At 66.7% G+C, this 55603-nt stretch carries 56 protein-coding genes and 1 pseudogene (2 of these 57 running past the window's edge); 33 read left to right on the plus strand and 24 right to left on the minus strand.

Translation table 11 applies throughout. The features are described 5' to 3' along the window. A protein-coding gene (gene purL / locus QZM35_RS10100; RefSeq protein ID WP_089431191.1) for a phosphoribosylformylglycinamidine synthase crosses the window boundary here: on the plus strand, window positions 1-255 show its 3' portion. The gene continues 3810 nt to the left of window position 1, outside the view; 255 of the gene's 4065 nt are visible here — the last part of the coding sequence; its start codon lies beyond the left edge, outside the window; it ends in the stop codon at window positions 253-255. 5 nt (window positions 256-260) lie between these two features. Next, on the plus strand, window positions 261-806 hold the full coding sequence (locus tag QZM35_RS10105; protein WP_301775863.1) for a GNAT family N-acetyltransferase: 546 nt from the start codon (window positions 261-263) through the stop codon (window positions 804-806). Window positions 807-987: 181 nt separating this feature from the next. On the opposite strand, the gene QZM35_RS10110 is transcribed toward QZM35_RS10105, so the two are convergent. The 5 genes from QZM35_RS10110 to QZM35_RS10130 all read right to left on the minus strand — a co-directional run bounded on the left by QZM35_RS10110 (window position 988) and on the right by QZM35_RS10130 (window position 4799). Further along, window positions 988-1770: a peptidylprolyl isomerase gene (locus QZM35_RS10110; RefSeq protein WP_089425616.1), complete on the minus strand. Its 783-nt coding sequence runs from the start codon at window positions 1768-1770 to the stop codon at window positions 988-990. 18 nt (window positions 1771-1788) lie between these two features. Next, complete coding sequence (locus tag QZM35_RS10115; RefSeq protein ID WP_021163397.1) at window positions 1789-2097, minus strand: BolA family transcriptional regulator; 309 nt, start codon at window positions 2095-2097, stop codon at window positions 1789-1791. 1 nt (window position 2098) lies between these two features. Further along, complete coding sequence (locus QZM35_RS10120; protein WP_011352350.1) at window positions 2099-2629, minus strand: septation protein A; 531 nt, start codon at window positions 2627-2629, stop codon at window positions 2099-2101. Between the two features lie 125 nt (window positions 2630-2754). Beyond that, on the minus strand, window positions 2755-3186 hold the full coding sequence (gene msrB / locus QZM35_RS10125) for a peptide-methionine (R)-S-oxide reductase MsrB (RefSeq protein ID WP_046545914.1): 432 nt from the start codon (window positions 3184-3186) through the stop codon (window positions 2755-2757). 44 nt (window positions 3187-3230) lie between these two features. Further along, entirely contained in the window at window positions 3231-4799 is a 1569-nt protein-coding gene (locus QZM35_RS10130) for a YdiU family protein (RefSeq protein ID WP_089425614.1), read from the minus strand. A 146-nt stretch (window positions 4800-4945) separates the two neighbouring features. On the opposite strand from QZM35_RS10130, the gene QZM35_RS10135 reads away from it, so the two are divergent. The 5 genes from QZM35_RS10135 to QZM35_RS10155 all read left to right on the plus strand — a co-directional run bounded on the left by QZM35_RS10135 (window position 4946) and on the right by QZM35_RS10155 (window position 12426). Further along, window positions 4946-6589 (plus strand): 3-(methylthio)propionyl-CoA ligase, encoded by a 1644-nt coding sequence (locus tag QZM35_RS10135; protein WP_301775864.1) that lies wholly within the window; start codon window positions 4946-4948, stop codon window positions 6587-6589. A gap of 187 nt (window positions 6590-6776) precedes the next feature. Next, on the plus strand, window positions 6777-8861 hold the full coding sequence (locus QZM35_RS10140; protein ID WP_174972691.1) for a 3-hydroxyacyl-CoA dehydrogenase NAD-binding domain-containing protein: 2085 nt from the start codon (window positions 6777-6779) through the stop codon (window positions 8859-8861). A 40-nt stretch (window positions 8862-8901) separates the two neighbouring features. Further along, a complete protein-coding gene (pncA, locus tag QZM35_RS10145; RefSeq protein ID WP_046545910.1) occupies window positions 8902-9534 on the plus strand; it encodes a bifunctional nicotinamidase/pyrazinamidase in 633 nt (210 codons plus the stop codon). Between the two features lie 51 nt (window positions 9535-9585). Beyond that, window positions 9586-10764, plus strand: a complete 1179-nt coding sequence (locus tag QZM35_RS10150) for an acetyl-CoA C-acyltransferase (RefSeq protein ID WP_089431188.1) — start codon at window positions 9586-9588, stop codon at window positions 10762-10764. Between the two features lie 261 nt (window positions 10765-11025). Next, window positions 11026-12426: a GGDEF domain-containing protein gene (locus QZM35_RS10155; protein WP_089425611.1), complete on the plus strand. Its 1401-nt coding sequence runs from the start codon at window positions 11026-11028 to the stop codon at window positions 12424-12426. Window positions 12427-12590: 164 nt separating this feature from the next. Here the strand turns inward: QZM35_RS10155 and QZM35_RS10160 are convergent, their stop codons facing one another. After that, window positions 12591-14735, minus strand: a complete 2145-nt coding sequence (locus tag QZM35_RS10160) for a hypothetical protein (protein ID WP_089431186.1) — start codon at window positions 14733-14735, stop codon at window positions 12591-12593. A gap of 814 nt (window positions 14736-15549) precedes the next feature. Between QZM35_RS10160 and QZM35_RS10165 the strand changes: the two genes are divergently transcribed. Further along, a complete protein-coding gene (locus QZM35_RS10165; RefSeq protein ID WP_301775865.1) occupies window positions 15550-16080 on the plus strand; it encodes an isochorismatase family protein in 531 nt (176 codons plus the stop codon). Window positions 16081-16352: 272 nt separating this feature from the next. Here the strand turns inward: QZM35_RS10165 and QZM35_RS10170 are convergent, their stop codons facing one another. Further along, window positions 16353-17276, minus strand: coding sequence for a recombination-associated protein RdgC (locus tag QZM35_RS10170; RefSeq protein WP_089456365.1), 924 nt, complete (start codon window positions 17274-17276; stop codon window positions 16353-16355). Between the two features lie 515 nt (window positions 17277-17791). On the opposite strand from QZM35_RS10170, the gene QZM35_RS10175 reads away from it, so the two are divergent. The 4 genes from QZM35_RS10175 (at window position 17792) to QZM35_RS10190 (ending at window position 20207) form a co-directional block, all read left to right on the plus strand. Further along, window positions 17792-18106, plus strand: a complete 315-nt coding sequence (locus tag QZM35_RS10175) for a Dabb family protein (protein WP_027787175.1) — start codon at window positions 17792-17794, stop codon at window positions 18104-18106. Further along, complete coding sequence (locus QZM35_RS10180; protein ID WP_046545900.1) at window positions 18103-18582, plus strand: PaaI family thioesterase; 480 nt, start codon at window positions 18103-18105, stop codon at window positions 18580-18582. Before QZM35_RS10175 ends, QZM35_RS10180 begins: the two co-directional genes overlap by 4 nt. 173 nt (window positions 18583-18755) lie before the next feature. After that, window positions 18756-19715, plus strand: a complete 960-nt coding sequence (locus QZM35_RS10185) for an alpha/beta hydrolase (RefSeq protein ID WP_089425938.1) — start codon at window positions 18756-18758, stop codon at window positions 19713-19715. A gap of 51 nt (window positions 19716-19766) precedes the next feature. Next, entirely contained in the window at window positions 19767-20207 is a 441-nt protein-coding gene (locus QZM35_RS10190; RefSeq protein ID WP_089425937.1) for a GNAT family N-acetyltransferase, read from the plus strand. Between the two features lie 20 nt (window positions 20208-20227). Here the strand turns inward: QZM35_RS10190 and QZM35_RS10195 are convergent, their stop codons facing one another. Then, on the minus strand, window positions 20228-21073 hold the full coding sequence (locus QZM35_RS10195; RefSeq protein WP_089425606.1) for an NRDE family protein: 846 nt from the start codon (window positions 21071-21073) through the stop codon (window positions 20228-20230). Between the two features lie 77 nt (window positions 21074-21150). Next, window positions 21151-22185 carry a folate-binding protein YgfZ gene (locus QZM35_RS10200; RefSeq protein ID WP_089425605.1) on the minus strand — a complete coding sequence of 345 codons (1035 nt, stop codon included), beginning with the start codon at window positions 22183-22185 and terminating at the stop codon, window positions 21151-21153. Window positions 22186-22262: 77 nt separating this feature from the next. Between QZM35_RS10200 and mltG the strand changes: the two genes are divergently transcribed. The 9 genes from mltG (at window position 22263) to QZM35_RS10245 (ending at window position 30871) form a co-directional block, all read left to right on the plus strand. Next, window positions 22263-23282, plus strand: a complete 1020-nt coding sequence (mltG, locus tag QZM35_RS10205) for an endolytic transglycosylase MltG (protein ID WP_089431183.1) — start codon at window positions 22263-22265, stop codon at window positions 23280-23282. Then, window positions 23282-23902 (plus strand): dTMP kinase, encoded by a 621-nt coding sequence (tmk, locus tag QZM35_RS10210; RefSeq protein ID WP_039367036.1) that lies wholly within the window; start codon window positions 23282-23284, stop codon window positions 23900-23902. The genes mltG and tmk overlap by 1 nt, the downstream gene beginning before the upstream one ends. A 19-nt stretch (window positions 23903-23921) precedes the next feature. After that, window positions 23922-24950: a DNA polymerase III subunit delta' gene (locus QZM35_RS10215; RefSeq protein ID WP_069248155.1), complete on the plus strand. Its 1029-nt coding sequence runs from the start codon at window positions 23922-23924 to the stop codon at window positions 24948-24950. 140 nt (window positions 24951-25090) lie between these two features. Further along, the gene (locus QZM35_RS10220) at window positions 25091-25870 is read left to right on the plus strand and encodes a TatD family hydrolase (protein WP_175025973.1); all 780 of its coding nucleotides are present in this window, start codon (window positions 25091-25093) and stop codon (window positions 25868-25870) included. Window positions 25871-25913: 43 nt separating this feature from the next. Further along, a complete protein-coding gene (locus QZM35_RS10225; RefSeq protein ID WP_089425602.1) occupies window positions 25914-26624 on the plus strand; it encodes an ankyrin repeat domain-containing protein in 711 nt (236 codons plus the stop codon). A 119-nt stretch (window positions 26625-26743) separates the two neighbouring features. Then, window positions 26744-27100 carry a Rap1a/Tai family immunity protein gene (locus QZM35_RS10230; protein ID WP_006485939.1) on the plus strand — a complete coding sequence of 119 codons (357 nt, stop codon included), beginning with the start codon at window positions 26744-26746 and terminating at the stop codon, window positions 27098-27100. A gap of 89 nt (window positions 27101-27189) precedes the next feature. After that, a complete protein-coding gene (locus QZM35_RS10235; RefSeq protein ID WP_089440275.1) occupies window positions 27190-28362 on the plus strand; it encodes a mechanosensitive ion channel family protein in 1173 nt (390 codons plus the stop codon). A gap of 30 nt (window positions 28363-28392) precedes the next feature. Beyond that, the gene (locus tag QZM35_RS10240) at window positions 28393-29568 is read left to right on the plus strand and encodes an AAA family ATPase (RefSeq protein ID WP_301775866.1); all 1176 of its coding nucleotides are present in this window, start codon (window positions 28393-28395) and stop codon (window positions 29566-29568) included. A gap of 238 nt (window positions 29569-29806) precedes the next feature. Further along, on the plus strand, window positions 29807-30871 hold the full coding sequence (locus tag QZM35_RS10245; RefSeq protein ID WP_301775867.1) for a glycosyltransferase family 4 protein: 1065 nt from the start codon (window positions 29807-29809) through the stop codon (window positions 30869-30871). Window positions 30872-30965: 94 nt separating this feature from the next. Here QZM35_RS10245 and QZM35_RS10250 read toward each other — a convergent pair whose 3' ends face one another. From QZM35_RS10250 to QZM35_RS10260, 3 genes are all read right to left on the minus strand, one after another. Next, window positions 30966-31553, minus strand: coding sequence for a YSC84-related protein (locus QZM35_RS10250; protein ID WP_069248150.1), 588 nt, complete (start codon window positions 31551-31553; stop codon window positions 30966-30968). Between the two features lie 230 nt (window positions 31554-31783). Further along, window positions 31784-32233 (minus strand): hypothetical protein, encoded by a 450-nt coding sequence (locus QZM35_RS10255; RefSeq protein WP_174972708.1) that lies wholly within the window; start codon window positions 32231-32233, stop codon window positions 31784-31786. A gap of 281 nt (window positions 32234-32514) precedes the next feature. Continuing rightward, window positions 32515-32805: a PsiF family protein gene (locus QZM35_RS10260; RefSeq protein WP_301775868.1), complete on the minus strand. Its 291-nt coding sequence runs from the start codon at window positions 32803-32805 to the stop codon at window positions 32515-32517. 261 nt (window positions 32806-33066) lie between these two features. On the opposite strand from QZM35_RS10260, the gene QZM35_RS10265 reads away from it, so the two are divergent. Continuing rightward, entirely contained in the window at window positions 33067-34089 is a 1023-nt protein-coding gene (locus QZM35_RS10265) for an asparaginase (RefSeq protein WP_089425598.1), read from the plus strand. A 97-nt stretch (window positions 34090-34186) separates the two neighbouring features. Here the strand turns inward: QZM35_RS10265 and lysM are convergent, their stop codons facing one another. From lysM to gcl, 5 genes are all read right to left on the minus strand, one after another. Then, window positions 34187-34657 (minus strand): peptidoglycan-binding protein LysM, encoded by a 471-nt coding sequence (gene lysM, locus QZM35_RS10270; protein WP_039367010.1) that lies wholly within the window; start codon window positions 34655-34657, stop codon window positions 34187-34189. Between the two features lie 11 nt (window positions 34658-34668). Continuing rightward, window positions 34669-34794, minus strand: coding sequence for a hypothetical protein (locus QZM35_RS10275; protein WP_256093589.1), 126 nt, complete (start codon window positions 34792-34794; stop codon window positions 34669-34671). 321 nt (window positions 34795-35115) lie between these two features. After that, entirely contained in the window at window positions 35116-36009 is an 894-nt protein-coding gene (locus QZM35_RS10280) for a 2-hydroxy-3-oxopropionate reductase (RefSeq protein ID WP_089425597.1), read from the minus strand. Between the two features lie 41 nt (window positions 36010-36050). After that, the gene (hyi, locus tag QZM35_RS10285) at window positions 36051-36860 is read right to left on the minus strand and encodes a hydroxypyruvate isomerase (protein ID WP_021162122.1); all 810 of its coding nucleotides are present in this window, start codon (window positions 36858-36860) and stop codon (window positions 36051-36053) included. Between the two features lie 44 nt (window positions 36861-36904). Next, window positions 36905-38680, minus strand: a complete 1776-nt coding sequence (gcl, locus tag QZM35_RS10290; protein ID WP_089425596.1) for a glyoxylate carboligase — start codon at window positions 38678-38680, stop codon at window positions 36905-36907. 172 nt (window positions 38681-38852) lie between these two features. Between gcl and QZM35_RS10295 the strand changes: the two genes are divergently transcribed. The 10 genes from QZM35_RS10295 (at window position 38853) to QZM35_RS10340 (ending at window position 47530) form a co-directional block, all read left to right on the plus strand. Next, entirely contained in the window at window positions 38853-39764 is a 912-nt protein-coding gene (locus tag QZM35_RS10295) for a LysR family transcriptional regulator (RefSeq protein WP_089425595.1), read from the plus strand. 177 nt (window positions 39765-39941) lie between these two features. After that, window positions 39942-40583 carry an RNA polymerase sigma factor gene (locus QZM35_RS10300; protein ID WP_174972717.1) on the plus strand — a complete coding sequence of 214 codons (642 nt, stop codon included), beginning with the start codon at window positions 39942-39944 and terminating at the stop codon, window positions 40581-40583. Beyond that, entirely contained in the window at window positions 40573-41463 is an 891-nt protein-coding gene (locus QZM35_RS10305; protein WP_301775869.1) for an anti-sigma factor, read from the plus strand. Before QZM35_RS10300 ends, QZM35_RS10305 begins: the two co-directional genes overlap by 11 nt. 243 nt (window positions 41464-41706) lie before the next feature. Then, window positions 41707-42081 (plus strand): 30S ribosomal protein S6, encoded by a 375-nt coding sequence (rpsF, locus tag QZM35_RS10310; RefSeq protein ID WP_006402295.1) that lies wholly within the window; start codon window positions 41707-41709, stop codon window positions 42079-42081. Window positions 42082-42121: 40 nt separating this feature from the next. After that, window positions 42122-42421 (plus strand): primosomal replication protein N, encoded by a 300-nt coding sequence (gene priB / locus QZM35_RS10315; protein WP_011657069.1) that lies wholly within the window; start codon window positions 42122-42124, stop codon window positions 42419-42421. A gap of 4 nt (window positions 42422-42425) precedes the next feature. After that, window positions 42426-42701, plus strand: a complete 276-nt coding sequence (gene rpsR, locus QZM35_RS10320; RefSeq protein WP_006486248.1) for a 30S ribosomal protein S18 — start codon at window positions 42426-42428, stop codon at window positions 42699-42701. A 27-nt stretch (window positions 42702-42728) separates the two neighbouring features. After that, window positions 42729-43181 carry a 50S ribosomal protein L9 gene (gene rplI / locus QZM35_RS10325; protein WP_021156519.1) on the plus strand — a complete coding sequence of 151 codons (453 nt, stop codon included), beginning with the start codon at window positions 42729-42731 and terminating at the stop codon, window positions 43179-43181. Window positions 43182-43320: 139 nt separating this feature from the next. Next, the gene (gene dnaB / locus QZM35_RS10330) at window positions 43321-45744 is read left to right on the plus strand and encodes a replicative DNA helicase (protein WP_301775870.1); all 2424 of its coding nucleotides are present in this window, start codon (window positions 43321-43323) and stop codon (window positions 45742-45744) included. Between the two features lie 138 nt (window positions 45745-45882). Continuing rightward, window positions 45883-46509, plus strand: a complete 627-nt coding sequence (locus tag QZM35_RS10335) for a DUF47 domain-containing protein (RefSeq protein WP_034188683.1) — start codon at window positions 45883-45885, stop codon at window positions 46507-46509. A 10-nt stretch (window positions 46510-46519) separates the two neighbouring features. Next, a complete protein-coding gene (locus QZM35_RS10340; protein WP_046543500.1) occupies window positions 46520-47530 on the plus strand; it encodes an inorganic phosphate transporter in 1011 nt (336 codons plus the stop codon). A gap of 148 nt (window positions 47531-47678) precedes the next feature. Here the strand turns inward: QZM35_RS10340 and QZM35_RS10345 are convergent, their stop codons facing one another. Both QZM35_RS10345 and QZM35_RS10350 read right to left on the minus strand, forming a co-directional pair. Beyond that, entirely contained in the window at window positions 47679-48773 is a 1095-nt protein-coding gene (locus QZM35_RS10345; RefSeq protein ID WP_301775871.1) for a C40 family peptidase, read from the minus strand. A 236-nt stretch (window positions 48774-49009) separates the two neighbouring features. Then, window positions 49010-50812: a PhoH family protein gene (locus QZM35_RS10350; RefSeq protein ID WP_089425590.1), complete on the minus strand. Its 1803-nt coding sequence runs from the start codon at window positions 50810-50812 to the stop codon at window positions 49010-49012. Between QZM35_RS10350 and QZM35_RS10355 the strand changes: the two are divergent. Next, window positions 50708-50952 (plus strand): annotated as a pseudogene (locus QZM35_RS10355) (hypothetical protein); the annotation flags it as partial. The gene QZM35_RS10350 and the pseudogene QZM35_RS10355 overlap by 105 nt on opposite strands. 192 nt (window positions 50953-51144) lie before the next feature. On the opposite strand, the gene QZM35_RS10360 reads toward QZM35_RS10355, so the two are convergent. The 5 genes from QZM35_RS10360 to QZM35_RS10380 form a co-directional block, all read right to left on the minus strand. Continuing rightward, window positions 51145-51606: a peroxiredoxin gene (locus QZM35_RS10360; RefSeq protein WP_006756046.1), complete on the minus strand. Its 462-nt coding sequence runs from the start codon at window positions 51604-51606 to the stop codon at window positions 51145-51147. A gap of 107 nt (window positions 51607-51713) precedes the next feature. Continuing rightward, complete coding sequence (locus QZM35_RS10365) at window positions 51714-52610, minus strand: polysaccharide deacetylase family protein (RefSeq protein WP_174972723.1); 897 nt, start codon at window positions 52608-52610, stop codon at window positions 51714-51716. Window positions 52611-52623: 13 nt separating this feature from the next. Further along, window positions 52624-53679, minus strand: coding sequence for a bifunctional UDP-4-keto-pentose/UDP-xylose synthase (locus QZM35_RS10370; RefSeq protein ID WP_006482864.1), 1056 nt, complete (start codon window positions 53677-53679; stop codon window positions 52624-52626). After that, window positions 53676-54623: a formyltransferase gene (locus QZM35_RS10375; protein WP_301775872.1), complete on the minus strand. Its 948-nt coding sequence runs from the start codon at window positions 54621-54623 to the stop codon at window positions 53676-53678. The genes QZM35_RS10370 and QZM35_RS10375 overlap by 4 nt, the downstream gene beginning before the upstream one ends. After that, on the minus strand, window positions 54620-55603 hold the 3' portion of the coding sequence (locus tag QZM35_RS10380) for a glycosyltransferase (protein ID WP_089425587.1). The gene runs 54 nt beyond the window's last position; only the last 984 of its 1038 coding nucleotides appear in the window; the start codon falls outside the window, past its right edge — the gene reads right to left on this strand; it ends in the stop codon at window positions 54620-54622. Before QZM35_RS10380 ends, QZM35_RS10375 begins: the two co-directional genes overlap by 4 nt.

Below are 55603 nucleotides of genomic sequence, written 5' to 3' on the forward strand. Positions count from 1 at the left end.
GACATCGATCGCGTCGCGGTCGCGATGCGTTTCGTCGATCACCGCGGCGAAGCGACCGAGCGCTATCCGTTCAACCCGAACGGCTCGCCGGCCGGCATCACGTCGGTCACGACGGCCGACGGCCGCTTCTCGGTGCTGATGCCGCACATGGAGCGCGTGCATCGCACGGTCGCAATGAGCTGGCACCCGGAAAGCTGGGGTGAAGCGAGCCCGTGGATGCGCGTGTTCCGCAACGCGCGCCGCTGGATCGGCTGATCGGAATGATGTTCGATCCGCACGCGCCGGTCGAGGTCGTCACGCTGCGCGATCAGCGTGCCAGCGAGGCCGACGCGATCGGCCGCGTGATCGTCGCCGCGTTCGCGGGCGAGCCGGAAGGCGGCCAGTTCGAACGGCGGATCGTCGATACGCTGCGTGCGGACGGTGCGTTGAGCGTCTCGCTCGTCGCGGAGCGCGACGGCCGCGTGATCGGGCACGTCGCGTTCTCGCCGGTGTCGATCGGCGGCGAACCGTCCGGCAGCCAGGGCTGGTACGGGCTGGCGCCGCTCGCGGTGCTGCCCGACTGCCAGCGGCAGAGCATCGGTGCGGGGCTGGTGCGCACAGGGCTCGACGCGTTGCGCCGGCTTGGCGCGCGCGGTTGCGTGCTGCTCGGCGAACCCGCGTACTACACGCGGTTCGGCTTTGCGCCATCCGGCGGCATCGTGTTCCCGGGCGTGTCGCCCGGGTATTTCCTCGCGCTGTCGCTCGACGATTCGGCGCCGCGGCCGTCAGGTGACGTTCGCTATCACGACGTGTTCTATCCCGCGTAGCCTGGCGCGCTTGCGGTGCGCGCGAATCCGGCACGGGAAAGGCCGCTCTTCGGAGCGGCCTTTTTCTTTTGCCGGGCTGCAAGCGAAGCGCATCGTGACTCGTCCGCAGGCAGTGTGCGCGGGCAATAAAAAAACCGCTCCGAAGAGCGGTTTTTCGATGCGCGTGTGGCGCGTGCCGGCGTTACTTGACCGTTGCCTGCTGGCGCAGGCCTTCCTCGAACGCCTGCAGCTTCTGCTGTACGAGCTGCTGCGCGATCTGCTGCTTCACCTGCTCGAGCGGCGGCGGGGCGATGTCGCGGATGTCGTCGACGCGGATGATGTGCCAGCCGAACTGCGTCTTCACCGGCGTGTCGGTCATCTGGCCTTTCTGCAGCTTCTGCGCGGCCGCCGCGAATTCCGGTACGTACGCCTTCGGGTCGGACCAGTCGAGATCGCCGCCGTTCTTGCCCGAACCCGGATCCTTCGAGTATTGCTTCGCGAGATCCTCGAATTTCGCGCCGGCCTTGATCTTCGCGATCAGGTCCTTCGCCTGCTGCTCGTCGCTGACGAGGATGTGGTGCAGGTGGTATTCGCGATTGCCGCCGGCGCCCTTGACGAGGTCGTCGTAGCGCGCCTTCACTTCGGCGTCGGTCGGCTGGTTCTTCTTCAGGAAGCTCTCGATCATCGAACGCAGCACGACGGTCTGCTGCGCGACGGCGACCTGCGCCTTCACGTCCGGACGGTTCGGGATGCCTTCGCGGATCGCTTCCTGCATCAGGATTTCGCGGTTCACGAGTTCCTGGCGCACGGCCTGCTGCAGTTGCGGACTGTCGGTCTGGCCTTGCTGGACGAGCTGAGCCACCATCGCGTCGGCGCGCGACTTCGGAATCGGCGTGCCGTTGACGACGGCGATGTTCTGGGCAAATGCCGGTGCCGCTGCAAAAGCAGCCGCCGCGACCCACAGGCGGGGGGATTTCAGGATCATCGGGAATTCCTAATGAGACTAGATTGAAGATTCGTTGAATTCTTCGGGCGTGTAAGCCACGATCGCGAGCGCATGAATGCCGCGCTGCATCGCATCAGCGAGCGCATCATACACCAGCCGGTGCCGCGCGACGCGCGGCTTGCCGGCGAAGGCGGCCGACACGATCGTGACCGTGAAATGGCCGCCGGCGGACGCGCCGGCGTGGCCCGCGTGCTGCGCGCTGTCGTCGCGCACGGTGAGCGACAGCGGGGCGAGCGCCGCGGTGAGGCGCGCTTCGATCAGCGCGATGCGTTCGTCGGGCGACGCGTGGAGAAAGGCGTCCGTCATGTCACTCGTCCTTCAGGTATTTCGTGAGCCACAGGCTCTGCAGGATGATGAATACGACCATCGCGCCCGTCGTGCCGAACAGCTTGAAGTTCACCCATTGCGATTCGGTGAAGTTGTGCACCACGTACAGGTTCGCGACACCGAGCACCGCGAAGAACAGCGCCCACGCGACGTTCAGCTTGTCCCACACGGGGTGCGGCAGCGTGAGCTGCTTGCCCATCATCTTCTCGATCAGGTTGTTGCCGAACGCATAGCGCGCGGCGAGCAGCCCGATCGCAAACAGCCAGTACAGCACAGTCGGTTTCCATTGAATGAATTTCTCGTCATGCAGGACGAGGGTGGCGCCACCGAAAACGACGATCACGCCGAGGCTGACCCACAGCATCGTGTCGACCTTCCGGTGCCGGAAGGCAACCCAGGCGACCTGGGCCAGCGTCGCGACGATCGCGACGGCGGTGGCGGTAAAGATGCCCCAGACCTTGAAGGCGGCAAAAAACAGGATGATCGGAAACAGATCGAACAGGAATTTCATGGCGCTCGCAGCTGCGTGAAAGGCCGCTTGCGCGGCCTTTCACCGTTGTAGGGACCCGCCAGGCACCGCCGGAGCGGATCGGGGCGGCGGCGCGAGGGGCGCCCCGCGGATCCGCCCGGCGCCGCTCATTCGTTTTCGGGTCGGGACTCGAAGTTTAACGCAGCCGAATTGATGCAGTACCGCAAACCGGTCTTGTCGCGCGGGCCGTCCTCGAAGACGTGGCCGAGATGCGCGCCGCAGTGGTTGCAGCGCACCTCGACGCGCACCATCCCGTGCGAGTAGTCGACTTTTTCGTCGATCACCTCGCCGTTGAGCGGCTTGAAGTAGCTGGGCCAGCCGCAGCCCGAGTGGAACTTGGCGCCAGACTCGAACAGCGGCGTGCTGCAGACGACGCATTTGTAGATGCCGTCGTCCTCGGTGTCGGTGTATTCGCCGGTGAAGGCGCGCTCGGTGGCCGCATGCTGCGTGACTTCGTACTGCATCGGCGTGAGCCGGCGGCGCAGCTCGGCGTCGTCCTTCTCGTACGGGAAGGTCTTGTCGTCGGAATCGTGGGACATGTGGGGTTCTCCTGATCGGTCGGTCGATACGCGCGGGTCGGGGCTCAGGACGAGCAGCTCACTTCGAGCGACCCGGCCCAGTCGGGCGGCAACGCCGCGTACGCTTCATGCTCCGGTTGTTCGTCGAACGGGCGGCGCAGGATCTGCGCGAGCCGCTCGACTTCCGAAAAATCCTTCTCCTTCGCGCGCCGGATCGCGACTTCGGCCAGATGGTTGCGCAACACGTATTTCGGGTTCACGCGGTTCATCGCGGCGGCACGTGCCGCGTCGTCGCGTGTTTCCTCGGACAGCCGCGCGCGGTAGAGGTTCGCCCACGCATCGAACGCGTCGCGGTCGATGAACAGGTCGCGCACGGGCGCGTCGCGGCTCGCGTCGTGCTTCGAGAGCTGCGCGAGCCGGCGGAACGTCAGCGTGAAATCCGCGTGGCTCGCATGCATCGTCTCGAGCAGCTTGTTGGCGAGCTCGGCATCGTTCTCGCGTTCGAGCTCAAGGCCGAGCTTCGCGCGCATCGCACGTTCGAGCGCGGGGCCGAAACGTTCCGGGAACGTCGCGAGCACGGCCTGCGCGTCTTCCACCGCACGTTCGGCGCGCGCATCGTCGTCGGCGATGCCGTGTTGCAGGCCGATCAGCGGCAGCAGCGCCTGCGCGAGGCAATAGCAGTTCCAGTGCGCGATGCGCGGCTGCATCCGGTATGCATAGCGGCCGCTCGTATCCGAGTGGTTGCAGATGTGGTTCGCGTCGAACGCGTCGACGAAGCCGAACGGGCCGTAGTCGATCGTCACGCCGAGGATCGACATGTTGTCGGTGTTCATCACGCCGTGGCAGAAGCCGACGGCCTGCCACTGCGCGACGAGGTCGGCGGTGCGCAGCGTCGCGGCTTCGAGCAGCGCGAGGTACGGATCGTCGGCGCGGCGACAATCCGGATAGAAGCGGTCGATCACGTGATCGGCGAGCTGGCGCAGCAGGTCGGGGCGATCGTTCGAGAAGAAGTGCTCGAAGTGGCCGAAGCGCACGAAGCTCTCCGACACGCGCGTGACGACGGCCGACGTCTCGATCTCCTCGCGCACCACCGGCTGGTCGGAACCGATCACCGTCAGTGCGCGTGTGGTCGGGATGCCGAGGTGATGCATCGCTTCCGAGCACAGGAATTCGCGGATCGACGAGCGCAGCACCGCGCGGCCGTCACCCATTCGCGAGTACGGCGTGCGGCCGCTGCCTTTCAGCTGCAGCTCGTAGCGACGGCCGTCCGTGCCGGTGCGCTCGCCGATCGTCAGCGCGCGGCCGTCGCCGAGCTGGCCGGCCCACACACCGAACTGGTGGCCGGAATACACCGCTGCATACGGCATCGCGTGCGCGGGCCAGTCGCGCGTCGGGTTGCCGGCGAACAGCTCGGCGAAGCCGGGCTGCGCGGCGATCGACGGCGGCAGGTCGAGCAGTTGCGCGACTTCGTCGGAAAAGCCGACGACATACGGCGCGGCAAGCGGCGCGGCCGGCAGCCGCGTATGAAACGCGTCGCCGAGCGTGACGAACGCGCCAGTGGCGGGCTCGCCGAGCGTGGCGGCGAGATCGGGGAGGGTGTCAGCCGGATCGGCTGCGCTTCGGGAAAACGACATGTTGAGCGCCTCTGGGTAAGCCGATATTGTAAGGCGGCGCCGCGCCGCCCGCATGGTGGCCCGCGCACCGTGCGCCACGCCCGTCCGGGGCCGCTGACGGGCGCGCCGCAGAGGCACCGATTCGCATCCTCACGGAGAACGAGACGATGGGTAAGCCGTTGCTGGGCCAGATGATGGACATGCCGTTGCTGGTGTCCTCGCTGATTTCTCACGCCGCGCGGCACGCCGGCGACACGGAGATCGTGTCGAAGCGCGTGGAAGGCGATCTGCATCGCTACACGTACCGCGACTGCGAACGCCGCGCGAAGCAGCTGGCGCAGGCGCTCGCGCGGCTCGGCGTCGAAACCGGCGATCGCGTCGGTACGCTGGCATGGAACGGCTACCGGCATCTGGAAGCGTATTACGGGATCGGCGGCATGGGTGCCGTGTGCCACACGATCAACCCGCGCCTGTTCCCCGAGCAGATCGCGTACATCGTCAATCACGCGGAAGACCGCTACGTCTTCTTCGACATCAATTTCGCGCCGCTCGTCGAGGCCATCGCACCGCAATGCCCGCACGTGAAGGGCTGGGTCGCGATGACGGACGCCGCGCACCTGCCGTCCGGCACGACGCCGTTCCTCTGCTACGAAACGCTCGTCGAAGCGGAGGACGGCCGCTACGACTGGCCGCGCCTCGACGAGCAGCAGGCGTCGGGGCTGTGCTACACGTCGGGCACGACCGGCAACCCGAAGGGCGTGCTGTATTCGCACCGCTCGACCGTGCTGCACGCGTACGGCGCCGCGCTGCCCGACGCGATGAACCTGTCGGCGATGGACGCCGTGCTCCCCGTCGTGCCGATGTTCCACGTCAACGCATGGGGGCTGCCGTACGCGGTGCCGCTCACGGGCGGCAAGCTGGTGCTGCCCGGCAAGGATCTCGACGGGAAATCGCTGTACCAGCTGATGGAGGCCGAGCGCGTGACGTTTTCCGCGGGCGTGCCGACCGTGTGGCTCGGCCTGCTCAACTACATGCGCGAGGCCGGCGTGCGCTTCTCGACGCTGAACCGCACGGTGATCGGTGGCTCCGCGTGCCCGCCCGCGATGCTGCGCACCTTCGAGGACGAATACGGCGTGCGCGTGATCCACGCATGGGGGATGACCGAACTGTCGCCGCTCGGCACGCTCGCGAAGCTCAACTGGGCGCAGTCGCAGCGGCCGCTCGACGCGCAGCGCAAGCTGCTCGAGAAGCAGGGGCGCGTGATCTGCGGCGTCGACATGCGCATCGTCGGCGAGGACGGCCACGAACTGCCGTGGGACGGCGTCGCGTTCGGCGAGCTGCAGGTGCGCGGCCCGTGGGTGATCGATCACTACTTTCGCGGCGAGTCGTCGCCGCTGTCGGAGGGCTGGTTCCCGACCGGCGACGTCGCGACGATCGACCCCGACGGCTTCCTGCAGATCACCGATCGCAGCAAGGACGTGATCAAGTCGGGCGGCGAGTGGATCAGCTCGATCGACATCGAGAACGTCGCGATCGCGCACCCGGGCGTGGCCGAGGCCGCCTGCATCGCCTGTGCGCACCCGAAATGGACCGAGCGCCCGCTGCTCGTCGTGGTGCCGCGCGAAGGGGCGAACCTGAGCCGCGACGCGCTGCTCGCGTTCTACGAAGGCAAGGTCGCGAAATGGTGGATTCCCGACGACGTCGTGTTCGTCGAATCGCTGCCGCATACCGCGACCGGCAAGCTGCAGAAGCTGAAGCTGCGCGAGACGTTCCGCGACTACGTGTTGCCGACGGCGGTCTGCGAGCCGTAACACGGGTTCGGGCCGGCAGCGGCTCGTGACGCGGTCGCCCGATCCGTCCCCGGATCGGGGACAAAATTCAAATTGAACGACCGTGCTTTTTCGTTGTATGCTGACTCCGTTCATCAGGACATGCGGCTGTTCGACCGCGCACAATGAAGCGCAGCCACCCCGGCGCGCGATGCATGGAGGCAGGCAGATGGCAGTGGATTACTCGACTCGTGACGGCGTGGCCGTCCTTACGCTCAACAATCCGCCCGTCAACGGGCTCGGCCTGTCGACCCGTCAGGGCGTCATGGACGCGCTCGATCGCGCCGCGCAGGATCCGTCGGTGACAGCCATCGTGCTGACCGGCGCGGGACGCGCATTCTCGGGCGGCGCCGACATCACCGAATTCAATACGCCGAAGGCGTTGCAGGAGCCGACGCTGCACACCGTGATCCGCGCGGTGGAAGCGAGCGCGAAGCCCGTCGTCGCGGCGCTGCACAGCGTCGTGATGGGCGGCGGCCTCGAGCTCGCGCTCGGCGCGCACTACCGCATTGCCGCGCCCGGCACGCAGGTCGCGCTGCCCGAAGTGAAGCTCGGCCTGCTGCCGGGCGCGGGCGGCACGCAGCGCCTGCCGCGTGCGGTGGGGCTCGAAACCGCGTTGAACATGATCGTGTCGGGCGCACCCGTGCTGTCGGAGCAACTCGCGAAGAGCGGGCTGTTCGACGAAATGGCCGATGGCGACCTGCTCGACGCGGCCGTCGCGTTCGCCCGCAAGGTCGGTGCGCAGAAGGGGCCGCATCCGCGCGTGCGCGATCGCAAGATCGTCCATGAGAACGCCGCCGGCTTCATCCAGTTCGCGCGCAATTCCGCGAAGGCCGCCGCACCGAATTTCCCCGCACCGCACAAGTGCATCGACGCGATCGAGGCCGGCGTGCTGCACGGCTTCGACAAGGGCAGCGTGGCCGAGCGCGAGGGTTTCGTCGCGCTGATGATGACGCCGGAAAGCCGCGCGCTGCGGCACGCGTTCTTCGGCGAGCGTGCCGCGAGCAAGATTCCCGACGTGCCGGCCGATACGCCGCTGCGCGAGATCCGCCGCGTCGGCGTGATCGGCGCGGGCACGATGGGCGGCGGGATCGCGATGAACTTCGTCAACGCCGGGCTGCCCGTCACGCTGCTCGAGACGAAACAGGACGCGCTCGAGCGCGGCGTCGCGACGATCCGCAAGAACTACGATGCGCAGGTGAAGAAGGGCAAGCTCTCGCAGGAGAAGCTCGACGCGCGCATGGCGCTGATCACGCCGACGCTGTCCTATGACGACCTGAAGGACGCCGACCTGATCGTCGAGGCCGTGTTCGAGGAACTCGGCGTGAAGGAGCAGGTGTTCAAGAAGCTCGACGAAGTCGCGAAGGCGGGCGCGATTCTCGCGTCGAACACGTCGACGCTCGACGTCGACAAGATCGCGGCGTTCACGAAGCGTCCGCAGGACGTCGTCGGCATGCACTTCTTCAGCCCGGCGAACGTGATGAAGCTGCTCGAGGTCGTGCGCGGCGCGCAGACCGCGAAGGACGTGCTCGCCACCGTGATGGCCGTCGCGAAGAAGATCCGCAAGACGGCGGTCGTGTCGGGCGTGTGCGACGGCTTCATCGGCAACCGGATGATCGAGCAGTACATCCGCCAGGCGCTCTTCATGCTCGAGGAAGGCGCGCTGCCCGCGCAGGTCGATCGTGCGATCGAGAAATTCGGTTTCGCGATGGGCCCGTTCCGGATGAGCGACCTCGCCGGCAACGACATCGGCTGGGCGATCCGCAAGCGCCGCTACGTCGAGCAGCCCGATCTCCATTACTCGAAGATCGCCGACCGCCTGTGCGAGCAGGGCCGCTTCGGCCAGAAGACGGGCGCCGGCTGGTACGACTACGTGCCGGGCGATCGCAAGGCGAAGCCGTCGTCGCTCGTCGACGAGATGGTCGTCGCATACTCGAAGGAGCGCGGTGTCGAGCGTCGCAAGATCGGCGACGACGAGATCGTCGAACGGCTCGTGTTCGCGCTCGTCAACGAAGGCGCGAAGATCCTCGAGGAGAAGATCGCGTCGAAGGCGTCCGACATCGACATGGTCTACCTGACCGGCTATGGCTTCCCGCTGTGGCGCGGCGGCCCGATGCTGTACGCGGACGTGGTCGGCCTCTACAACGTCGAGCGCGCGATTCGCCGCTATGCGGCGGCACCGAACGGCGACGCATGGCAGCTCGCGCCGTCGATCGCGGAACTCGCGAAGGCCGGCCGCGGGTTCAACGGCTGACGCGCCGGATCGCGGCGCGACGCACACCCGGAGAAACGCAATGAAACGCACCGACGACGTCCTGCTCGTGATCGACGTGCAATACGACTTCATGCCGGGCGGCGCGCTCGCGGTGCCGGACGGCGACGCGGTCGTGCCGGTGATCAACGCGCTCGCGCAACGCTTCGACCAGGTCGTGCTGACGCAGGACTGGCACCCGCGCGAGCACGTGTCGTTCGCGGCGAATCACCCGGGCCGCGAACCGTTCTCCACGCTCGCGCTGCCGTACGGCGAGCAGGTGCTGTGGCCCGTGCACTGCGTGCAGGACACCGACGGCGCGGCGCTGCATCGCGATCTCGACATCCCGCACGCGCGGCTCGTGATCCGCAAGGGCGGCGACGCGCAGGTCGACAGCTATTCCGCGTTCGTCGAAGCCGACCGCACGACGCGCACCGGGCTCGCGGGTTATCTGCGCGAGCTCGGCGCGAAGCGCGTGTGGTGCTGCGGGCTCGCGACCGACTATTGCGTCGCGTGGTCGGCGCTCGATGCGCGCGCGGCCGGTTTTGAAGCCGCGGTGATCAACGATGCGTGCCGCGCGATCGACCTGAACGGGTCGCTCGCCCACGCATGGCAGCAGATGCAGGCAGCGGGCGTCGCGCATGTGACGTCCGCGGGCGCACGCCCGGCGGCGTAGCGCAATTCCCCATCCGATTCAGGACATGAAGCAGGACCGAAGGAGACTCGCATGACCGAAGCCGTAATCGTATCGACCGCCCGCACGCCGCTGGCGAAATCCTGGCGCGGTGCGTTCAACATGACGCACGGCGCGACGCTCGGCGGCCACGCGGTCGCGGCCGCTGTTGAACGCGCGAAGCTCGACCCCGCACGCGTCGAGGACGTGATCATGGGGTGCGCGAACCCCGAAGGCGCGACCGGCGCGAACATCGCGCGGCAGATCGCGCTGCGCGCGGGGCTGCCCGTGACGGTGCCGGGGATGACGGTGAACCGTTTCTGCTCGTCCGGGCTGCAGACCATCGCGCTGGCCGCGCAGCGGATCATCGCGGGCGAAGGCGACGTGTATGTCGCGGGCGGCGTCGAATCGATCTCGTGCGTGCAGAACGAGATGAACCACCACATGATCCAGGAAGGCTGGCTCGTCCAGCACAAGCCCGAGATCTACTGGAACATGCTGCAGACGGCCGAGAACGTCGCGAAGCGCTACGGCATCTCGAAGGAGCGGCAGGACGAGTACGGCGTGCAGTCGCAACTGCGCGCGGCGGCGGCACAGGAAGCCGGGCGTTTCCGTGACGAGATCGTGCCGATCACCGTGCTCGCGGGCGTGGCCGACAAGGCGACGGGCCGTCTGTTCACGAAGGAAGTGACAGTCTCGGCCGACGAAGGGATTCGCCCCGACACGACGCTCGAAGGCGTATCGAAGATCCGGTCGGCCGTGCCGGGTGGCGTGATCACCGCGGGCAACGCGAGCCAGTTCTCGGACGGCGCGTCGGCCTGCGTCGTGATGAGCGCCGATGCCGCGCAGCGCGAGGGGCTGCAGCCGCTCGGCGTGTTCCGCGGGTTCGCGGTGGCCGGCTGCGAGCCGGACGAGATGGGCATCGGCCCCGTGTTCGCGGTGCCCAAGCTGCTGAAGCAGGCAGGGCTGAAGGTCGACGATATCGGCCTGTGGGAGCTGAACGAAGCGTTCGCGGTGCAGGTGCTGTACTGCCGCGACACGCTCGGGATTCCTGAGGATCGTCTGAACGTGAACGGCGGCGCGATCGCGGTCGGCCATCCGTACGGTGTGTCAGGCGCACGCCTGACGGGCCATGCGCTGATCGAAGGCAAGCGGCGCGGCGTGAAGTACGCGGTCGTCACGATGTGCATCGGCGGCGGGCAGGGCGCGGCCGGCCTGTTCGAAATCCTCTGATCTTTGGCACGGAGCGGCCGCGGTTTCGCTTCGGCGAGACCGGCGGCCGCGACGCGAATCGGCGCGACCGATCCGCCATTCGAAACAATCGGGAAGCAAAAGGCATGCGCCCGGTAATGCCGTTTCCCCTTACTTGTCAAACGAATTGCCCCACCTATACTTGCTCTGACATTTGCCTTTCGGCACGATGGGCCGGATCGTGCGTCGTGCGATCCGTGCCGCGAAGGTTCGAACCAACGCAGCAGACCGACCGGGGACCGAATGAGTACGACCTATGCAGCCGGGGAACCGCCGCGCGTCGTCAGCGCGGCCGCAAGGCTCTACGCGAAATGCCTGCTGGTCGGATTCGCGTTGCTGCCCGCCTATCTGATCGCCTATCTGTGGTTCTTCAGCGATCCGCACGTCGTGTTCGAGAACCACGCGTTCCATGAAATCGCGATCGCCGCCGCGACGCTCGAAGGCGCGTTCGTCACCTACGTGACGTGGGTCTGCTACCGGTCGTCCGGCGAGCCGCTGTTGCGCTGGCTGACACTTGGCTTTCTCGGCTTCGCGATGATCTATGCGCTGCACGGTGCGTTCACCGGGATGGCGCATCACAACATCTGGCTGTTCCTGCTGTACGGGCCCGCGTCGCGGCTCGTGATGTCGATCCTGCTGCTCACGGGCCTGCTGTCGTATTCGCGTCCGCCCGATCGCCTCGAGAAGCGCACGAGCGTGCGCACGTGGCTGCCGTGGATCGTGTTCTTCGTGATCGTCAACGTGGTCGTGGCGTACATCGCGTATTCGCCGGTCGCGGGCGCGCCGGGCACGCGGCTGTCGATGGAAGGCGGCGCGCTCCTGTTCTCGCTGCTGAACGTCGCCGTGCTGCTCGCGCGGCGGATCCGCTCGCCGCTGATGGTGATCTACGGCGTGTCGATCATGGCGTTCGCGCTGTCGTCGCTCGCGTTCATTCTCGGCAAGCCGTGGAATCACATGTGGTGGCTCGCGCATGCGATTTTCGCCGGCGGCTTCTTCCTGCTCAGCTACGGTGTCGTGCAGGCGCTGCAGACGACGCGCTCGTTCTCGGCGATCTACAGCCAGGAAGACCTGATGAGCCGGCTGTCGGAATCGATGGCGCGCACCGAGAGCGCGCTGCAGGAGCTGCGGCGCACGAACCAGAAGCTCGAATACATGGCCGCGACCGATCCGATGACGGGCGCGTCGAACCGCCGGCAGTTCATCGCGCAGGTCGAGCGCGAGATGGTGCGGGCCGAGCGCGACGGCACGCCGTTCTGCCTGCTCGCGCTCGATCTCGACAATTTCAAGAACATCAACGATGCGTACGGGCATCAGATCGGCGACGAGGTGCTGCGCGGCGTGGTGCGCCAGTGCCTCGATGCGATCCGGCCGGCCGGCGGGCTCGCGCGGGTCGGCGGCGAGGAGTTCATGGCGCTGCTGCCGGACATGCCGCTCGAAGGCGCTCGGATGACGGCCGAACGCGTACGCTCGTCGATCGCGAGTTCGCCGTTCGGGCTCGATTTCAAGCGCGTGCAGGTGACGGTCAGTGTCGGCGTCGCGCAATACGGGGCCGACGGCAGCACGGTCGATGCGTTGCTGCGCGTGGTCGACGAACGGTTGTACCAGGCGAAGCGGGAAGGGCGGAACCGGGTCGTGGCGCGGTGATACGGGTGGGCGCGGCACACGGGCGCGGGTGAACGGACGCGGAACATTCGGCCACCCGGGCGTACAGACGCTGTGTCCAGCGCCTCGATTTCTGACGAAGCCCCGGAGGCGGTCACGCCCCGGGGCTTTTGATCATGCCCGGTCGGCACGCGACCGGCGATGCGCTACCGCGCTGCCAGGGCCGCCGCGCTCTGCTTCGGCTGCGCATCCTGCATCCGCTGCGACGCCTGCCACCAGTACTTGCCCGCGCGCTGCTGCGGGTCGCGGATCGCGAGATACGTCGTACTCCAGAGCTGTGCCGCGTTCGCCTCGGTGGCGTCCGCGCTGCGCGTGCCGAATGCATCGGTCTGGTACTTGCCGTTCACGTAGGACCACGTCCACATCTCCGACGTGCGCATGTCGCGCCCGTTCGAGATCACCTGCCAGATCGTCTGCCGTGCCTGCGTGAGCAGCGTGCGCGTCGCGGCCGACAGGTCCTGGCGCGCGAGCTGGCGATCGAGCCCGGCCACCCACATCGCCTGCTGCCACGACCAGATCACCGTCCCGTGATACGCGGAGCTCGTGAATTTCGGCCACAGCGCCTGATTTGCATAGGCCGGGTTCGCGATCAGCATGCCGGCATCGGTCACGAGCCCGGTCGGGAACGGCCGCGTGACGTCGGTGACGATCCGCTGAAGCTCGTCGTCCGGCGGCGTGCCGAACAGCAGCGCGAAGCCGCCGTCCGAATTCATCACCGGAATCGGGTTGCCCTGCTGATCGAGCGACAGCGCGTAGAACGCCAGCGGCGTGCCCGGTGCGGCGCCGGCCGGCACGCCCGCGGACGGCGCATAGGCCGACACGTCGGTGGCCGCCTGTGCGGCCGGCACGCTGACCTGGAACAGCGGCGGCGCCTGCGTTTCCCACGTGGCCGCCTGGTTCGCCGTGTTGGCGAGCGTCGCGCGCTGCCCGGCATCCAGATACGGATCGAGCAGGCCACGCGCGAGGAATGCGTTCGCCGCGCGCAACGCGGCCGGCACGAGCACCGCGTTGACGTCATACGGATAGACGCCGCCGCCGAGCCCGTCGGTGCTGTCGCGCCAGTTGCCGACGATTTCGCCGGGCCGCAGGTGGATCAGGTTCGCGACCGTCGGCTGTTGCGCGAACGGCTGCGCGGTCGTCGCGACGTGCAGCAGGTTGACGACCAGGCGGGTGCCCAGGGTCTGCCCGTCGCTGCCGCGCTGCGCGAGATAGGCGGTCGCGCGGGCCTGGCCGCGCGTATCGTCGATCAGCCACGCGGCCGCGATCGGCGCGAGCAGGTAGTCGCTGTCGATCATCTTGTAGTCGTAGGTCGGCGTCGGATCGTTCGGCCGCCCGTTCTTCTGGTTGTCGACGAGCGCGAATTCGCCGATCCCTTCCTCGTGCGCGACCTTGCCGTCGATCGACAGCCGGCTCAGCACCGACGACAGGCCGGCCTCGATCGCCGCGGGCTCGAGCACGGGCATCAGCATGCGGACCGAGATCAGCGTGTCGCGGCCGAAGTAGGTGTCGTACTGCCACGAGCCGGCCAGCAGCTTGTCGTGGAAGCTCAGGAATTCGAGCACGTTCTGGCTCACCGGGTCGGGGTTCACCGAGGGCGCGAGCAGGTCGGCGCGCGTGATCGGCGACAACGGCGTCTCGCCCGACAGCGCATCGACATGCAGCCGCAGCGTGTGCGAGCCCGCCGGTGCGCTCAGGACGAGCTTGCCGCCCGCTGCCGGCGTGATGCTGCCGCCGTCGCGCAGCGTGATGCGCAGTGAATAGCCGGGCGCGCCGTCGATCCGGTCGCGTTGCCATTGCGCGGCGCTGCCCTGAACCGTCGGTGCGGCGAGGATCTCCTGCGGAATCGTGGCGCCGCCGTTGAAGTCGCGCAGGAAGCGCACGTTGCTGAGCACGCCCTGCCGGATCGTCAGCGTGTTGGTGTCCACCGACACGTCGGCGCCGATGCCGTACAGCGGACGGCCGTGCGCGTCGGGTGCCGATAGCGCGGACGGTGGCGTGTCGAGGCTCCAGTTCACCGGCTGCGCGGTGTCGTCGAACCACAGCCCGGTGCCGCTGTTGCCGGCGGGGAAGACCACGAGCAGACGCGGCTTCGTCGACGAGCGCACCAGCAGGTGTGCGGCGACCTTGTCCTGCCGGTAGAACGCGTTGATCTGGCCGCCGGTGTCCATGCGGAACGACAGTGCGGCGTTGTTCGACGGCGGGGTGCTCGATTTGACGTCGTCGTCATTGCAGGCCGCGAGCAGGCCGGCGCAGATGAATCCGAGACACAGCGACTTCGCAAGGCGATGCATGTTGATGTCCCTCCTGCTGACTGGCGATTTTTATGAGAATTATCGAATGAGCGGGTGCTCGACCTGCTTCGTCCGGTATTGCGGAATTCCTGGGAAATTCGGAATTAATCCGGGTGTGCTTCTGGGGTGAATTGAATGGTAATTAACCGGTTGATGGTTAATGCCGGAATTGAAAGCAAAAGGAGGCGCTGCCCCGGCCAGGCATGAAACACTTCTCTGTTGGCGTTCCGGTGCCGTGCCGACATGAGGGCGTGCACGGCGTGAAAAACGAAACGTAAGCTGTCGTAGGGGATTCTAAAGTTCGGATAAAGTCGAAGTCAATAATGATTTGATGGTTTTCGAATAATGTTCCGGAATGAGGTCGCAATTCTTGCTTGTTGGGTCGGTAAAATATGCGGTTTCACGGAGAAATGGAGATGTTCTGATTATCGAGTTTGGTGAAAATCGATTGGCAATCGATGTCGGTATTGGTGATTGATTACGAACCGGGATTGAATGGTGGCGGTTTGCCTGTCGCGGTGTCCCGGGCGGTGCAAACGGAATGCGATGGATGCGGCGATACGGAGCGGTGAGCAACCGGCGTTCCTGCGACCGAACCGATGGGTGATCCCGAGAACCGGACTCCATGCGATCGCGTCAATGGCGCCGGCAAGTTTGGTAGTCTTGGAGACCGCTTCCGTTTACCGAATTGGAGCAGTCGGCCATTGATGCGATTCGATATTCGTCGTCTGCGGGGCTGACGATCTTGCGACCGAGCGACTTTTCATCGATGGCCGATGGTGGTTGACGTCGCCTTCACTCCGGAGAATGCACCGTGCTGCACGTGCCCGACGATTCAGTGGTCGTATTGGTTGATTTTCAGACGCGGCTGATGCCGGTGATTCACGAAGGGTCATCCGTCGTCACGCAGGCAGTCCGACTTGCCCGTATTGCGCAGATACTCGGGGTGCCGGTGATGGGTACCGAGGAGAGCCCCGTCCAGTTGGGCCGGAACGTACCGGAGATCAAGGAGCTGTGCTCGCGCACCGTCGTCAAGGACCATTTCGACGCATGCGCGGAGGGCCTGGTCGAGGCCTTGCCGGACGGGCGCGACAGCATCATCGTCGCCGGTTGCGAGGCGCACGTGTGCGTGTTGCAAACAGCGCTCGGGCTGTTGCGCAGCGGCCGCAAAGTCACGGTGGTCAGCGATGCCGTGGGTTCGCGCAGGACGATCGACCGGGACTCGGGGATCGCCCGGCTCGGGGCGGCGGGGGTGCAAATCGCGACGGTCGAGATGATCGGGTTCGAATGGCTGGGTTCCAGCCGGCATCCGCGTTTTCGCGAGGTGCTGCGCCTGATCAAATGAGTCGCGGCGCTCGTGCGCTGACGGGAGCAGCGTTCCTGGCGTCGGATGCGTGAATCTCGGGATGTCGGCGCATTGGCCCCGTCAGGTTTGGCAGGCTGGCTGCCGGCGGTCGTGGGCGGCATCCTCGCGTCGGCGGGCGACACGGAGAAGAATCGTGCGTGAACGCCTGGTCGCGACCCTCCGACCGCGCGACGACAGTTCTCGTCGAACTGTCGCGCCGGCTCGAAACCTCGCCGTCGTTGAGGGTGAGGTTTCTCGGCCGCCGACAGCGTTCAGGCCGCTGCCGCCTGATGCGCCGAGTCGCGCTGCTCGCCACCCAGGATATCGATGAGGCTGGCCAACATCCGCGCCAATTCACCGGTCATCAGCGTGACATCCGAGTCGAAGCGTTCATCGTCGTTCTGCGCGGTCGGATCCGCCGCTTCCTTGATCACGTCGAGCGGCGTCACGCGCTTGATCGTCAGCGACGGCGTCAGCACGAAGGAGATCCGGTTGTCCCAGGTCATCGCCAGGCGCATGCATTGCTTGCCGGCCTCGATGTGCCGGCGCATGTCGTTCGCTTCCAGCGCGTGGCCGACATATCGCACCGTGGCGCCGCCTTCGCCGCTCGAGCGCAATTCGGCGTCCTGGTCCACGGTGAATCCGCCCGGCGCCTCGCCGGACAACAGCCAATCCGTCATCGCGGCGACCGGCGAACGCACCACCTGAACACCGGCGAGCGGCAACTGATCGATCGATTTGACGAGCAGGCCGCGAACGTCGTCGGCAACAGCCTGTGAAGCCGCATCGATGACGAGCCAGCCGTTCACCGTATCGATCCACACGCGGGTATCGCGCTGAATGGTGAACGCGCGCGGGAGCAGTTCGTCGGTTACCTGCTCCTTGAGTTCGCGCATCTGCTTTCGTCCGACCTTGAAGCCCTGCTGCTCCTCGATTTCAAGCGCGCGGGCCTTGGTCACCTGAGTGACGACCGACGCCGGAAGCAGCTTCTTCTCGGCACGAAACGTCAGCAACATCTGCCGGTTGATCGAATACACGAGTGCGCCGTCGTCACGCGGCGACGCCCATCCATGGCTCTGCATTTCGACGCTGGTGCCCGGCTGGAACGCGTGGGGCGCCAGCCATTTTTCCATCTGATCGGGGGTAACGGCCCAAGGTGCAGGAAGACGATGAAGCTGAAGGTTCTTGAACCACATAGGAGTACGGGCAAAGCGCACCATTCTATATGACGGTGATGTTTCGGGTGCGGATTCGGTTGCTCGAGGTGACGGTCTGATCGTTGATGGATGTCGTGCCGGGTAGGTGGGCATCGCTCACCAAATTCGCCACGGAACGGGAGCGACGCTCTGCTCGAAAAGTTGCTTTGCCTTCGCCGATGGCAAGGAGATTCTCCGTCCCGGCAATTCAGTACGTGTATCGCCAGAGCCTGGAGCCGGATGGATGCACCGACAGATCCAGCCCATCGAGGTCGGCAAGTTTGGTAGGCTTGTCGTCTGCCTTCGCTGGTCGGAACTTGATGGCATCAAGTGGCACGGTAATAAAGCGGGTATCGCCTTCGGGTGAGCGAAACGATACCCGCTTTATTACCCGCATCTTGCTCGGCCGGATGCCACTTCCGGCGAACGCAAGCGAGCGGCCGAAGGGCGTAAGATGCCCGATTGGCAAGGGTGACAGGCAAGTCGCCGAACCGGAACGAACAGGAGCAACCGAAGTGATCCGTCATATCGTCATGTGGAAGTTGAAAGAATCGGCCGAAGGCGCGACGCGCGCACAAAACGCGCTGAAGCTGAAGGAAAAGCTCGAAGGCTGCCGCGACCTCGTGCCGGGCACGCTGCAGATCGACGTCGGCGTGGCGACGCCCGGCCTCGACGCGACCGCCGACATCGTGCTGGTATCCGATTTCGCGGACAAGGCCGCACTCGATGCCTACCAGGTGCATCCGGTTCACCAGGAAGTGAAGAAATTCGTCGTCGCGGTGGCCGAATCGCGCGAGTGTGTCGACTACATCGTCGACAGCGCACGATGAGCGACGCGGCAACCCCGACGGACGGCCCGTCGATCGAAAGCCCGTTCGTCGACATGCTCGGCGTGCAGCTCGTGTCCGCGAAGGACGGCGCAAGCGAGATTGTGCTGCCGCTCGAGGAGCGGCACATGAACACGTGGAGCATCGCGCACGGCGGCGTGACGATGACGCTCGCGGACATCGCGCTCGCGATGGCCGCACGCAGCCTGACCGACGACGGTATCGGCGTCGTCACGGTCGAGATGAAGGTGAACTTCATGCAGCCGGGGCGCGGCGAGCTGCGCGCTTACGGGCGCGTGATGCATCGCTCGACGACGATGGCGTACTGCGAAGGCGAAGTGCGCGACAGCGACGGCAATTTCGTCGCGAAGGCGCTCGGCACGTTCAAGTACATGCGGCGGCTCGCGGTGGGCCGCGACATCAAGCGGCAACGTTCGCGCACGGCGCCGGACGCCCAGCCCGGCCCGAGCGACGCGTAAGCGCCCGGACGCACGGCGGCCCTGCCTTTTCACAGGCAGGGCCGTTTTGTTTTGCGGCGTGCATCGCCCACCGCGGAATGTCGCAACACACGGCGCATCACGCCCGCCTGGCGCGCGCATGGCATCATGCACGCTCGTCCGTTCACGGTGCCCCGCAGGCGCCGTCCTCACCGATGCCGCTGAATCCGAAGATCGCCCAGGTGCTCGACATGATCGAGCGCGCGAAACGTCCGTCCTATCACCACCAGACGCCGCAGCAGGCGCGCGCCGCGTACGAGAAGAGCGCGCCGATCCTCGACGTCGCACCGGCGCCGATGCATTCGGTCGAGGCGTGCGTCGTGCCGACGCGCGACGGCCGGACGATCGGCGCGCGGTTGTACCTGCCGGTCGCGCCGAGCCTCGCGGAGCCGCTGCCCGCGCTCGTCTACTACCACGGCGGTGGCTTCACGGTCGGCAGCGTCGATACGCACGATGCGCTGTGCCGGATGTTCGCGCACGATGCGCAATGTGCGGTGCTGTCGGTCGGCTACCGGCTCGCGCCCGAACACAGGTTTCCGACCGCGGTGAACGACGCCGACGACGCGTTGCAATGGCTGCATCGCGAAGCGGCCACGTTCGGCATCGATGCCGAACGATTGGCCGTCGGTGGCGACAGCGCGGGCGGCACACTCGCGACCGTCTGCGCGGTGCTCGCACGCGACGCAGGCATTCGCGTTGCGCTGCAGATGCTGATCTACCCGGGCGTGACGGGCTTCCAGGATACCGAATCGCATGCACGGCTCGCGAACGGCTACCTGCTGACGCAGGACACGATCCAGTGGTTCTTCACGCAATACGTGCGCGATCGGGCGGACCGCGACGACTGGCGTTTCGCACCGCTCGACGGCACGCGCGATGCGCCGTCGTTCGCGGGCGTTGCGCCGGCGTGGATTGCGACGGCCGAATACGATCCGTTGAGCGACGAAGGCGCCGCGTATGCGGAGAAGTTGCGCGCGGCGGGAAACGCGGTCACGCTGGTCTGCTATCCGGGGATGATCCACGAATTCTTCAAGATGGGCGGCTACGTGCCCGAGGTGCGGGCCGCGCATGCCGACGCGGTCGCGGCGTTGAAGGCCGCATTCGACGACGTTTGACAACGTTTGACGGCGGTGGTTGAGCGGCGTATGCGCCGCATGGGGGCTGCGATGACGAACGGCGAGGTGGAAACGGGCGACTGGACGGTCCTGGGCGGCGACGCCGCGCGGATCCGCGACGCGGTATTCGTGCGCGAGCAGCAGATACCGCCGGAATGGGAACTCGACGACGACGATCCGCTGTCGCTTCATGCGGTGGCGTACCGCGTCGATGCGGCGACCGGCGCGCGCCGCGCGGTCGCGACGGGGCGGCTGCTGCCGTCCGGCACGATCGGCCGCGTCGCGGTGCTGGCCGATGCGCGCGGGCAGGGCGTCGGATCAGCGGTGCTGAACGCGCTGCTGGAGGCGGCGCGGCGTCGCGGCGAAATCGTCGTGCGGCTCTACGCGCAGGATTCGGCCGTGTCGTTTTACCTGCGGCACGGCTTCGCGGCGGTCGGTGAACCGTTCGTCGAAGCCGGTGTGCCGCACGTCGAGATGGCGCGCGCGCCGTAGCGCGGCGCCTGTTCGCGTGCTCAGCGCGGCGGCGTCGCGTCGAGGTCGAACGTGAACGCGCGCTCGAACGTGCCCGGGCGAACGGTGCGGTGCGAGCCGTCGTCGTCGCAGCGCTCCTTGATCTCGACCGTCAGCCGCACGCCTTCCTTCATCGTGACGCGCAGCGCGGTCGTGCCGCGCGTACCGTATTCAGGCGTCTCGATGAACGCAGCCGACAGCGCACGCTCGCGCTCGATCGGAATGCCGGTGTGCGGCAGTGCGTCGTCGTCCGCGACATGCGGGTCGCGCATCAGCGCGATCAGTTCGTCGAGCGACGGGGTCGGATTGTCGGTGAGCAGCGTGCCGAGCTCCGCGCGCTTGCGCACCACTTTCGGCCAGGGCGTATCGAGTCGCGCATTCGACAACGCATGCACGCCGGGCGCGACCGCGACGGGTGCGGAGACAGCACTTTCGCCTTCGGGCGCGCGATTGCAGAACCACGCGAGCTCACGCCGTCGCCAGTCGCCGACGAGCAGGTTGAAGCCGTTGTAGACGGCCGCATGCTCCGCGAGCCGCCCGAGGTAGTCGAGCGGCGCGACGGACGGGCCGCCGAGGAAGTCGGACACGAGCTTGCCGCGGGTCGGCGCGCCCGCGCGGATGTCGAACGGCGCGCGGTAGTTCGTCAGCGCGGCGAAACGGCCGTCGCGCGATACGCCGAGCCACGTGCCGCCCGCTTCGAGATCGCGGCCGGCCAGCACGCCCGGTACATCTTCCCACCACGAGAGCGGCGCGCTGGTCCGACGAAAGAACTCGTCACGATTGGCGGTGAGGGTAAAGACGGGACCGGCGGCGACATCGGGCTGCCAGTCGAAGGCAATCAGACACATCGGGCGAATCTCTCGGAGGAAACAATCGGGCGCCGGCTGCGACTCGCGAGCCGGCGCGCGAACGGGTTGTCAGTGCATCACGCTTCCGTCGGCCACGCGTACGGCAGCGTATCGAACGCGAGCGCCGGGCCGTCGGCCGCACCGAGGTGCACCGTGCCGCTGTCGAGCGCGGCGAGCTTGATCTCGACGAGCGCGTCGACACCGCCCGCGGGCGCGGCCGCCGCGTTGACGATCATCCCGCAGGGCTGGCCGGGATCGTCGCTGTGGAACAGCTCGACGCCGGCATGCACGGTATCGGTCTCGCCGGCGACGTGCGCGAGCGCCGTGCGGCGCTTGATCGTGCCGCGGTACTGGCTGCGCGCGACGATTTCCTGGCCCGGGTAGCACCCTTTGCGAAAGTTGACGGCGCCGATCACGTCGAAGTTGACCATCTGCGGCACGAACTGTTCGACGGCCGGCTGCGTGATGCGCGGTTCGCCCGCGCGGATGTCGAGCCAGTCCCAGACGGCCGGCGACACGACCGGCAGCGACCCGCCGAGCGCGGCGATGCGCGCGTCGACTTCGGCACGCGGGCCGATCCACAGATAGCGCTTGCGGCCGGCTGCATCGGGTACGCGGATCAGCGTGCCGGCGGGGCCGTCGACCTTCACGTGCACGCCGTCCGGCAGCGCGTCGAAGATGCCCGACAGCGCGTCGCGCACGTCGCCCGCGAAGCCGACCACCGCGAGCGCGTCGCTCGCATCCGTCAGCTTCGCTTTGGCACGCAGCACGAACATCGACAGCCGCTTCTGCACGGCGGGCTGCACGTCCTTCGACACCAGCAGGCGCACGCCGTGGCCGGCGCGCCACGTGAGGAACGAGCCGAGGAGGCGCCCCTTCGGCGAGCAATAGCCGGACAGCCGCGCGCTCGCGGCGTCGAGATGTTCGATGTCGTTGGTGAGCTGGCTATGCAGGAACGTCGCGGCATCATCGCCGGCCACGTCGATCACGCCGAACTGCGGCAACGGCATGCAGGCGCCCGGCGCATCGAAATCGGCGGCGGACGGACGGGGGAAAACGGGGAGCGAGGCGGGTGCGGCCTGGACTGCCGGTGAAGCGAACGGTGTGCTCATGGAATGAGGGAACAGTCAACCCTGACTTTGACGGAGGCGAGCAAGTATTATATGGGTCTTACCTGAGTCACGTTTCCATGTCCCTACTGAAGAAATGCGCCGCGACGATCGTGGCGCTGGCCGTCGTCGTGGCCGCTGCCGGCGCGGGCGGCGGGTATTACTGGGCAACCCGGCCACTGCTGCTGGGTTCGGCATCGCTCGACGTCACGATCAAGCCGCGCAGCAGCGTGAAGAGCGTCGCGCTGCAGTTGAAGCGTGGCGGCGTGCCGGTCGCGCCGCTCGGCTTCGTCGCGATGACGCGCGTGCTCGGGCTGTCGAGCCGGCTCAAGTCCGGCAACTACGAATTCAAGACCGGCATCACGCCTTACGAGGTGCTGCAGAAGATCGCGCGCGGCGACGTGAACGAGTACGTCGCAACGGTCATCGAAGGCTGGACCTTCAAGCGGATGCGCGCGGAACTCGACTCGAACCCCGATCTTGCGCACGCGACGGCCAGCATGAGCGACGCCGAGCTGCTGCGCGCGATCGGCGCGCCGGACAGCGCGGTGCAGCGCGGCAGCGGCGAGGGGCTGTTCTTCCCCGACACCTATCTGTTCGACAAGGGCACGAGCGACCTGAACATCTACCGGCGCGCGTACCATCTGATGCAGACGCGTCTCGACGAGGCCTGGGCCGCGCGCGTGCCGGGCCTGCCGTACAAGACGCCTTACGAAGCGCTGACGATCGCGTCGATCGTCGAAAAGGAAACGGGCCATGCGGCCGACCGCGCGTTCGTCGCGGCCGTGTTCGCGAACCGGCTGCGCATCGGCATGCCGCTGCAGACCGATCCGTCGGTGATCTACGGGCTCGGCGATGCGTACGACGGCCGCCTGCGCAAGCGCGACCTGCAGGCCGACACTCCTTACAATACCTACACCCGACGCGGGCTGCCGCCGACGCCGATCGCGTTGCCGGGCGTGGCCGCGCTGCAGGCGGCGATCAACCCGGCACCGACGAGCGCGCTCTATTTCGTCGCGAAAGGCGATGGCACGAGCGTGTTCTCGGACACGCTCGGCGACCACAACAAGGCCGTGGACAAGTACATACGAGGTCAATAATGGCGAGCGGTAAATTCATCACGTTCGAAGGCATCGACGGGGCGGGGAAGACCACCCACCTGCAATGGTTCTGCGAACGCCTCCAGGGCAAGCTGGCCGCGGCCGGCCGGCAAGTCGTCGTCACCCGCGAGCCGGGCGGCACGCAGCTCGGCGAGAAACTGCGCGAGATCCTGCTGAACCAGCCGATGGATCTCGAGACGGAAGCGCTGCTGATGTTCGCCGCGCGCCGCGAGCATCTCGCGCTCGTGATCGAGCCGGCGCTCGCGCGCGGCGACTGGGTCGTATCCGATCGCTTCACCGATGCGACGTTCGCGTACCAGGGCGGCGGCCGCGGGCTGCCGCGCGACAAGCTCGAGACGCTCGAGCGCTGGGTGCAGGGCGGGTTCCAGCCCGACCTGACGGTGCTGTTCGACGTCGCGCCGCAGGTGGCGAGCGAGCGCCGCGGCGCCGCGCGCATGCCCGACAAGTTCGAGAGCGAATCCGACGCGTTCTTCTCGCGCACGCGCAGCGAGTACCTGCGGCGCGCGGAAGAAGCGCCGCACCGCTTCGCGATCGTCGACGCGACGCAGACGATTCCCGAGATCCGCCAGCAGCTCGAACGCGTGCTCGCCGCGCTGTAATTCGCAAGGAACGCACCCCATGATCTATCCGTGGCAAACCGACGACTGGAACCGCCTGCAGCAACTGCGTGCGCAATGGCCGCACGCGCTGCTGCTGCATGGCCAGGCCGGGATCGGCAAGCTGCAGTTCGCGCAGCATCTCGCGCAGGGCTTCCTGTGCGAATCGCCGCAGCCGAACGGCGAGCCGTGCGGCACCTGCGCGGCCTGCACCTGGTTCTCGCAGGGCAACCATCCGGATTACCGGATCGTGCTGCCCGAGGCGCTGGCGGGCGAGGCGCCGGGCGCCGCGGACGACGCGAAGGCGGCCGACGCGGACGAAGGCGGCAAGAAGACGCGGGCGCCGAGCAAGGAAATCAAGATCGAGCAGGTGCGTGCGCTGCTCGACTTCTGCGGGGTCGGTTCGCACCGCGGCGGCGCGCGCGTCGTCGTGCTGTATCCGGCCGAAGCGCTCAACGTCGCCGCGTCGAACGCGCTGCTGAAAACGCTGGAGGAACCGCCGTCCGGCGTCGTGTTCCTGCTCGTGTCGGCGCGCATCGACCGCCTGCTGCCGACCATCATCAGCCGCTGCCGGCAGTGGCCGATGGCGGTGCCGGCGCCCGACGCGGCCGCGGCCTGGCTCGCCGCGCAGGGCGTCGATCACGCGCCGGCGCTGCTCGCCGAGGCCGGCGGTGCGCCGCTCGCCGCGCTGGCGCTCGCGAGCGACGAGAACCGCCCCCTGCGCGACTACACGCTCGGGCAGCTCGCGGCCGGGGCGGCCTGCGACCCGTTCGCGTGCGGCGAGACGCTGCAGAAACTGCCGGTGCCGCTGGTGCTCGGCTGGCTGCAGCGCTGGCTGTACGATCTGCTCGCGCAGCGGATGGCGGGCGCGCCGCGCTACTTCCCGATGCACGCGGCGGCGCTCGCGCGCTGCGCGGAAGCGGTCGATGCGAACGCGTTCGCCCGTTTCATGAAGGCCGTGACGCGGCAGCGGACGGTCGAGAACCATCCGCTCAACGCTCGGCTCGTATTCGAGGAATTGTTTCTCGGATACCGGGAAATGTTCGCGTGACCCGGCATTGTTTCTCGTGGGTTGCTAAACGATGACCGGCCCGTACCGCGACGCGACCGTGGCCGGCCGGCCCGCGAACGCCGCCCGTTGCCGCATGCCGGCGCGCGCATGAGCGCCCGCCTTACGTATTAGGAAACACGATGTTCGTCGACTCTCACTGCCATATCAATTTCAAGGGCCTGGCCGACCGCCTGCCGGCCGTTCTCGAGAACATGCGCGAGCACGACGTCACGCACGCGCTGTGCGTATCCGTCGATTTCGAGACGCTGCCGGAGGTCCTGGCGATCGCGGACGCGCACGACAACGTTTATGCGTCGGTCGGCGTGCATCCCGATCACGAGGACATGCACGAGCCGACGCTCGCGGAGCTCGTCGAGCTGGCCGCGCACCCGAAGGTCGTCGCGATCGGCGAAACGGGCCTCGACTACTACCGTCTCGAAGGCCGCTCGATCGCCGACATGGAATGGCAGCGCGAACGCTTTCGCACGCATATCCGCGCGGCGACCGCGACGATGAAGCCGCTGATCATCCACACGCGCTCGTCGTCGGAAGACACGCTGCGGATCATGGCCGAGGAGCGCGCGGACGTGCCGGGCGGCGTGATGCACTGCTTCACCGAGCCGTGGCCGGTGGCCGAGCAGGCGCTCGCGCAGAACTTCCATATCTCGCTGTCGGGCATCGTCACGTTCAAGAATGCGACCGACGTGCAGGACGTCGCGCGGCGCGTGCCGCTCGACCGGCTGCTGATCGAGACCGACTCGCCGTACCTCGCGCCGGTGCCGTATCGCGGCAAGCCGAATGAACCTGCGTACGTCAGCCATGTCGGACGCTTTATCGCATCCGAGCGCGGGATCGCCGTCGAGGCGCTCGCCGATGCGACGACGCAGAACTTTTTCCGGCTGTTCAAGATCGCCCGCTAACGACGGGCGCGCAGCCGACAACCCAGGGAAGGAGCCCACAACAATGACGAAGCCGACCAACCATCTGCCGAAACGCGCACTCGTTGCCGCCGCGCTCGTCGCGAGCGGCCTGTTCGCGGCAGCCGGCGCGCATGCTGAATCGCTCGATGCGATCGTCAAGGCCGTCAAGTTCGACGACATCGCCGACATCGGCAAGCAGCTCAAGAGCGGCAAGCTCGACCCGAACACGATCGCGCCGAACGGCGACCCGCTGATCGTGATCGCCGCGCGCGAGAAGTCCGACAAGGTCGCGGCGGCGCTCGCCACGACGCCGAACGTCGACCTCGAGAAGGAAGACAAGGCCGGCGAAACCGCGCTGATGCTCGCGTCGCTGAACGGCGACGTCGGCCTCGCGAAGCTGCTGATCGACAAGGGCGCGGAAGTCAGCAAGAAGGGCTGGGCGCCGCTGCACTACGCGGCCACCAATGGCCAGGACGCAGTCGTGAAGCTGCTGCTCGACCACGACGCGTACATCGATACCGCCTCGCCGAACGGCACGACGCCGCTGATGATGGCCGCACGCGGCAACCATCCGTCGACGGTCACGCTGCTGCTCGACCAGGGCGCCGATCCGCAGGTGAAGAACCAGCTCGGCATCACCGCGCTCGAATTCGCGAAGCACTACAACGCGCCGGACGCGATCGAGATCCTGAGCAAGCGGACGACCCGCATCGGGGCATCGACGCCGGCAGAGGCGCAAAAGAGTGCAAAATGACGGTTTTCGGTGCGGCAGACGGTGCCCGCCCGGCCGGATTCCGGCCGGAGCAGGGCGTCCCGGCGCCGCGCCGGCCAAGGCAGCAGGCGGCCTCGGGCCGCATTGACATAAGGAACACCATGTTGCGCGCAATGTTTTGTGCCGCGGCGTTTGCCGTGCCGTTGTCGGCGGCGGCTTTCACGGGCGCTGATCTCGACCGGCTGTGCGCGAAGACGGACGTCAAATCGCGGGCGTCGTGCGCGGCCTACATCGAAGGAGCCGCCGACGGCGTCTACAACACCATCGATGCGATCGGCGGCACGACGGGGCCGCGGGTCGGCCAGTATTTCTGCCTGCCGCCCGACATCCGGGCGCAGCAGATGACCGACGCGGTGCGCAAGTACATCGCGGAAAATCCGAAGCTGGCCGACTACAACGCGAGCACCGCGGTGTCGCTCGGTCTCGGCAAGGCGTTTCCCTGCAGGAGCGGCAACTGACCTGACGCCGTGTCCGGGCCCGCGCGCGGCCCGGGCGTCGCCGACGCATCCAGGACGAGGCGTGCGCGCCTCACAACCCACGGGCGCCGATGATTTCAATCGAGGAACTGCAGCGCATCACCGATGCGCCGTTGCATTCATGGCTCGGCACGCTGGCCGTGTCCGTCATCGTCTTGCTGGTCGTCACGGTCGTGCACCGTCTCGGCGCACGCATCGTCAAGCGCATCGCGCAGCCGTATCCGTTGATGAGCGCGATCTTGCGCTACATCGACCGGCCGTCGCTCGTCGTGCTCGCGCTGCTGGCGCTCGAATTCCTGTGGGTCCAGGCCGACGACGGCATGTCGTTCGTGCGCGGCATGCGCACGGCGGCGGCGGTCGGCTCCATCGTTTCGCTCACGTGGCTGCTGGTGCGGCTGGCGGCCGGCGTCGGCGATGCCATCATCCAGGCGCATCCGATCGATACGGCCGACAACCTTCAAGCCCGGCGCATCCATACGCAGGCCAAGGTACTCGTGCGGACCGTGATGGTGCTGATCGTGATCATCGGCACCGGCGCCGCGCTGATGACGTTCCCGAACGTGCGCCAGGTCGGCGCGAGCCTGCTGGCGTCCGCCGGCGTCGCGGGCCTGGTCGCCGGTATTGCCGCACGGCCGGTGCTCGGCAACCTGATCGCCGGGCTGCAGATCGCGCTCACGCAGCCGATCCGGCTCGACGACGTGGTCGTGATCCAGGGCGAGTGGGGGCGTATCGAGGAAATCACCGGGTCGTTCGTGTCGGTGCGGCTGTGGGACCAGCGGCGCCTCGTCGTGCCGCTGCAATGGATCATCGAGAACCCGTTCACGAACTGGACGCGCAGCAGCTCGGAAATCATCGGCACGGTCTATCTGTCGGTCGATTACCGCACGCCGCTCGCGCCGCTGCGCGAGGAACTCGCGCGGCTCGTCCACGCGGCGCCGGAGTGGGACGGCCGCGTGCAGGTGCTGCAGGTGACCGACGCGACGGAGCGCACGATGCAGTTGCGCGCGCTCGTCAGCGCGGCCGACTCGTCATCGTGCTGGGACCTGCGCTGCCGCGTGCGCGAAGGGTTGATCGCCTACCTGCAGGACCGCTATCCGCAATGCCTACCGCGCAGCCGGATGGAACTGTATCCGCACGATGCCGCGCCGGACGCGCCGAATCCCGAACGGCCGCACGCGCGGTCGCCTGCCGCCAGTACGGCGGCCAATACCGCGGCCGACCCGCAGACCGCCGAAGGCCGCTGACAGCGGCCCGCACGCTCACCTTCCATCGTCATGACCGCGCTGAACACGCTCGCCATCGCCAATTACCGCTCGCTGCGCGAGCTGATCGTGCCGCTCGCGGCGCTCAACGTCGTCACGGGGCCGAACGGCAGCGGCAAGTCGAGCGTGTACCGCGCACTGCGGCTGCTCGCCGATACCGCGCAGGGGCGCGTGATCCCGTCGCTTGCCCGCGAAGGCGGGTTGCCGTCGACGCTGTGGGCCGGCCCCGAGCGCTTTTCGAGGGCGATGCTGGACGGCGATGCACCGGTCACCGGCACGGTGCGCAAGGGGCCCGTGAGCCTGAAGCTCGGCTTCGCCTGCGACGATTTCGGCTATGCGATCGATCTCGGCATGCCGATCCCGAGCAGCTCGCAGTTCTCGCTCGATCCGGTGGTGAAGCGCGAGTGCATCTGGGGCGGCGCGATGTTGCGCCCGTCGACGCTGCTGGTCGACCGGCAGGGCGCGCAGATCCGCGCGCGCACCGCGTCGGGCGACTGGCAGACGATTCCGCAGCCGGTGGCCAGCTTCGACAGCATGATGACCGAGTTCGCCGATCCGACCGGCGCGCCCGAGATGATCGCGGTGCGCGAACGGATCCGCTCGTGGCGCTTCTACGACCATTTCCGGACCGACGCGCAGGCGCCGGCGCGACAGTCGCACATCGGCACCCATACGCCGGTGCTCGCGGACGACGGCGCCGACCTCGCCGCCGCGTTGCAGACGATTCGCGAGATCGGCGACGGCGCGGCGCTCGATGCGGCGCTCGACGACGCGTTTCCCGGTGCGTCGGTCGAGATCGACAATCCGGGCGGCCGTGGCCGCTTCGACGTGCTGATGCGCCAGCCCGGGCTGCTGCGACCGCTCGCGGCGGCCGAGCTGTCGGACGGCACGCTGCGCTACCTGCTGCTCGCGGCCGCGCTGCTGACCCCGCGGCCGCCGGCGCTGATGGTGCTGAACGAACCGGAGACGAGCCTGCACCCGGATCTGCTGCCGGCGCTCGGCCGCCTGATCGCGCAGGCGGCGCAGCGTTCGCAGGTGCTCGTCGTGTCGCACGCGGCGCGGCTCATCGCGACGCTCGAGCGCGAGGCCGACTGCGAATCGCTGGTGCTCGACAAGCAGCTCGGCGCGACCGGGCTCGTCGATGCCGATACGCGCGACCTGCCGCCGTGGAAGTGGCCGTCACGCTGACGGCCAGGGCGGCGGCATGCGTTCGGGCGCGATCTTCGCATCGGGGGCCGGATCGGCCCGACGGGCGGAATGTATCCTGCCTGTAACAACACCCATAAAATGAAAGACGGGCGGTTCCGCGCAGCGGGATCGCCAATAATGAAGGGATATCCGGCTGGCGCTGCATGGGGGCCGGGGCGTGAAAGCCCGAAGGCCCGCCGGCCGTGACGCAACGGACAGGACACAGGAGACGTGGACCATGAGAATTGCCCAGATCGCGCCGCTGACCGAATCGGTGCCGCCGAAGCTGTACGGCGGCACGGAGCGCGTCGTGTCCTACATCACCGAGGCGCTCGTCGAGCTCGGCCATGATGTGACGCTGTTCGCGAGCGGCGATTCGACGACGCGGGCGAAGCTCGAGCCGGTCTGGCTGCGCGCGCTGCGGCTCGATTCGTCGATCCGCGACCGGGTCGCGCCGCACATGCTGCTGATGGAGACGGTCGCGCGCCGCGCGAAGGACTTCGACGTGCTCCATTTCCACATGGACTACTACTCGTTCTCGGTCTTCAACCGGCAGGAAACGCCCTACGTGACGACGCTGCACGGCCGGCTCGACCTTCCCGAGCAGCAGCCGGTGTTCGACACGTTCAACACCGCGCCGGTGATCTCGATCTCGAACGCGCAACGCCAGCCGCTGCCGCAGGCGAAATGGCTGACGACGGTCTACCACGGGCTGCCCGATACGCTGTACATGCCGCAGCCGGTCGAGCCGCGCTATCTCGCGTTCCTCGGCCGCATCTCGCCGGAGAAGCGCGTCGACACGGCGATCCGCATCGCCCGCCAGTGCGGGCTGCCGATCAAGATCGCCGCAAAGATCGACGCGGCCGACCAGGAATACTTCGAGCGCGAGATCAAGCCGCTCTTCGCGTTGCCGCACGTCGAATTCATCGGCGAGATCGCCGATCACCAGAAGGCCGAATTCCTGTCGGGCGCGCATGCGCTGCTGTTCCCGATCGACTGGCCGGAGCCGTTCGGCCTGGTGATGATCGAGGCGATGTCGTGCGGCACGCCGGTGATCGCGTTCAATCGCGGCGCGGTGCCCGAAGTGGTGGACGAGGGCGTGTCGGGTTTCATCGTCGAGGACGAAATCAGCGCGGTGGCCGCCGTGAACCGCCTGCACCTGCTGCCGCGAGCGCGCGTGCGGCAGCGCTTCGAGGAACGCTTCACGTCGCGCCGCATGGCGCAGCAGTATGTCGACGTCTACCAGTCGGTGATCCGCGCGCAGAAGCGCTCGCGCTTCAAGGTGATCGACTCGACGACCTGACGCGCGCGGATGAAAAAACGGCGATGCCCGCAAGGACATCGCCGTTTGTGCTTGTGTATGGCCCGCGCGCGGTGCGCACGGGCGGTGCCGAGCGTCAGATCTTCAGCTTCGTGACCTTCGTGCCGTTGATCGACACGTCGCCCATCAGGCCCGCGTTCGTCAGCACGACGACCTGGACCGGCGCGGTGGCCGTGTTGGAGTCGACCGCGCCGTTCGCGCCCATCTTCACGAGCGCGACCGACGCGCCTGCGCCGGCTGCCCAGCCGTCCGAGCCGCGGAATTCGTCGAGCGCTTCCTGCGTCATGAACAGGAACACGATCGCCTTCGACTGCGCACCGGCCTGCAGGCCGACCGACAGCGACGACGTGTTGTAGTAGCCGACCGTGCTGCCGCCGACGCGCAGTGCGCCGTTGCCGGACTGGCCGCCGACGATGAAGCCGGCCTGGATGACGTCCGGGAAGACGAGCACGCCGCGCGACTTCGCGACGAGTTCGCGTGAACCCTTGACCGTGGAGTACATGCGCGACAGCGTGGCGTCGACGCTCGAGTCGATTGCCTGGCGCTTCGACGCGTTCGTTGCGGCGTTGTCCGGCTTGTCCGGGGTGGTGGTGCAACCGGTGAGCGCGAGGCTACCGACGATGAGCGCAGCGGCGGCTTTCAGCACAAGATTCCGTTTTTGCATCGTTCTTCTCCATCGGATGATGTTCGGAGTGAGTCTCGCTCAGGGAGCGGATCACGTCGGCAGTTATATCACAGCGGATTACAGCCTCTTTTCGTTGCAGCGTGAAAAAGCGTCAAATCGCTCGGGGATGTCGCGGCGCGCCAACGGACGAACCAGCAATCGCGCGCCGACATCGCATCGGCATGCGGGAAACACGGCGTTTGATCGGACGGCGGCTGCTGCCGCGCGCATCAGTGCGTGACGGGTGGAACAGGCGGCTTGATCGGGGGACGGCGCAGCGCGCGGCGGATCAGCGCGATCACGACCCCGCAGGCGAACAGGAACGCGGCCGGCACGACCCAGTAGCCGACGAACGCATGCCACAGGTAGCCTGCGAGCGTATTGCGGCGCACCACGTATTCGTCGCGGGCTGCCTGCTGGCGCGGTGCATTGCCGGCGAGCACGTCGGCCGGGCAGCCGGCCGCGCGCGCCTCGTCAGGATCCCCGTGGCACTTCGCGGCGGCGCCGGCGGCCTGCTGCGCGTCGCTGAGCTGCCAGGTGGTCAGCGCGAGTTGCAGGTCCGCCTTGTTGTACGCCATTTCCTCGCGGATCTCGCGCACGGCGACGATCGCGACGGGCACGGCCCAGAACACGATCACGATCAGCCAGCGGCGGAACCAGCGGTGTTGTCTCCATGCCATCCATGCCTCCGTTTGACGCGTGTGCGCGTCTGTCTCGAGGGCGGCCCGATGGCGCTTCTTGTACTTGGATGGGCCGCGTTGCAGCCATCATAGAAGAAAACGCGGCGAATTGCCGCACCATGTGGCGGCGCCGGTGCGGCAGGCTGGAAAAGCGGGGCGGGAGGCTGTTGCAACAGCGCGGCGGCGGGGCCGGGCGGGGCGCGTCGATGCGCGTGCAACGAAAACGAAAATGCCGCGCCCGCCGAAGCGGTGCGCGGCATTCGATACGGGAGCGCCGGAACTCAGGCGGCCGGCTGGCTGCTCAGGCAGCTCTTCATGAACGCCTTGCGGTCGTCGCCCTTCTTGCCGGTGGCCTGCGTGTTGCACGCCTTCATCTTTTCCTGCTGCGACATGGCCTTCGCGGGCTTCGCCGACAGGCAGTCCTTCATGAACGCCTTGCGTTCGTCGCCCGTCTTGCCGGCTGCCTGGGTGTTACAGGCCTTCATCTTGTCCTGCTGGCTGGTCGCCGCGAACGCGGGGGAAGCCAGCATGCCGCCGAGAAGCACTGCGGCTACGAGCGATTGGATTTTCATTTCGACACTCCCATGGGGTGAATTGCGTGTGATCGACGCCGTCACGAAGCACCGTGCAATGGCGATAGGGTCGCATCGCACAGCGCGCTCCGATTATGGCAAATCAATGTGAAAACACCAAAACGGCACTTTCTATAACGTTGCGGATGCCACGGCCGTTGACGGCACGTGTTGCCGGACGATCGGGACAAACCATGATGCGCGGCGGCCGGCCTCGGTCGCCGCGCCGGAACCTGGCCGCAAGCCTTTACAATCGCGGCCATGAACACTTCGAATTCCGCATCCCCTTCGTCCGCGTCGGCCCTGCCGCGCATCGCCGTGCTCGCCACCGGCGGCACGATCGCCGGCGCCGCGCCCGACGCAGCCAGCACGGCCGGCTACCAGGCCGGCGCGCTCGGCGTCACTTTCCTGGTCGACGCGGTGCCGGCGCTTGCGTCCGTCGCGCGCGTCGACGCCGAGCAGATCGCCAGCATCGACAGCAAGGATCTCGCGTTGCCGCTGTGGAATACGCTCGCCGCGCGGATCGACGCGCTGATGGCCGACCCGGCGGTCGACGGCATCGTGATCACCCACGGCACCGACACGCTCGAGGAAACCGCGTATGCGCTGCACCTGGTCGTCAACGGCGACAAGCCGGTCGTGCTGACGGCCGCGATGCGGCCGGCGACCGCGCTGTCGTCCGACGGCCCGCTGAACCTGCTGAATGCGGTGACGGTGGCCGCGCATCCGTCCGCGCGCGGGCAGGGCGTGCTGGTCGCATTCAACAACCGAATCCACGGCGCGCGCGACGTCGTGAAGACGAGCACCTATGCGGTCGATGCGTTCCAGTCGCCAGAGCTCGGCGCGCTCGGCTGGGTGCAGGACGGCCGGGTCGAATTCGCCCGCCGCGTCACGCGTTCGCGCGACACGCAACTGGCGATCGCCGCCGCGTGGCCGCCCGTCGAAGTCGTCGCGAGCTACGCGGGCGTGACGCGCACGGCCGTCGATGCGCTCGTCGCGGCCGGCGTGCGCGGTCTCGTCGTCGCGGGCACGGGCAACGGCTCGATCCATGCGACGCTGCAGGCGGCGCTGGCCGATGCGGTGAAGGCAGGCGTCGCGGTGGTTCGCGCGTCGCGCGTCGGGTCGGGGCACGTGATGCGCAACGGCGCCGCGAGCGACGATGCGCTCGGCTTCGTGAGCGCAGGGTCGCTGAACCCGTTCAAGGCGCGGGTGCTGCTGATGCTCGCGCTCGCGAACGGCATTCACGGCCGCGACGCGCTGCAACGCGCGTTCGATACGCTGTGACCGACTGATCGATACGCGCGGCGCGGGCCGCGCGCGTCACCATGAAAAAAGCAGGCCATCGGCCTGCTTTTTTTGTCCGTCAGTCCGGCAACAATGCTCAGGACTGCGGCGGAATCACGAGCTTCTGGCCCGGGTAGATCCGGTCCGGGCTCGACAGCATCGGCTTGTTCGCCTCGAAGATCACCGGGTACTTGTTCGCGTCGCCGTAGACTTCCTTGGCGATCGCCGACAGCGTGTCGCCCGGCTTCACGTCGTGGTACTGCACTTCCGGATCGTCCGGCTGCAAATCGTCGTCGTTGACGCCCGCGACGCCTTGCACGTTGCCGGCCGCGACCTTGACCTTGGCCTTCGTGTCGAGGTCGGCGACGCTGCCCGACAGCGTCACGGTGCGCGATGCGCCGTCGAACGCCACGGTCAGGTTCGACGTGTCGAGACCTTGCGTGTTGATGTAGTTCTTGATGGCATCGGCCGCGGTCTGGTTTGCGGCATTCGGATCTTCCGCGGCTTGCGCATCGGCATGACCCAGCAGTTTTTCGCCCGCCTCTTTGATAAACGAAAGAAGACCCATCGTTGCACTCCTTAGGTGGTTGAAAAGAAAACGCGCCGTGAAGTGGCGAAAAAAACACCGCGCTGGGCGCGGTCACCGGAAGTGAACGCTAGCGCGGCGGTTTTCTCGAAAGGCGTGGCGAAAGTGTAGGCGTTCATGACGACGATTGCATGAAAAATCGCACGCTTGAACGTAAAGAAATGTAATACGCGAAATCCGACAGGCGGACACCCGACGACGACGTCTGACCGACCAAGGCTTCCCCGGCGTCGCCGGGTGCCGCTGCGGACCCCACCACGCCGCTCTCAGCCCAGAGCGGCGTTTTTCGCCCCGTCCCGCATGCCATCGGCAGTGCAGGGCGGGGCGCCCCACCGTGATGCGCGAGCGTGTCGCGCATCGATGCGACCGGCCGTGCCGGTCACGTGTGTCTGTCGCGCGCGTCCGCCATCGCAGCAAAAACGCGCATCGTTGCAGCCGTGTTACGCGGCCGGCGTCTGGCCGATCTCGAAGTTCGACATGATCTCGAGCGCACGCACGAGTGCCGAGTGATCCCATGCCTTGCCGCCGTGCGATGCGCACACGCTGAACAGCTGCTGCGCGCTGGCCGTATGCGGCAGCGCGAGGCCGAGCTTGCGTGCGCCGTCGAGCGCGAGGTTCAGGTCCTTCTGGTGCAGCTCGATGCGGAAGCCCGGATCGAACGTGCGCTTCGTCATCCGCGCGCCGTGCACTTCGAGGATGCGCGACGCAGCGAAGCCGCCCATCAGCGCCTGGCGTACACGCTCCGGATCGGCACCCGAACGTGCGGCGAACAGCAGTGCTTCGCCGACCGCCTCGATGTTCAGCGCGACGATGATCTGGTTCGCGACCTTGCAGGTCTGGCCCGCGCCGTTGTCGCCGACGAGCGTGATGTTCTTGCCCATCTTCTCGAACAGCGGCCTGGCGCGCTCGAATGCCGTCTCCGGGCCGCCGACCATGATCGTCAGCGTCGCTTCGCGTGCGCCGACTTCGCCGCCGGACACCGGCGCGTCGAGGTAGTCGCAGCCGAGTGCATTGATCTGCTTCGCGAATTCCTGCGTGTCGAGCGGCGAGATCGAGCTCATGTCGATCACGAGCTTGCCGGCCGTCAGGCCCTTCGCGACGCCGTCGTCGGCGAACAGCACGTTACGCACGTCCGGCGTGTCCGGCACCATCGAGATGATGATGTCCGCGTTCCGTGCGACTTCGGTCGAGTTCGCGACGACCTTCGCGCTCGTGCGCAGGTCGTCCGGGATCGGGAACGCGCCGTTCACGACGAGCTGATGGTCGCCCTTGAGCAGGTTGCGCGCCATGTGCGCGCCCATGATGCCGAGGCCGATGAAACCGATGGTTGCCATGTGAAAGTCTCCTATGGGGCTGAAAACGGAAAGGGCGGATCTCAGGCGGCGCGACGCGCCGAGCCCGGTGCGCAGCCGGCGACGCTGTGCAGCCAGCCGAGGCCTTCCGTCGTGGTGGTGCGGGGCTTGTACTCGCAGCCGACGTAGCCGGCATAGCCGAGCCGGTCGAGCAGCGCGAACAGGAACGCGTAGTTGATCTCGCCCGTGCCCGGCTCGTTGCGGCCCGGGTTGTCCGCGAGCTGGACGTGGCCGATCGATGCGAGGTTGCGTTCGATCGTCGCGGCCAGTTCGCCTTCCATGCGCTGCATGTGATAGATGTCGTACTGCAGGAACAGGTTGTCCGAGCCGACCGCGCGGATCACGTCGAGCCCTTCCGACGAGCGGTTCAGCGCGAAGCCCGGGATGTCGAAGCTGTTGCACGGCTCGACGAGCAGGCGGATGCCTTCGCGCTTCAACGCATCGGCGGCAAAGCGCAGGTTGTCGACGATCGTGACGAACGTCTTGTCGCGCGCCGTGCTGGCCGACGGGATGCCGACGAGGCAGTTCAGCTGCGGCACCTTCAGCGCCTTTGCGTACTCGATCGCACGGCCGACCCCTTCCTGGAACTCGCCGACGCGATCGGGCAGGCACGCGATGCCGCGCTCGCCCTGGTCCCAGTTGCCGGCGGGCAGGTTGTGCAGCACGAGGCGCAGGCGATGCGTCTCGAGGCGCTCGGCGAGTTCCTCTTTCGCGTACGGATACGGGAACAGGAACTCGACGGCGTCGAAGCCCGCGTCGGCGGCCGCCTTGAAGCGGTCGAGGAACGGCACTTCGTTGAACAGCATGGTCAGGTTTGCAGCAAACTTCGGCATGAGCTAAGCCTCTTCGGTCGGTCAGTCAAAAAATGTCGTGCGGTTCAGTCGAGCATCGAGATCGCGGTCGGTGCGTGCTCGGCCTTTTCGGCGAGATCCTCGAATTCGTTGATCGCGTCGATTTCGGTGCCCATCGAGATGTTCGTCACGCGCTCGAGGATCACTTCCACGACCACCGGCACGCTGAACTCTTCCGCGAGCGTTTGCGCCTGGCGCAGCGCCGGCTCGATCTCTTCCGGCTTGAACACGCGCAGCGCCTTGCAGCCGAGGCCTTCCGCGACGGCCACGTGGTCGACGCCATAGCCGTTCAGCTCCGGCGCGTTCACGTTGTCGAACGCGAGCTGCACGCAGTAGTCCATGTCGAATGCACGCTGCGCCTGGCGGATCAGCCCGAGGTACGAGTTGTTCACGACGACGTGCACGTACGGCAGCTTGAATTGCGCGCCGGCCGCCAGTTCCTCGATCATGAACTGGAAGTCGTAGTCGCCGGACAGCGCGACGATCGGGCGGCTCGGGTCCGCTGCACGCACGCCGAGCGCGGCGGGGATCGTCCAGCCGAGCGGGCCGGCCTGGCCGCAGTTGATCCAGTTGCGCGCCTTGAACACGTGCAGGAACTGCGCGGCGGCGATCTGCGACAGGCCGATCGTGCTGACGTAGCACGTATCGCGGCCGAACACCTTGTTCATTTCTTCGTACACGCGCTGCGGCTTGACCGGCACGTTGTCGAAGTGCGTCTTGCGCTGCAGCGTGCGCTTGCGTTCCTGGCATTCCGCCACCCATGCGCTGCGGTCCTTCAGCTTGCCGGCGGCCTTCCATTCCCGTGCGACGGCGACGAACAGTTCCAGCGCGGCCTTCGCGTCCGACACGATGCCGAGATCCGGGCCGAACACGCGGCCGATCTGCGTCGGCTCGATGTCGACGTGCACGAACTTGCGGCCCTTCGTATAGACCTCGACGCTGCCCGTGTGGCGGTTCGCCCAGCGGTTGCCGATACCGAGCACGAAGTCGGACGCGAGCATCGTGGCGTTGCCGTAGCGGTGCGACGTCTGCAGGCCGACCATGCCGGCCATCAGCGGGTGGTCGTCCGGAATCGCGCCCCACGACATCAGCGTCGGGATCACCGGCACGCCGATCGTTTCGGCGAACTGGACGAGCAGGTCTTCCGCCGCTGCATTGAGCACGCCGCCGCCCGACACGATCAGCGGCTTGTCCGCGTCGTTGAGCATCGCGAGCGCCTTCTCGATCTGCGCGCGGGTGGCCGCGGGCTTGTAGACCGGCAGCGGTTCGTACGTGTCGATGTCGAATTCGATTTCGGCGAGCTGCACGTCGATCGGCAGGTCGACCAGCACCGGGCCCGGACGGCCCGAGCGCATCAGGTGGAATGCCTGCTGGAACACGCGCGGCACGAGCGCCGGCTCGCGCACGGTGACGGCCCACTTCGTGACGGGCTTCGCGATCGACTCGATGTCGACGGCCTGGAAGTCTTCCTTGTACAGGCGGGCACGCGGTGCCTGGCCGGTGATCGCGAGGATCGGAATCGAGTCGGCGGAAGCGGAATAAAGACCGGTGATCATGTCGGTGCCGGCGGGGCCCGACGTGCCGATGCACACGCCGATGTTGCCCGGGGCCGCGCGCGTGAAGCCTTCGGCCATGTGCGACGCGCCTTCGACGTGGCGTGCCAGTACGTGGCTGATGCCACCCGACTTGCGCATGGCCGAGTAGAACGGGTTGATCGCTGCGCCCGGCACGCCGAACGCGGTCTGGATGCCTTCTTTCTCGAGCACGAGCACAGCAGCGTCGACGGCTCTCATCTTGGCCATGAATGTCTCCTTGAATGGGGTGGATCTTGCAAATGGGTCTGTTGGGGACACTTTAGGGATGCAGGAAAGGTTTGATAAGATCAGCCGAAGTCGCTTTTTTCGAAACTAAAAGTATGGAATGACGGCCGGGCGGGGCTTTCCGCCGGTGCCGGCACAGAGACGGAGACGGGAGATGGATCGCTTCAAGCAGATCGAGACGTTCGTGCGGGTGGCCGATGCCGGCAGTCTCGCGGCGGCGGCGCTCGAGGAGGGCGTATCGCCGGTGGTGCTCGGGCGGCGCATCGACGCGCTCGAAAAGCGTCTCGGCGTGAAGCTGATGTACCGCTCGACGCGGCGGCTGGTGGTCAGCGAGGAGGGCGCCGCGTTCCTCGAGCGTTGTCGCGGCCTCCTGTCCGAATGGGACCAGGCCGAGAACGAGCTGGCCGCCGGGCGGCGCGCGGTCAGCGGGCACCTGATCGTGTCCGCGCCGGCCGCATTCGGGCGCAAGCACGTCGCACCGCACGCCCCCGGCTTTCTGGCCGACAAGCCCGAGATGCAGCTGTCGTTCAACCTGACCGACCGCGTCGTCGATCTCGTGCGCGAAGGCTACGACCTGTCGATCCGGATCGGCGGGGCCGTCGATCCGAACTTCGTCGCGGTGAAGCTCGCATCGAACCGGCGTGTCGTGTGCGGCACGCCCGAGTATTTCCGCCAGCACGGCCGGCCGAAGTCGCTCGACGACCTGCTCAAGCACAACTGCCTGGCGTTCAACCTGCAGGGCGGGCAGAACCGCGGCTGGTATTTCCAGCGCCACGGCAAGATCGCGACGATGCGCGTGGCGGGCAATCTCGACTGCAACGACGGCGAGCTGCTGCACCGCTGGGTGGCCGAAGGTCTCGGGCTCGGCTGGCGCTCCACGTGGGAGATCGCCGCGCAGCTCGAGACGGGCGAGCTTGAAACCGTGCTCGACGAATATGCGTTGCCCGACTACGACATCCTCGCGGTCTACCCGCAGCAGCGCTACGTGCCGGCGCGCGTGCGCTACTTCATCGACTACCTGCGCGCCGCTTACGCGAGCCCGGGCTACTGGAGTACCACGCCGTAACCGGCGCGGGCGGCCCGGCCACAGGACCGACCGGCGATTTTTTACGCTTCGGGCGCGCGGCGCGGGAATAAACTCGACGCAACGACGGTAAGGTCATCAAGCGTGCGCGTTGCCAGTCTGTCCGGGCGCCGTGCTCGGAACGGGCGCGGCTTCGGCCGCCGGGACCAGGGAGGCCATGTGGGGCAAGCCGGACAGGCGGTCGAAGAGCGGTCGGCGGACGACGCGGTGGCGCGCGGCGAGCGGTTTCGTGCGCTCGTGCTGCCGCATCTCGACGCCGCGTACAACCTCGCGCGCTGGCTGAGCGGCAACGCCGGCGATGCGGACGACGTCGTCCAGGACGCGTGCATGCGCGCACTGCGCTTCGTCGATTCGTGTCGCGGCGACAACGCCCGGCCTTGGCTGCTGACGATCGTGCGCCACACCTGGTACACGGAATGGCGGCGCCGCACGCATGCGCACGAGGTTGCGCTGCCCGACACGCTCGAGGACACCGACGTGCCCGACGACTGGCAACCCGCGACCGACGATCCGCTCGCGCACCTGCTGCGCGGCGAGAACGTGCGGCTCGTGAATGAAGCGCTCGCGAAGCTGGCACCCGAATACCGCGAGGTGCTCGTGCTGCGCGAGATGGAGGACCTGAGCTACCGCGAGATTGCGGCGATCGCGGACGTGCCGGTCGGCACCGTGATGTCGCGGCTCGCACGCGGCCGGCGCAAGCTCGCCGCGCTGCTGGGCGGCGAGCCGGCACCGGCGGCCGAAGGCAGGCAGGGCCGTGCGCCGGCTGGCGGAACCGCATCGGAGGCTATCGATGGACTGTAACGAAGCGCGAGCGTTGCTGGACGCGGACGTCGACCGCGAGCTGTCGGCGCCCGATGCGTTGCGGGTCCAGCAGCATGTCGAAGCGTGCGAAGCGTGCCGCCGCGAACGCGCGCGGATCGTCACGCTGGTGCAGGCCGTGCGCCAGGCCGACTACCACCGTGCGCCGGATGCGTTGCGGGCCGGCATTCTCGCGAGCCTGCCGGCGGCGGCCGATGCGCCCGTGCGCGAGCAGGCGCAGCCGCAGCCCGAACCGCGGTCAACGCCGCAGCCGCGTCCGCGCGGCCGCCGCTGGTTTTCGTGGCTGACGGATCAAGGCGGGTCGGCACGCCCGGCGTCGGCCGGCATGGGGCCGCGCGTGGCCGCGCTGCCCGGCCTCGGCTGGGGCGTCGCGCTGCTGGTGGCGCTTGCCGCGGCGGGCGGGATGACGTTGTCTGCCCGCCACGCCGACACCGACCGCACGGTCGACGAACTCGTGTCGAGCCACGTGCGGGCCGACCTGTCCGCGCGCGACATCGACGTGATCTCGACCGACCGGCACACGGTCAAGCCGTGGTTCAACGGCCGGATCGACTATGCGCCGCCGGTCGAGGACCTCGCGGCGGCCGGCTTCGCGCTGGTCGGCGGCCGGCTCGACTATGTCGGGCGGCGCCGCGTCGCGGTGCTCGTCTACCGTTACCGGCAGCACGTGATCGACGTCTACGTGCGGCCGGCCGGGGAGGGGCCGGGGGCGCCGTACACGACCGTGTCGCAAGGCTACGCGCTCGACCGCTGGGAGGCGGCCGGAATGACCTGGTGGGCCGTGACCGACGCCGAACCGTCGGCGCTCGCGGCGTTCAGGACCGCGCTCGATGCGCGACTCGGCGTGACGCGCACCGAGTGACGGCGGCGGGCGGCGGCCTGCCGCTTGCCGCGCGTTTCTGTTCCGACCCTGACCGGGCAACGCACCGAAGAACGCCTGGGCTGCGCGGGTTCGCCCCTTCAAGTCTTTGAAAACATGGCCGAATCCGCGCGCGAATCGTCGATTGGCCTTGCATGCGCCCCGTATCCGGGTTAGAATCTCCGGCTTCTCACTTGCCACACCGGTTCAGACGCCCGGGTGGCTTTAATCCACAAGGAGTGTGTAATGCGTCATTACGAAATCGTATTCATCGTGCACCCCGATCAGAGCGAGCAAGTGCCCGCGATGATCGAGCGTTACAAGACCACGATCACGTCGCACGGCGGTCAGATCCACCGCGTCGAAGACTGGGGCCGTCGCCAACTGGCCTACATGATCGAGAAACTCGCGAAGGCTCACTACGTCTGCATGAACATCGAGTGCGACCAGACGACGCTCGACGAACTCGAACACGCGTTCAAGTTCAACGACGCCGTGCTGCGCCACCTCATCGTCAAGATGAAGAAGGCCGAAACCGGCCCGTCGCCGATGATGAAGGAAGTTCAGCGCGAAGAAGCCAAGAAGGCGGCTGCAGCTCAGCCGACCGAAGCGCAGGCTTAAGTTCGTCATTCATTAAGCCATCAAGGAGCGCGTCACTCACGTGAACAGGTTGCAATTGACGGCAAGCGTCGTCGAACGCGCACCGGTGCGATATACGCCGGCAGGTGTTCCGATCGCAAGCGCCACATTGCATCACCGCACGGAAGTCGTCGAAGCAGGCATTCCCCGTCAGGTCGAAATGACGATCGAGGCGGTGGCGGCCGGTGAGGCGAGCGGCAGGCTGGAGAGTCGTGAAATGGGCGTCGAAACGCTGTTCACGGGCTTCCTGGCAAAGAAAAGCCGCAACGCGAGAACCTTGGTGTTTCACATCACAGCATTGCAGGACATTGGAAAGGACTGAAATCATGCCCCGCCCGACTGGTAAGAAATTCGACAAGCGTCGTCAGCAACAAAACCCGCTCTTCAAGCGCAAGAAGTTCTGCCGTTTCACGGCTGCAGGCGTCGAGCAGATCGACTACAAGGACACGGAAACGCTGAAGGACTTCATCGGCGAAAACGGCAAGATCACGCCGGCTCGTCTGACGGGTACGAAGGCGCACTATCAGCGTCAGCTGGATACGGCCATCAAGCGTGCGCGTTTCCTCGCGCTGCTGCCGTACACCGATCAGCACAAGGCGTAATCAGGCGACGCAATAAGGAGAATTCGAATGCAAATCATTCTGTTGGAAAAAGTCGCCAATCTGGGTAACCTCGGCGACATCGTCAAGGTCAAGGACGGTTACGCTCGCAACTTCCTGATCCCGAACCGCAAGGCTCGCCGTGCAACGAAGGAAGCGATCGCCGAATTCGAAGTTCGCCGCGCTGAACTCGAAAAGATCGCCGCTGAAAAGCTGGCAGCATCGCAGGCAGTCGGCGAGAAGCTGAACGGCCAGTCGTTCGAAATCACGCAGAAGTCGGGCGTTGACGGCCGTCTGTTCGGCTCGGTCACGAACGGCGACGTCGCGGAACTGCTGAAGAAGGCAGGTTTCGAAGTCGAGAAGCTGCAAGTTCGCATGCCGGAAGGCCCGCTGAAGATGATCGGCGAGCACAACGTCCAGGTCGCGCTGCATACGGACGTCGTCGTCGACGTCACGATCAACGTGATCGGCGACCACGCGTAAGCGTACGCAAGCTTTCCGGGCGGCTTCCGCCGTCCGGACAAGGGCAGGCGCCCGGGCAACCGGGGCCTGCCTTTTTTATTGCCCGTTCGCCGGTGGCCGGTATGGCGCCGTCCTGTGTAATTCGCGATAATCCCAACCCATGAACGCGCCGCAAGATCCTCAAATCGAATCGCTGAAAGTCCCGCCGCATTCGGTCGAAGCCGAGCAGTCGGTGCTCGGCGGCCTGTTGCTCGACAACGCGGCCTGGGACCGGATTGCCGACTTCCTGTCGCAGGGCGATTTCTACCGCTACGACCACCGGATCATCTACGAGCACATCGGCCGCCTGATCGCGTCGACGCGCCCGGCCGACGTCGTGACCGTGTACGAAGCGCTGACCACGTCCGGCAAGGCCGACGACGTCGGCGGCCTGGCCTACCTGAACGCGCTCGCACAGAACACGCCGAGCGCGGCGAACATCCGCCGCTATGCGGAAATCGTGCGCGACCGCGCGGTGCTGCGCCGGCTCGTGTCGGTCGCCGACGAAATCTCGGCCGATGCGTTCAACCCGCAGGGCAAGGAAGTCCGCCAGCTGCTCGACGAGGCCGAGTCGAAGGTGTTCTCGATCGCCGAAGAGGGCGCGCGCGGCAACCAGGGCTTCCTCGAGATCGGTCCACTGCTCACGCAGGTCGTCGAGCGCATCGATACGCTGTACCACACGGCGAACCCGAGCGACGTCACGGGCACGCCGACGGGCTTCGTCGACCTCGACCGGATGACGTCCGGGATGCACGGCGGTGAACTGATCATCGTTGCGGGGCGCCCGTCGATGGGTAAGGCACAGCCGCTCGACGCGCGCGTCAGGACGTTGACTGGCTGGAAGCCGATGGGCGAGCTGGCGATCGGTGATGCGCTTGCTTCGGTCGACGGTGCATCGTCGATCGTGACCGGCATCTACCCGCAGGGCGAACGCCAGGTGTATCGGGTCAGCTTTTCGGATGGACGTTCGGCCGAATGCTGCGACGAGCACCTGTGGTGCGTCCATTTCCGTGAGTGGGAAAAGCCGCGAGTGCTGTCGACCGCGGAGATTCGCACGTTGCTGACGCGCGAACGCTACCGGAACCGGTTGTGGATCGACATGCCGACCGGCGAGTTTGGTCATGGCGAGGCGCTGCCGGTTGATCCGTGGGTACTCGGCGCGCTGCTGGGCGATGGTGCGCTCGGCGGGACTGCCGTGCGTTTCAGCGTGAAGGCCGAGGAAACGTTGAACCGGATGCGCGAGCGTGTCGACGTGTCGCTCGAACTTGAATACGCAGGCCAGTGCGACTGGCGCATCAAGCGCCGGCGGTCGACGGCCGCGGAGGCCCGGCCGTCCGTCAACCCGCTCAAGGCTGCGCTCGAGCAGCTCGGTGTGTGGGGGAGGACGAGTTACGACAAGTTCATCCCGCGTATCTACCTCGATGCGGACAAGGACGCGCGGCTGGATTTGTTGCGCGGGCTGCTCGACACCGACGGCTGGGTCGAGTCGTGGGGTACGGTGCGTTATTCGACCGCCAGTGCGCAGTTGGCGAGCGACGTGCGCGAACTGGCGCGTTCGCTTGGTGCGTGGTGCCAGGTGGTCGAAAAGGCGACGAGCTTCACTGTCGACGGCGAACGCAAGGCCGGTGCGACGGCTTACGTTTGCACGATCAGTCATCCAGATCCGCAGAGCCTGTTCCTGTTCGAGGGCAAGCGCGAGCGGCTGACGGCCGGCCGGACGCGCCGCAAGCTGCCGGTGATTACTGGTATCGAGCCATCGCGCCGGACTGCCACGCAGTGCATCTCGGTTTCGCATCCGTCTCGGCTGTACGTGACCGACGATTACGTCGTGACCCACAATACGGCCTTCTCGATGAACATCGGCGAATACGTCGCGGTCGAGTACGGGCTGCCGGTCGCGGTGTTCTCGATGGAAATGCCGGGTACCCAGCTCGTGATGCGGATGCTCGGCTCGATCGGCCGGCTCGACCAGCACCGGATGCGGACGGGCCGCCTGACGGACGAGGATTGGCCGAAACTGACGCACGCGGTGCAGAAGATGAGCGAGGCGCAGCTCTTCATCGACGAAACCGGCGGCCTGAACCCGATGGAATTGCGCTCGCGCGCACGGCGGCTGGCGCGGCAATGCGGCAAGCTCGGCCTGATCATCGTCGACTACCTGCAGCTGATGTCGGGTTCGTCGCAGGGCGAGAACCGCGCGACCGAAATCTCGGAAATCTCGCGATCGCTGAAGAGCCTCGCGAAGGAACTCGACGTGCCGGTGATCGCGCTGTCGCAGCTGAACCGCGGTCTCGAACAACGCCCGAACAAGCGCCCGGTGATGTCGGATTTGCGTGAATCGGGCGCAATCGAACAGGACGCGGACGTGATCCTGTTCATCTACCGTGACGAAGTCTACAACCCGGACAGCCCCGACAAGGGCACGGCCGAAATCATCATCGGCAAGCAGCGTAACGGCCCGATCGGCCCCGTTCGGCTCACGTTCCTGGGGCAATACACGAAGTTCGACAACTTTGCAGGGGCGCAGACGTTCTACGGCGAGTAACGCCGGTTGTAAAGCCCTAAATCGCCAAACGTTGTATCCAATCCCGGCGCGCGCATGTGCGCGCGTCGCGGCGCGACCGAAAACGGTACAATGTCGCCCGTTTTCGTGACAGTAGTTTGACAATCTCTCAGGAATCCCATGTTCGGTCGATTCATGCCCACCGAGGGCAAGTTCTTTGAACTCTTCAACGCGCACGCGAAGCACATCGTTTCCGGTGGCCGCGAGCTCGAACTGCTGATCGACAATCTCGCCGACGCCGAGATTCACAAGCAAAACGTGCAAACCGCCGAGAAGGCCGCCGACAAGCTCACGCACGAGGCGATCGATCTGCTGCACAAGACTTTCATCACGCCGCTCGATCGCGATGAGATCCACAAGCTGATCACGACGATGGACGACATCCTCGACCTGATGGAAGACGTCGCGACCGCCGTGTCGCTGTACGACGTACGTTCCGTCACGTCCGAAGCGAGCCAGCTCGCGCACATCGTCACGCAGTCGGCCCAGCACGTGCAGCAGGCGGTCGGGTTGCTGTCCGACATGAAGCAGTCGGCGCAGATCCTCAAGCAGTGCGAGGAGATCGACCGCTGGGAGTCGGAGGCCGATCGCGTGCTGCGCGCGGCCATGTCGAAGCTGTTCCGCGAGGAAGACGACGTGAAGACGCTCATCAAGCTGAAGGCGATCTACGAGCTGCTCGAAGAGATCACCGACAAGTGCGAGGACGTCGCGAACATCATCGAAGGCATCGTGCTGGAAAACGCCTGAGCGGACCACGATGCATTCGATACAACTCGCCCTATGGATGGTCGCGGCACTCGTGCTCGTCGCGCTCGTATTCGACTTCATGAACGGCTTTCACGACGCGGCGAACTCGATCGCCACCGTCGTGTCGACCGGGGTGTTGAAGCCCCAGCAGGCCGTCGTGTTCGCGGCCGCGTTCAACGTGATCGCGTACTTCATCTTCCACCTGAAAGTCGCGCAGACCGTCGGTAAAGGCACGATCGACCCCGAGATCGTCGACCACTACGTCATATTCGGCGCGCTGGTCGGCGCGATCGGCTGGAACGTGATCACGTGGTACTACGGGATCCCGTCGAGCTCGTCGCACGCGCTGATCGGCGGCCTCGTCGGTGCGGCGCTCGCGAAGTCAGGCTGGAGCTCGCTGAACATCGACGGGCTGCTGAAGACGATCGCGTTCATCTTCATCTCGCCGCTGCTCGGCTTCATCCTCGGCTCGCTGTTCATGCTCGGCGTGTCGTGGCTGTATTTCCGCACCGCGCCCAGCAAGGTGGACCGGCGCTTCCGCCGGCTGCAGCTGCTGTCGGCCGGGCTGTACAGCCTCGGCCACGGCGGCAACGACGCGCAGAAGACGATCGGCATCATCTGGATGCTGCTGATTGCGTCGGGCTATGCGTCGGCGACCGCCGATGCGCCGCCGGCGTGGGTGATCGGCGCGTGCTACCTGTCGATGGGCCTCGGCACGCTGTTCGGCGGCTGGCGCATCGTGCGCACGATGGGCCAGAAGATCACGAAGCTCAAGCCGGTTGGTGGCTTCTGTGCGGAAACCGGTGGCGCGATGACGCTGTTCCTCGCGTCGTTCCTCGGCATTCCGGTGTCGACCACGCACACGATCACCGGCGCGATCGTCGGTGTCGGCGCGACGCAGAAGCTGTCGGCCGTGCGCTGGGGCGTGGCCGGCAACATCGTGTGGGCATGGGTGCTGACGCTGCCCGCGGCCGCATTGTTCGCGGCCGGCGGATGGTGGCTCGGTCACCAGATCTTCTGATCGCCGAGGTAGCCGGATCGACATCCGATGCGCCGCAAGCCGAAAGGCTGCGGCGCATTTTCTTTTGGAGCGGGGAGTTTGCGACGGAACGGGTGGGGCGCCGGCAGATACCGCCAACGTGATTGACTGTCGAGGTTCGGGCAGCCGGTCAGTAGCTTCCGTTCGCAAACCGCGCGATCGGATCGTCTGCCGTACTGGTGCGCGGGCCGACGGGCGCGGATTGCGTCGACGCGCGCAATACCTGCACAGGTGCGGGTTCGATACCGCGCGGAGACGCCGGCGCGGTGGCAGGCGGCGGTTCGGCATCGAACGCGGCGGCCTGGGCGGCCGTGAGCGCCGTCGTCGGAATCTGCGTGCCGGACTCGACCGGGGCGGCAGGCGCTGCATTGGCCGTCATCGCGGTCATCCCGTCATTCACTGACGTTGCCTGTTGCTGCGCGACCTGCCTGCGCGGTGGCGGCGGTTCGTACGGATCGGCGGCCGGGGCCGCGGGTGCGGCTGCGGCGGTCGTCACGACCGGTGCGGCAGCGATGACCGGCGCGGGCGCAGGCGCCTGCGCGGTTCTCGCTTGCGACGACGCATAGGCAGGCGGCCGCGGCGCAGCGGCCGTCACGACCACCGGGGCCGGTGCGGCCGCCGGCGCGCTGCGCGGCTCGTCGCGCTTTGCCTCGTAGGTCGGTGCATCGAACGGCGTTGGCGCCCCACGCGGCGGCGCGACGCGGCGAATGCCGTCGAAACGCTTGGCCCAGTACGGGTTCGTCAGGTAGTCGAGTCGCACGGTGCCGCCCGTCGACGGTGCGTTGACGAAGCGCAGCTTGCCGACATAGATGCCGACGTGCGAATGCGGCCGTCCGGTCGTATTGAAGAAGATCAGGTCGCCCGGCGCGATCTGGTCGGGCTCGATCGACACGCCGCGGCCGCTCATGTCGGCCGTCGTGCGGGGCAGGTTCACGTCGGCCGCCCGGCCGATCACGTAGCGCACGAGCCCGCTGCAGTCGAAGCCGCTCGTCGGCGTGTTGCCACCCCAGCGATACGGGACGCCGACGAGGCTCATCGCCTGGATCGAGATTTCTTCCTGGCCGACGCTGTGATCGACGAATTTCGGGAAATTGGCGGGGGCGGGGAACGCGCGCGGTGTCGTGATCCTCATGCCCGAATCGGAGCGCGAGGCCGACTGCGGCGGCACGCTGGAGCAGGCCGCAAGCAGGGAAACGACGGCGACGGGGACCCAAATTCGAAGCATGGCGAGGCGGGCGAGCGCGGCGCGCTCGCGAATCGTATGACAACAGACAGACCCGATGGTAGACGCTCCCGCGGGGCTTAAGCAACCATTCCTGAGAATTTACTTGAAGTTTCGCGCGTAAACTGCGTTGTTGCGTGACGAAGCGTTACTTACGTCTTCGACCCCAAATAAAAACGGCGCTCCTGATAGGAGCGCCGCGAGGCGTCGAAAACCGGCCGACGGGCCGGCCTGTCGCGTTACAGGATGTCCGACGCGTAGTCGGCGAGCCGCGAGCGTTCGCCGCGCGCGAGCGTCACGTGGCCGCTGTGGCCCCAGCCCTTGAAGCGGTCGACGACGTACGTGAGGCCCGAACTGCCTTCGGTCAGGTAAGGCGTGTCGATCTGTGCGATGTTGCCGAGGCACACGATCTTCGTGCCCGGGCCGGCACGCGTGACGAGCGTCTTCATCTGCTTCGGCGTCAGGTTCTGCGCCTCGTCGATGATCAGGTACTTGTCGACGAACGTCCGGCCGCGCATGAAGTTCATGCTCTTCACCTTCAGGCGCGAACGGATCAGTTCCTGCGTCGCGGCACGGCCCCATTCGCCGGCGGCGTCGTCGGTCTTCTGCAGCACTTCGAGGTTGTCGTCGAATGCGCCCATCCACGGCTGCATCTTCTCTTCCTCGGTGCCCGGCAGGAAACCGATGTCCTCGCCGACCGGCACGGTCGCGCGCGTCACGATGATCTCGTTGTAGCGCTTGTCGTCGAGCACCTGCGCGAGGCCGGCCGCGAGCGCGACGAGCGTCTTGCCGGTGCCGGCCTGGCCAAGCAGCGTGACGAAGTCGATCTCGGGGTTCATCAGCAGGTTCAGCGCGAAATTCTGCTCGCGGTTGCGCGCGGTGATGCCCCACACGTTGTTCTTGTGGTGGCTGTAGTCGCGCAGCGTCTGCAGCAGCGCCGTCTTGCCGTTCAGCTCGCGGACGATCGCATGGAACGTCGGCTCGCCGTTCTGCGGCTCGAGATAGACGAACTCGTTGACGAGCATCGACGCGACGAGCGGGCCGGTCACGCGGTAGTACGTGGTGCCCGTCTTCGTGTCCTGCCAGCTCTCCATGCCCTTCGCATGCTTGGTCCAGAAGTCCTGCGGCAGTTCGCGCACGCCGTTGTACAGGAGGTCCTTATCCTCGAGCACCTGGTCGTTGAAGTAGTCTTCCGCGGGCAGGCTGAGCGCGTGCGCCTTGATCCGCATGTTGATGTCTTTCGACACCAGCACGACCTGGCGATCGGGCCGGTCGCGCTGCAGCGCGCGCACGACGCCGAGGATCTGGTTGTCGGCCTTGCCTTCGGGCAAGCCTTCGACGGGCGCGATGTCCGCCAGCTTCGTCTGGAAGTACAGGCGGCCGAGCGCCTCGCGGCTGCCGAGGCGCGACAGCGGGATGCCGGCTGTGATCGGGCCGGCATCGGCGACGAGCGCGTCGAGCGTGCGGCTGACCTGGCGTGCGTTGCGCGCGACTTCGGACATCCCCTTCTTGTGGTTGTCGAGTTCCTCGAGCGTCATCATCGGCAGATAGACGTCGTGTTCCTCGAAGCGGAAGAGGCTGCTCGGGTCGTGCATCAGCACGTTGGTGTCGAGCACGAACAGTTTCTGCAGTTCGGCTTCGGCGGGCTTGCGGCTGCGCGACTTCGTCGCGGCGCCGGTATCGCGCGCCGGTGCGGCGGCCGGTTTGTCGGCAGCCGGTTTGTCGTTGCGTGCAACGACGGGCGCCGCGGGTTCGGCGGGCGCCGGCATCGGCTGCAGCAGGGCAGCCGTCTGTTTGGTCTTGCGGCCGCGTGCGGGTGCGCTCGCCGCATCTTGCGCCGAAGACGCGACGGCGCGCAAAGGCGCGGCCGTGTTCGCGGCTTCGGTCATCGGTTGGGCCACGCTCGCCGGACCAAAGTCACCGGCTGTGGATGCGTCCCCTTCGGCGGATTTCTTCGCGGCTTTCGCGGGCCGCGCTTTCGCCTTGTATTCGTCGGGCGGCAGCAGGCTGCCGAGCTTGCTGGGGGGAGTAGGCAAAGGCATGGTGTCCCTCGGGAGGAATCGTGTCGCATGGCGTGCGCCGCTGATCGCATCCTGCGTGACGTAGACGCATGCAGTTTGCGCGCGGTGGCGCACAGGAAGTTCGTCTAGCCGGTTCGCCTAAGTGTCGATCAGCTCCTTGACGCGGTGAGGGCCGGACCGAGGCCCGGCGCGCAATCCATAAAAAAAGCCGCTGCCTCGTCGATAGAGGCATGCGGCTTGGCTGATACGGTCGTAATGCGCGTCAGGTGCCGGCAAGCATCGCAACGAGCACCGGCGCAGCTACGAGAAATATGGGGCGAACTGGCATTCATTGCGGCCCAATATAACGCGCCTCAAAGCGCTTGTACAGCACTTAGCACGTCGTCCACATGACCCGGTACCTTGATGCCGCGCCATGCCTGGCGAAGCACGCCGTCGGCGTCGATCAGGAACGTGGAGCGCTCGATTCCGCGCACTTCCTTGCCATACATTTTCTTCATCTTGATGACATCGAACAGCGCGCACAGCGCCTCGTCGGCATCGGAAATCAGCGGGAACGGCAGTTCGAGCTTTGCCTTGAAATTGTCATGCGAGCGCAGGCTGTCGCGCGACACGCCGATGACTTCCGCACCGGCTTTCTTGAACTTCGGATAGAGATCGCGGAACTGCAGCCCTTCGGTCGTGCAGCCCGGCGTGTTGTCCTTCGGATAGAAGTACAGCACGAGTTTCTTGCCCTTCAGGTCGGACAGCGAAATGTCGCCGCCCGTGGCCGGTGCGGTGAAATCGGGAACTTGACGGTCAACTTCGACGGACACGTGTTTCTCCTGTTGTTATGGAAAGGCGCCGCTGTGGCGGCGCGGTACGGCGGGGCGTCGCGGCAGCGCGCCGCAAGGGCGCAGCGGCGACGCCGGCTCGTGCGAACTCAGTCGGGCTGGACGATCAGTTCGCCGGAGCGGCCGGGGATTTCGCCCCACGTGACAGGGTACGATGGCAGCGAGTCGCGGTCCAGCGTCGCGTGGTAGTCGCCCATCGTCGCGAACGTATGGCCTTGCGCGCGCCAGCCGGCGAGCAGTTGCTCGAACACGGGCGCGAGCTTCTGGCCTTCCAGTTCCGCATGCAGCGTGAACACCTGGTCGTGCGGATTGGTTTCGGTGAACTTGAGGATGTGCGCGGCGACGTTGTGCGTGTCGACGCCGTCGATGCCGAGCACTTCGTCGAGCGTCGGCAACGTGGTGGGCATCTGCACGTGCGACAGCGTGCGGCCGTTGACGACGGGCAGGTACGGCGAATGGCCGCGGCCGTCGGAGGCGTAGCGCATCCCCCATGCGTCGATCTGCTCGAATGCGGAATCGTTCATCTGCCAGCCGGCCGCGCCGTGCGTGACGGGCGGCGCGCCGAAGACCTCGATGAAGCGCGCGTGACTCTTCTGCATTTCACGCGTGGTCCAGTCGCGATCGCGCGCGCGGACGTTGTCCTGCCAGTACACGTGATCCCACGTGTGGATCCCGCATTCGAAGCCGGCCTCGTGAATCGCACGCATGTCGGCGATCGCGCGGCGGCCGATGTCGGGGCCCGGCAGCAGCACGCCGTACATCAGCTGCTTCACACCGTAGTGCTCGACCACCGACGTGCGCGACACTTTCTTCAGGAAGCCGGGGCGGAACACGCGCCGCAGCGCCCAGCCCGTGTGATCGGGCCCGAGGCTGAAGAGGAAGGTTGCGCGCGCATTGAAGCGGTCGAAGATGCGCGCGAGGTTCGGCACGCCTTCGCGCGTGCCGCGCAGCGTGTCGACGTCGATCTTGAGGACGATGCGAGCCAAGCGAACGTCCCGATCAGCCTTGCTGTTCGACGAGCGCGCGCGCGTCGGCGACGTGGCCGCGATACGCTTCGAAGATGTTGCGCAGCGCGTCGTCGAACGTCGCTTGCGGCGCCCAGCCGAGTTCCTGCATCGTGTTGTCGATCTTCGGCACGCGGTTCTGCACGTCCTGGTAGCCGTTGCCGTAGTAGGCGCCGGACGTCGTCTCGACGAGCTTCACCTGCTTGGCCGAATCGGCATACTCGGGGAATTCCGCCGCCAGTTCGAGCATCTTGTGCGCGAGTTCGCGAACCGAGAAATTGTTCTTCGGATTCCCGATGTTGTAGATCTTGCCCGACGCGACGCCGTCCTTGTTCTCGATGATCTTCATCAGCGCGCTGATGCCGTCGCCGATGTCGGTGAACGCGCGCTTCTGCGAGCCGCCGTCGACGAGGCTGATGTTCTCGCCGCGCACGATGTGGCCGAGGAACTGCGTGACCACGCGCGAGCTGCCTTCCTTAGGCGTGTAGATCGAATCGAGGCCCGGGCCGATCCAGTTGAACGGGCGGAACAGCGTGAAGTTCAGGCCTTCCATCCCGTAGCCCCAGATCACGCGGTCCATCAGCTGCTTCGAGCACGCGTAGATCCAGCGCGGCTTGTTGATCGGGCCGTAGGTGAGGGCCGATGCATCCGGGTCGAACTGCTCGTCCGAGCACATGCCGTAGACCTCGGAGGTCGACGGGAACACGAGGTGCTTGCCGTACTTGACGGCCGAACGCACGATCGGCAGGTTCGCCTCGAAGTCGAGTTCGAACACGCGCAGCGGCTGCTGGACGTAGGTGGCGGGCGTCGCGATCGCGACGAGCGGCAGGATCACGTCGCACTTCTTCACGTGATACTCGACCCACTCCTTGTTGATCGTGATGTCGCCTTCGAAGAAATGCATCCGCTCGTGGTTGACGAGGTCACCCAGCCGATCGGTCTGCATGTCCATGCCGAACACTTCCCAATCGGTGGTTTCAAGAATGCGCTTCGACAGGTGATGGCCGATGAAGCCGTTCACACCCAGGATCAGGACTTTTTTTGCTTTCATGAATGACGGGAAGAATGAATGAACTGCGCGAATTCCGCGGGCGTCACGACGGTTTCGCTGCCGTCGCGCTGCTGCCACAGCTCGAGAATGGATAGGGCGCGGCTGTCGCCGCAGACGCCGAATAGCGCATTATCGCTTACGTGCAGGCCGGGCGGCAAATCTGCCGCGGCGGCGGCCGTCGCGCTGCCGGGCGCCGCCAGGCGCGCGCGCGCGATCACGAAACGCGTGCCGTCGACGTCCGTGAACGCGCCCGGATACGGGGGCGCGACCGCGCGCACCAGGTTGTAGACCTGCGCGGCCGGCTTCGACCAGTCGACGCGGCCGTCCTCGGGCTTGCGCCCGCCGTAGTAGCTGCCGGTCGAGAGATCGTTCGGCAGGTGCGGCGCCTCGCCCGCGAGCAGCGCGGGCAGCACGCGCCAGAGCGTCTGCTCGGCCGCTACCGTGACCTTGTCGAACACCTGCGTGGCCGTGTCGTCCGGCAGGATCGGCACCGCGGTCTGGCCGATGATCGCGCCCGCGTCGGGCTTCGCCGCCATCTCGTGCAGCGTCGCGCCGGTTTCGGTTTCGCCGTTCAGCACCGCCCAGTTGGTCGGTACCCGACCCCGGTATTTCGGCAGCAGCGACCCGTGCATGTTGTACGCGCCCTTCGGCGCGATCGCGAGCAGGTCCACCGGCACCATGTGCCGGTAGTAGAACGAGAAGATGAAGTCCGGCTGCGCGTCGGATACCGCGCGGCGCAGCGCCGGATCGGCGGGATCGGCCGGCGTGACGACCGGAATGCCGTGCTCGGCCGCGACGGATGCGACGCTGCCGAACCAGATGTTCTCGTTCGGGTTGTCCTCGTGGGTGACGACGAGCGCGACGTCGACGCCGCGCGCGAGCAGCACCTGCAGGCAGCGCACGCCGACGTTGTGATACGCGAAGACGACTGCGCGCGGCTTCATTGCGCGGTACCCGTGCGGTTCGCGCCGGCCGGCACCGGCGGCACGCCGTCGTGCTGCTCGAGCACGGCCTGGATCAGGTAGCGCGGCCGTGCCCGCACCTGCTGGTAGATGCGGCCGACGTATTCGCCGAGCAGGCCGAGCGCGAAGATGATCACGCCGAGCAGGAAGAACGTGATGGCGAACAGCGTGAACACGCCTTGCACTTCCGCGCCGACGATGAAGCGTCGCACGAGCAGCAGCACGAACAGCGCGGCGGAGCCGAGCGACAGGATTACGCCGATGAACGACAGCCACTGCAGCGGCACGACCGAGAAGCCCGTCACGAGGTCGAAGTTCAGCCGGATCAGGCTGTACAGCGAGTACTTCGACTCGCCGGCGAAGCGCTCCTCGTGCGCGACCTCGATTTCGGTCGGTTTCTGCGCGAACGTGTACGCGAGGGCGGGGATGAACGTGTTGACTTCACCGCACACGTTGATCGTGTCGATGATGCGGCGGCTGTATGCGCGCAGCATGCAGCCCTGGTCGGTCATCTTGATGCGCGTGATGCGCTCGCGCAGGCGGTTCATCATCTGCGACGCCTTGCGCCGCCACAGGCTGTCCTGGCGCTGCTTGCGGATCGAGCCGACGTAGTCGTAGCCCTCGCGCATCTTCGCGATCAGCTTGCCGATTTCCTCGGGCGGGTTCTGCAGGTCGGCGTCGAGCGTGATGACGATCTCGCCGCGCGATTGCGCGAAGCCGGCGAGGATCGCCATGTGCTGGCCGTAGTTGCCGTTGAGCAGCACGATGCGCGTCGTGTCGGGACGGACGTGGAACTGATCGGCGAGCATCGCGGCCGAGCGGTCGCGGCTGCCGTCGTTGATCAGGATCACTTCGTATGACGTGTCGAGTGCGTCGAGCGCCGGATACAGCCGCGCGAACAGCGCAGCGAGGCCGTCTTCCTCGTTGTACACGGGGATGATGACCGATACTTCGGGCCGGCC

Origin of the sequence: Burkholderia sp. AU45274, from assembly GCF_030482505.1 — a bacterium.
Lineage (GTDB): Bacteria > Pseudomonadota > Gammaproteobacteria > Burkholderiales > Burkholderiaceae > Burkholderia.

What these genes read in the sequence shown, in the direction of transcription:
- rplI (WP_021156519.1), top strand. Translation starts at nt 42,729, where the DNA reads ATGCAAATCATTCTGTTGGAAAAAGTCGCCAATCTGGGTAACCTCGGC.
- QZM35_RS10110 (WP_089425616.1), bottom strand. Translation starts at nt 1,770, where the DNA reads ATGATCCTGAAATCCCCCCGCCTGTGGGTCGCGGCGGCTGCTTTTGCA.
- QZM35_RS10375 (WP_301775872.1), bottom strand. Translation starts at nt 54,623, where the DNA reads ATGAAGCCGCGCGCAGTCGTCTTCGCGTATCACAACGTCGGCGTGCGC.
- QZM35_RS10255 (WP_174972708.1), bottom strand. Translation starts at nt 32,233, where the DNA reads ATGGCATGGAGACAACACCGCTGGTTCCGCCGCTGGCTGATCGTGATC.
- tmk (WP_039367036.1), top strand. Translation starts at nt 23,282, where the DNA reads ATGGCGAGCGGTAAATTCATCACGTTCGAAGGCATCGACGGGGCGGGG.
- QZM35_RS10350 (WP_089425590.1), bottom strand. Translation starts at nt 50,812, where the DNA reads ATGCCTTTGCCTACTCCCCCCAGCAAGCTCGGCAGCCTGCTGCCGCCC.
- QZM35_RS10335 (WP_034188683.1), top strand. Translation starts at nt 45,883, where the DNA reads ATGTTCGGTCGATTCATGCCCACCGAGGGCAAGTTCTTTGAACTCTTC.
- QZM35_RS10265 (WP_089425598.1), top strand. Translation starts at nt 33,067, where the DNA reads ATGAACACTTCGAATTCCGCATCCCCTTCGTCCGCGTCGGCCCTGCCG.
- QZM35_RS10195 (WP_089425606.1), bottom strand. Translation starts at nt 21,073, where the DNA reads ATGTGTCTGATTGCCTTCGACTGGCAGCCCGATGTCGCCGCCGGTCCC.
- QZM35_RS10260 (WP_301775868.1), bottom strand. Translation starts at nt 32,805, where the DNA reads ATGAAAATCCAATCGCTCGTAGCCGCAGTGCTTCTCGGCGGCATGCTG.
- QZM35_RS10190 (WP_089425937.1), top strand. Translation starts at nt 19,767, where the DNA reads ATGACGAACGGCGAGGTGGAAACGGGCGACTGGACGGTCCTGGGCGGC.
- QZM35_RS10200 (WP_089425605.1), bottom strand. Translation starts at nt 22,185, where the DNA reads ATGAGCACACCGTTCGCTTCACCGGCAGTCCAGGCCGCACCCGCCTCG.
- QZM35_RS10150 (WP_089431188.1), top strand. Translation starts at nt 9,586, where the DNA reads ATGACCGAAGCCGTAATCGTATCGACCGCCCGCACGCCGCTGGCGAAA.
- pncA (WP_046545910.1), top strand. Translation starts at nt 8,902, where the DNA reads ATGAAACGCACCGACGACGTCCTGCTCGTGATCGACGTGCAATACGAC.
- QZM35_RS10340 (WP_046543500.1), top strand. Translation starts at nt 46,520, where the DNA reads ATGCATTCGATACAACTCGCCCTATGGATGGTCGCGGCACTCGTGCTC.
- QZM35_RS10245 (WP_301775867.1), top strand. Translation starts at nt 29,807, where the DNA reads ATGAGAATTGCCCAGATCGCGCCGCTGACCGAATCGGTGCCGCCGAAG.
- QZM35_RS10105 (WP_301775863.1), top strand. Translation starts at nt 261, where the DNA reads ATGATGTTCGATCCGCACGCGCCGGTCGAGGTCGTCACGCTGCGCGAT.
- QZM35_RS10295 (WP_089425595.1), top strand. Translation starts at nt 38,853, where the DNA reads ATGGATCGCTTCAAGCAGATCGAGACGTTCGTGCGGGTGGCCGATGCC.
- QZM35_RS10140 (WP_174972691.1), top strand. Translation starts at nt 6,777, where the DNA reads ATGGCAGTGGATTACTCGACTCGTGACGGCGTGGCCGTCCTTACGCTC.
- msrB (WP_046545914.1), bottom strand. Translation starts at nt 3,186, where the DNA reads ATGTCCCACGATTCCGACGACAAGACCTTCCCGTACGAGAAGGACGAC.
- dnaB (WP_301775870.1), top strand. Translation starts at nt 43,321, where the DNA reads ATGAACGCGCCGCAAGATCCTCAAATCGAATCGCTGAAAGTCCCGCCG.
- hyi (WP_021162122.1), bottom strand. Translation starts at nt 36,860, where the DNA reads ATGCCGAAGTTTGCTGCAAACCTGACCATGCTGTTCAACGAAGTGCCG.
- rpsR (WP_006486248.1), top strand. Translation starts at nt 42,426, where the DNA reads ATGCCCCGCCCGACTGGTAAGAAATTCGACAAGCGTCGTCAGCAACAA.
- QZM35_RS10130 (WP_089425614.1), bottom strand. Translation starts at nt 4,799, where the DNA reads ATGTCGTTTTCCCGAAGCGCAGCCGATCCGGCTGACACCCTCCCCGAT.
- QZM35_RS10280 (WP_089425597.1), bottom strand. Translation starts at nt 36,009, where the DNA reads ATGGCAACCATCGGTTTCATCGGCCTCGGCATCATGGGCGCGCACATG.
- QZM35_RS10345 (WP_301775871.1), bottom strand. Translation starts at nt 48,773, where the DNA reads ATGCTTCGAATTTGGGTCCCCGTCGCCGTCGTTTCCCTGCTTGCGGCC.
- QZM35_RS10275 (WP_256093589.1), bottom strand. Translation starts at nt 34,794, where the DNA reads ATGAACGCCTACACTTTCGCCACGCCTTTCGAGAAAACCGCCGCGCTA.
- QZM35_RS10180 (WP_046545900.1), top strand. Translation starts at nt 18,103, where the DNA reads ATGAGCGACGCGGCAACCCCGACGGACGGCCCGTCGATCGAAAGCCCG.
- QZM35_RS10160 (WP_089431186.1), bottom strand. Translation starts at nt 14,735, where the DNA reads ATGCATCGCCTTGCGAAGTCGCTGTGTCTCGGATTCATCTGCGCCGGC.
- mltG (WP_089431183.1), top strand. Translation starts at nt 22,263, where the DNA reads ATGTCCCTACTGAAGAAATGCGCCGCGACGATCGTGGCGCTGGCCGTC.
- QZM35_RS10250 (WP_069248150.1), bottom strand. Translation starts at nt 31,553, where the DNA reads ATGCAAAAACGGAATCTTGTGCTGAAAGCCGCCGCTGCGCTCATCGTC.
- gcl (WP_089425596.1), bottom strand. Translation starts at nt 38,680, where the DNA reads ATGGCCAAGATGAGAGCCGTCGACGCTGCTGTGCTCGTGCTCGAGAAA.
- QZM35_RS10220 (WP_175025973.1), top strand. Translation starts at nt 25,091, where the DNA reads ATGTTCGTCGACTCTCACTGCCATATCAATTTCAAGGGCCTGGCCGAC.
- QZM35_RS10215 (WP_069248155.1), top strand. Translation starts at nt 23,922, where the DNA reads ATGATCTATCCGTGGCAAACCGACGACTGGAACCGCCTGCAGCAACTG.
- QZM35_RS10115 (WP_021163397.1), bottom strand. Translation starts at nt 2,097, where the DNA reads ATGACGGACGCCTTTCTCCACGCGTCGCCCGACGAACGCATCGCGCTG.
- QZM35_RS10170 (WP_089456365.1), bottom strand. Translation starts at nt 17,276, where the DNA reads ATGTGGTTCAAGAACCTTCAGCTTCATCGTCTTCCTGCACCTTGGGCC.
- QZM35_RS10235 (WP_089440275.1), top strand. Translation starts at nt 27,190, where the DNA reads ATGATTTCAATCGAGGAACTGCAGCGCATCACCGATGCGCCGTTGCAT.
- rpsF (WP_006402295.1), top strand. Translation starts at nt 41,707, where the DNA reads ATGCGTCATTACGAAATCGTATTCATCGTGCACCCCGATCAGAGCGAG.
- QZM35_RS10135 (WP_301775864.1), top strand. Translation starts at nt 4,946, where the DNA reads ATGGGTAAGCCGTTGCTGGGCCAGATGATGGACATGCCGTTGCTGGTG.
- QZM35_RS10225 (WP_089425602.1), top strand. Translation starts at nt 25,914, where the DNA reads ATGACGAAGCCGACCAACCATCTGCCGAAACGCGCACTCGTTGCCGCC.
- QZM35_RS10185 (WP_089425938.1), top strand. Translation starts at nt 18,756, where the DNA reads ATGCCGCTGAATCCGAAGATCGCCCAGGTGCTCGACATGATCGAGCGC.
- QZM35_RS10155 (WP_089425611.1), top strand. Translation starts at nt 11,026, where the DNA reads ATGAGTACGACCTATGCAGCCGGGGAACCGCCGCGCGTCGTCAGCGCG.
- QZM35_RS10230 (WP_006485939.1), top strand. Translation starts at nt 26,744, where the DNA reads ATGTTGCGCGCAATGTTTTGTGCCGCGGCGTTTGCCGTGCCGTTGTCG.
- QZM35_RS10370 (WP_006482864.1), bottom strand. Translation starts at nt 53,679, where the DNA reads ATGAAAGCAAAAAAAGTCCTGATCCTGGGTGTGAACGGCTTCATCGGC.
- QZM35_RS10305 (WP_301775869.1), top strand. Translation starts at nt 40,573, where the DNA reads ATGGACTGTAACGAAGCGCGAGCGTTGCTGGACGCGGACGTCGACCGC.
- lysM (WP_039367010.1), bottom strand. Translation starts at nt 34,657, where the DNA reads ATGGGTCTTCTTTCGTTTATCAAAGAGGCGGGCGAAAAACTGCTGGGT.
- QZM35_RS10240 (WP_301775866.1), top strand. Translation starts at nt 28,393, where the DNA reads ATGACCGCGCTGAACACGCTCGCCATCGCCAATTACCGCTCGCTGCGC.
- QZM35_RS10120 (WP_011352350.1), bottom strand. Translation starts at nt 2,629, where the DNA reads ATGAAATTCCTGTTCGATCTGTTTCCGATCATCCTGTTTTTTGCCGCC.